At 57.2% G+C, this 56,541-nt stretch carries 53 protein-coding genes (2 of these 53 only partly in view); 33 read left to right on the forward strand and 20 right to left on the reverse strand.

Annotated elements, in window-relative coordinates; translation table 11 throughout:
- From dgcN to BC777_RS13335, 3 genes are all read left to right on the forward strand, one after another.
- Window positions 1-93 carry the 3' end of an N-acetyltransferase DgcN gene (dgcN, locus tag BC777_RS13325; RefSeq protein WP_100368650.1) on the forward strand. 909 nt of this gene lie to the left of the window's left edge, so the window shows 93 of its 1,002 coding nt (coding positions 910-1,002); its start codon lies off the left edge, out of view; its stop codon occupies window positions 91-93.
- A 70-nt stretch (window positions 94-163) separates the two neighbouring features.
- The gene (dgcA, locus tag BC777_RS13330; RefSeq protein ID WP_100368859.1) at window positions 164-1,123 is read left to right on the forward strand and encodes an N-acetyl-D-Glu racemase DgcA; all 960 of its coding nucleotides are present in this window, start codon (window positions 164-166) and stop codon (window positions 1,121-1,123) included.
- Entirely contained in the window at window positions 1,120-1,986 is an 867-nt protein-coding gene (locus BC777_RS13335) for a D-amino-acid transaminase (protein ID WP_100368651.1), read from the forward strand. Before dgcA ends, BC777_RS13335 begins: the two co-directional genes overlap by 4 nt.
- A gap of 51 nt (window positions 1,987-2,037) precedes the next feature.
- Here BC777_RS13335 and BC777_RS13340 read toward each other — a convergent pair whose 3' ends face one another.
- From BC777_RS13340 to BC777_RS13360, 5 genes are read right to left on the reverse strand one after another with little or no spacing between them, the layout of a single operon-like run.
- Entirely contained in the window at window positions 2,038-2,847 is an 810-nt protein-coding gene (locus BC777_RS13340) for an aminoglycoside 6-adenylyltransferase (RefSeq protein WP_100368652.1), read from the reverse strand.
- Between the two features lie 22 nt (window positions 2,848-2,869).
- Entirely contained in the window at window positions 2,870-3,508 is a 639-nt protein-coding gene (locus BC777_RS13345) for a 2-hydroxychromene-2-carboxylate isomerase (protein ID WP_100368653.1), read from the reverse strand.
- A 55-nt stretch (window positions 3,509-3,563) separates the two neighbouring features.
- On the reverse strand, window positions 3,564-4,004 hold the full coding sequence (locus tag BC777_RS13350) for a tellurite resistance TerB family protein (protein ID WP_100368654.1): 441 nt from the start codon (window positions 4,002-4,004) through the stop codon (window positions 3,564-3,566).
- Between the two features lie 9 nt (window positions 4,005-4,013).
- Window positions 4,014-4,307 carry a DUF1244 domain-containing protein gene (locus tag BC777_RS13355; RefSeq protein ID WP_100368655.1) on the reverse strand — a complete coding sequence of 98 codons (294 nt, stop codon included), beginning with the start codon at window positions 4,305-4,307 and terminating at the stop codon, window positions 4,014-4,016.
- Between the two features lie 11 nt (window positions 4,308-4,318).
- Entirely contained in the window at window positions 4,319-5,056 is a 738-nt protein-coding gene (locus BC777_RS13360) for an N-formylglutamate amidohydrolase (protein ID WP_100368656.1), read from the reverse strand.
- 117 nt (window positions 5,057-5,173) lie between these two features.
- Here BC777_RS13360 and pyk point away from each other — a divergent pair, with 117 nt between their 5' ends.
- The 4 genes from pyk (at window position 5,174) to rplT (ending at window position 7,590) form a co-directional block, all read left to right on the forward strand.
- The gene (pyk, locus tag BC777_RS13365; protein ID WP_100368657.1) at window positions 5,174-6,619 is read left to right on the forward strand and encodes a pyruvate kinase; all 1,446 of its coding nucleotides are present in this window, start codon (window positions 5,174-5,176) and stop codon (window positions 6,617-6,619) included.
- Window positions 6,620-6,653: 34 nt separating this feature from the next.
- On the forward strand, window positions 6,654-6,881 hold the full coding sequence (locus BC777_RS13370) for a hypothetical protein (RefSeq protein WP_100368658.1): 228 nt from the start codon (window positions 6,654-6,656) through the stop codon (window positions 6,879-6,881).
- Between the two features lie 128 nt (window positions 6,882-7,009).
- Window positions 7,010-7,210, forward strand: a complete 201-nt coding sequence (rpmI, locus tag BC777_RS13375) for a 50S ribosomal protein L35 (protein WP_100368659.1) — start codon at window positions 7,010-7,012, stop codon at window positions 7,208-7,210.
- Window positions 7,211-7,227: 17 nt separating this feature from the next.
- Window positions 7,228-7,590, forward strand: a complete 363-nt coding sequence (gene rplT / locus BC777_RS13380; RefSeq protein WP_008231517.1) for a 50S ribosomal protein L20 — start codon at window positions 7,228-7,230, stop codon at window positions 7,588-7,590.
- 133 nt (window positions 7,591-7,723) lie between these two features.
- Here the strand turns inward: rplT and BC777_RS13385 are convergent, their stop codons facing one another.
- Window positions 7,724-8,014, reverse strand: coding sequence for a hypothetical protein (locus tag BC777_RS13385; RefSeq protein ID WP_100368660.1), 291 nt, complete (start codon window positions 8,012-8,014; stop codon window positions 7,724-7,726).
- A 671-nt stretch (window positions 8,015-8,685) separates the two neighbouring features.
- Between BC777_RS13385 and BC777_RS13390 the strand changes: the two genes are divergently transcribed.
- The gene (locus tag BC777_RS13390) at window positions 8,686-13,842 is read left to right on the forward strand and encodes an SdrD B-like domain-containing protein (RefSeq protein WP_100368661.1); all 5,157 of its coding nucleotides are present in this window, start codon (window positions 8,686-8,688) and stop codon (window positions 13,840-13,842) included.
- 456 nt (window positions 13,843-14,298) lie between these two features.
- Here BC777_RS13390 and BC777_RS13400 read toward each other — a convergent pair whose 3' ends face one another.
- Window positions 14,299-19,005 carry a beta strand repeat-containing protein gene (locus BC777_RS13400; protein WP_100368663.1) on the reverse strand — a complete coding sequence of 1,569 codons (4,707 nt, stop codon included), beginning with the start codon at window positions 19,003-19,005 and terminating at the stop codon, window positions 14,299-14,301.
- A gap of 454 nt (window positions 19,006-19,459) precedes the next feature.
- On the opposite strand from BC777_RS13400, the gene BC777_RS13405 reads away from it, so the two are divergent.
- The gene (locus tag BC777_RS13405; protein WP_100368664.1) at window positions 19,460-20,551 is read left to right on the forward strand and encodes a Hint domain-containing protein; all 1,092 of its coding nucleotides are present in this window, start codon (window positions 19,460-19,462) and stop codon (window positions 20,549-20,551) included.
- A gap of 56 nt (window positions 20,552-20,607) precedes the next feature.
- Here the strand turns inward: BC777_RS13405 and BC777_RS13410 are convergent, their stop codons facing one another.
- Window positions 20,608-21,243, reverse strand: coding sequence for a YrbL family protein (locus BC777_RS13410; protein WP_100368665.1), 636 nt, complete (start codon window positions 21,241-21,243; stop codon window positions 20,608-20,610).
- Window positions 21,244-21,442: 199 nt separating this feature from the next.
- Here BC777_RS13410 and pheS point away from each other — a divergent pair, with 199 nt between their 5' ends.
- The 7 genes from pheS to BC777_RS13450 all read left to right on the forward strand — a co-directional run bounded on the left by pheS (window position 21,443) and on the right by BC777_RS13450 (window position 30,014).
- Window positions 21,443-22,516 (forward strand): phenylalanine--tRNA ligase subunit alpha, encoded by a 1,074-nt coding sequence (gene pheS / locus BC777_RS13415; RefSeq protein WP_100368666.1) that lies wholly within the window; start codon window positions 21,443-21,445, stop codon window positions 22,514-22,516.
- Window positions 22,517-23,029: 513 nt separating this feature from the next.
- Window positions 23,030-23,458 carry an ASCH domain-containing protein gene (locus BC777_RS13425; protein WP_100368668.1) on the forward strand — a complete coding sequence of 143 codons (429 nt, stop codon included), beginning with the start codon at window positions 23,030-23,032 and terminating at the stop codon, window positions 23,456-23,458.
- 137 nt (window positions 23,459-23,595) lie between these two features.
- Window positions 23,596-25,992, forward strand: a complete 2,397-nt coding sequence (pheT, locus tag BC777_RS13430; RefSeq protein ID WP_100368669.1) for a phenylalanine--tRNA ligase subunit beta — start codon at window positions 23,596-23,598, stop codon at window positions 25,990-25,992.
- A gap of 61 nt (window positions 25,993-26,053) precedes the next feature.
- The gene (locus BC777_RS13435) at window positions 26,054-26,665 is read left to right on the forward strand and encodes a hypothetical protein (protein ID WP_168769165.1); all 612 of its coding nucleotides are present in this window, start codon (window positions 26,054-26,056) and stop codon (window positions 26,663-26,665) included.
- A gap of 76 nt (window positions 26,666-26,741) precedes the next feature.
- Window positions 26,742-27,188, forward strand: a complete 447-nt coding sequence (locus BC777_RS13440; RefSeq protein WP_100368671.1) for a YtoQ family protein — start codon at window positions 26,742-26,744, stop codon at window positions 27,186-27,188.
- A 177-nt stretch (window positions 27,189-27,365) separates the two neighbouring features.
- Window positions 27,366-28,472, forward strand: a complete 1,107-nt coding sequence (locus tag BC777_RS13445) for an NUDIX domain-containing protein (RefSeq protein WP_100368672.1) — start codon at window positions 27,366-27,368, stop codon at window positions 28,470-28,472.
- Window positions 28,473-28,556: 84 nt separating this feature from the next.
- On the forward strand, window positions 28,557-30,014 hold the full coding sequence (locus BC777_RS13450; RefSeq protein WP_100368673.1) for a nicotinate phosphoribosyltransferase: 1,458 nt from the start codon (window positions 28,557-28,559) through the stop codon (window positions 30,012-30,014).
- Window positions 30,015-30,077: 63 nt separating this feature from the next.
- Here the strand turns inward: BC777_RS13450 and BC777_RS13455 are convergent, their stop codons facing one another.
- Window positions 30,078-30,773 carry a glutathione S-transferase family protein gene (locus BC777_RS13455; protein ID WP_100368674.1) on the reverse strand — a complete coding sequence of 232 codons (696 nt, stop codon included), beginning with the start codon at window positions 30,771-30,773 and terminating at the stop codon, window positions 30,078-30,080.
- Between the two features lie 157 nt (window positions 30,774-30,930).
- Between BC777_RS13455 and mscL the strand changes: the two genes are divergently transcribed.
- Complete coding sequence (gene mscL, locus BC777_RS13460) at window positions 30,931-31,359, forward strand: large conductance mechanosensitive channel protein MscL (RefSeq protein WP_100368675.1); 429 nt, start codon at window positions 30,931-30,933, stop codon at window positions 31,357-31,359.
- A 47-nt stretch (window positions 31,360-31,406) separates the two neighbouring features.
- On the opposite strand, the gene BC777_RS13465 is transcribed toward mscL, so the two are convergent.
- Together BC777_RS13465 and ald are read right to left on the reverse strand one after the other, a co-directional pair.
- Window positions 31,407-32,216, reverse strand: coding sequence for an alpha/beta fold hydrolase (locus tag BC777_RS13465; protein WP_100368676.1), 810 nt, complete (start codon window positions 32,214-32,216; stop codon window positions 31,407-31,409).
- Window positions 32,217-32,300: 84 nt separating this feature from the next.
- Window positions 32,301-33,419, reverse strand: a complete 1,119-nt coding sequence (ald, locus tag BC777_RS13470; RefSeq protein ID WP_100368677.1) for an alanine dehydrogenase — start codon at window positions 33,417-33,419, stop codon at window positions 32,301-32,303.
- 137 nt (window positions 33,420-33,556) lie between these two features.
- On the opposite strand from ald, the gene BC777_RS13475 reads away from it, so the two are divergent.
- A complete protein-coding gene (locus BC777_RS13475; protein WP_100368678.1) occupies window positions 33,557-34,015 on the forward strand; it encodes an Lrp/AsnC family transcriptional regulator in 459 nt (152 codons plus the stop codon).
- A 109-nt stretch (window positions 34,016-34,124) separates the two neighbouring features.
- Here the strand turns inward: BC777_RS13475 and BC777_RS13480 are convergent, their stop codons facing one another.
- The 3 genes from BC777_RS13480 to BC777_RS13490 all read right to left on the reverse strand — a co-directional run bounded on the left by BC777_RS13480 (window position 34,125) and on the right by BC777_RS13490 (window position 37,294).
- Window positions 34,125-35,354, reverse strand: coding sequence for a Coenzyme F420 hydrogenase/dehydrogenase, beta subunit C-terminal domain (locus tag BC777_RS13480; RefSeq protein WP_100368679.1), 1,230 nt, complete (start codon window positions 35,352-35,354; stop codon window positions 34,125-34,127).
- An 87-nt stretch (window positions 35,355-35,441) separates the two neighbouring features.
- Window positions 35,442-37,007, reverse strand: coding sequence for a methyl-accepting chemotaxis protein (locus tag BC777_RS13485; RefSeq protein ID WP_100368680.1), 1,566 nt, complete (start codon window positions 37,005-37,007; stop codon window positions 35,442-35,444).
- On the reverse strand, window positions 37,001-37,294 hold the full coding sequence (locus BC777_RS13490; RefSeq protein ID WP_100368681.1) for a hypothetical protein: 294 nt from the start codon (window positions 37,292-37,294) through the stop codon (window positions 37,001-37,003). Before BC777_RS13490 ends, BC777_RS13485 begins: the two co-directional genes overlap by 7 nt.
- Before the next feature lie 183 nt (window positions 37,295-37,477).
- On the opposite strand from BC777_RS13490, the gene BC777_RS13495 reads away from it, so the two are divergent.
- The 3 genes from BC777_RS13495 (at window position 37,478) to BC777_RS13505 (ending at window position 41,769) form a co-directional block, all read left to right on the forward strand.
- Window positions 37,478-38,500, forward strand: a complete 1,023-nt coding sequence (locus tag BC777_RS13495; protein ID WP_100368682.1) for an aspartate-semialdehyde dehydrogenase — start codon at window positions 37,478-37,480, stop codon at window positions 38,498-38,500.
- 197 nt (window positions 38,501-38,697) lie between these two features.
- The gene (locus tag BC777_RS13500; protein ID WP_100368683.1) at window positions 38,698-39,780 is read left to right on the forward strand and encodes a Hint domain-containing protein; all 1,083 of its coding nucleotides are present in this window, start codon (window positions 38,698-38,700) and stop codon (window positions 39,778-39,780) included.
- A gap of 324 nt (window positions 39,781-40,104) precedes the next feature.
- Window positions 40,105-41,769, forward strand: a complete 1,665-nt coding sequence (locus tag BC777_RS13505) for a DUF4139 domain-containing protein (RefSeq protein WP_100368684.1) — start codon at window positions 40,105-40,107, stop codon at window positions 41,767-41,769.
- 25 nt (window positions 41,770-41,794) lie between these two features.
- Here BC777_RS13505 and BC777_RS13510 read toward each other — a convergent pair whose 3' ends face one another.
- Entirely contained in the window at window positions 41,795-42,613 is an 819-nt protein-coding gene (locus BC777_RS13510; protein WP_100368685.1) for an alpha/beta fold hydrolase, read from the reverse strand.
- 234 nt (window positions 42,614-42,847) lie between these two features.
- Here BC777_RS13510 and BC777_RS13515 point away from each other — a divergent pair, with 234 nt between their 5' ends.
- Entirely contained in the window at window positions 42,848-43,210 is a 363-nt protein-coding gene (locus tag BC777_RS13515; protein ID WP_100368686.1) for a hypothetical protein, read from the forward strand.
- Between the two features lie 38 nt (window positions 43,211-43,248).
- On the opposite strand, the gene BC777_RS13520 is transcribed toward BC777_RS13515, so the two are convergent.
- Window positions 43,249-44,898: an electron transfer flavoprotein-ubiquinone oxidoreductase gene (locus BC777_RS13520; RefSeq protein WP_100368687.1), complete on the reverse strand. Its 1,650-nt coding sequence runs from the start codon at window positions 44,896-44,898 to the stop codon at window positions 43,249-43,251.
- 203 nt (window positions 44,899-45,101) lie between these two features.
- On the opposite strand from BC777_RS13520, the gene greA reads away from it, so the two are divergent.
- Genes greA through zapE form a run of 10 tightly spaced genes read left to right on the forward strand, consistent with a single transcriptional unit; the run spans window position 45,102 to window position 53,361 of the window.
- Entirely contained in the window at window positions 45,102-45,572 is a 471-nt protein-coding gene (gene greA, locus BC777_RS13525; protein WP_100368688.1) for a transcription elongation factor GreA, read from the forward strand.
- Between the two features lie 14 nt (window positions 45,573-45,586).
- Window positions 45,587-46,537, forward strand: a complete 951-nt coding sequence (locus tag BC777_RS13530; protein ID WP_100368689.1) for a hypothetical protein — start codon at window positions 45,587-45,589, stop codon at window positions 46,535-46,537.
- A 3-nt stretch (window positions 46,538-46,540) separates the two neighbouring features.
- Window positions 46,541-47,470 (forward strand): AEC family transporter, encoded by a 930-nt coding sequence (locus BC777_RS13535; protein ID WP_100368690.1) that lies wholly within the window; start codon window positions 46,541-46,543, stop codon window positions 47,468-47,470.
- Between the two features lie 38 nt (window positions 47,471-47,508).
- Window positions 47,509-48,336, forward strand: coding sequence for an S-formylglutathione hydrolase (gene fghA, locus BC777_RS13540; protein ID WP_100368691.1), 828 nt, complete (start codon window positions 47,509-47,511; stop codon window positions 48,334-48,336).
- Window positions 48,333-48,779 carry a YaiI/YqxD family protein gene (locus BC777_RS13545; RefSeq protein ID WP_375342423.1) on the forward strand — a complete coding sequence of 149 codons (447 nt, stop codon included), beginning with the start codon at window positions 48,333-48,335 and terminating at the stop codon, window positions 48,777-48,779. Before fghA ends, BC777_RS13545 begins: the two co-directional genes overlap by 4 nt.
- A 5-nt stretch (window positions 48,780-48,784) precedes the next feature.
- Window positions 48,785-49,729 (forward strand): DMT family transporter, encoded by a 945-nt coding sequence (locus BC777_RS13550; RefSeq protein WP_100368860.1) that lies wholly within the window; start codon window positions 48,785-48,787, stop codon window positions 49,727-49,729.
- Between the two features lie 30 nt (window positions 49,730-49,759).
- On the forward strand, window positions 49,760-50,383 hold the full coding sequence (locus BC777_RS13555; RefSeq protein WP_100368693.1) for an HAD family hydrolase: 624 nt from the start codon (window positions 49,760-49,762) through the stop codon (window positions 50,381-50,383).
- Complete coding sequence (locus tag BC777_RS13560) at window positions 50,380-51,294, forward strand: ornithine cyclodeaminase family protein (protein WP_100368694.1); 915 nt, start codon at window positions 50,380-50,382, stop codon at window positions 51,292-51,294. Before BC777_RS13555 ends, BC777_RS13560 begins: the two co-directional genes overlap by 4 nt.
- Window positions 51,295-51,329: 35 nt before the next feature.
- Complete coding sequence (locus tag BC777_RS13565) at window positions 51,330-52,265, forward strand: alpha/beta fold hydrolase (protein ID WP_100368695.1); 936 nt, start codon at window positions 51,330-51,332, stop codon at window positions 52,263-52,265.
- A gap of 43 nt (window positions 52,266-52,308) precedes the next feature.
- Window positions 52,309-53,361: a cell division protein ZapE gene (gene zapE, locus BC777_RS13570; protein WP_100368696.1), complete on the forward strand. Its 1,053-nt coding sequence runs from the start codon at window positions 52,309-52,311 to the stop codon at window positions 53,359-53,361.
- Here the strand turns inward: zapE and BC777_RS13575 are convergent.
- From BC777_RS13575 to BC777_RS13585, 3 genes are all read right to left on the reverse strand, one after another.
- On the reverse strand, window positions 53,358-54,176 hold the full coding sequence (locus tag BC777_RS13575; RefSeq protein ID WP_168769166.1) for a hypothetical protein: 819 nt from the start codon (window positions 54,174-54,176) through the stop codon (window positions 53,358-53,360). The two genes, zapE and BC777_RS13575, sit on opposite strands and share 4 nt — an antisense overlap.
- Before the next feature lie 171 nt (window positions 54,177-54,347).
- Complete coding sequence (locus BC777_RS13580; protein WP_100368698.1) at window positions 54,348-54,695, reverse strand: antibiotic biosynthesis monooxygenase family protein; 348 nt, start codon at window positions 54,693-54,695, stop codon at window positions 54,348-54,350.
- Window positions 54,692-55,015, reverse strand: a complete 324-nt coding sequence (locus BC777_RS13585) for an NIPSNAP family protein (protein WP_100368699.1) — start codon at window positions 55,013-55,015, stop codon at window positions 54,692-54,694. Before BC777_RS13585 ends, BC777_RS13580 begins: the two co-directional genes overlap by 4 nt.
- A 76-nt stretch (window positions 55,016-55,091) precedes the next feature.
- On the opposite strand from BC777_RS13585, the gene BC777_RS13590 reads away from it, so the two are divergent.
- Window positions 55,092-55,784, forward strand: a complete 693-nt coding sequence (locus BC777_RS13590) for an ArsR/SmtB family transcription factor (RefSeq protein ID WP_100368700.1) — start codon at window positions 55,092-55,094, stop codon at window positions 55,782-55,784.
- Window positions 55,785-55,825: 41 nt separating this feature from the next.
- On the opposite strand, the gene BC777_RS13595 is transcribed toward BC777_RS13590, so the two are convergent.
- On the reverse strand, window positions 55,826-56,541 hold the 3' portion of the coding sequence (locus tag BC777_RS13595) for a PhzF family protein (protein WP_100368701.1). Its footprint extends 124 nt past the window's final position; 716 of the gene's 840 nt are visible here — the last part of the coding sequence; the start codon falls outside the window, past its right edge; its stop codon occupies window positions 55,826-55,828.

The raw sequence follows: 56,541 nt of genomic DNA on the forward strand, positions 1-56,541 counted from the left end.
ATGGCTGAGGTTGAAGACCGGATGGGGCTGCCCACTGTCGATACGTTCCGACAGGGTGCCGCGCGGTTGGTTGATGCGTTGGATGCTCTCTAAGCCGTTGTTTCTGTCGCGGGCCCAGGATGCCTCCGGCGGGAGTTTTTTTGACCAAGATGAAGAGGAACTGATGCAGGTTTCAGTGACGCAAGATGTGTTTCAGCTGGCGCAGGTGTTTACCATCAGCCGTGGGTCCCGGACCGAGGCGCAGGTGCTGACGGTTGCTGTTGAAGGTGACGGCGCGCGTGGCATGGGCGAATGCGTGCCTTATGCGCGGTATGGCGAAACACTGGAGAGCGTGACTGCGCAAGTCGAAGGGTTCAAGGGGGGCTGGCCAGAGCTTCCCGATGCCTTGCCTGCCGGGGCCGCGCGGAATGCGCTGGATTGCGCTTTTTGGGATCATGCCGCCAAGCACGCGGGCAAGCGGGTTTGGGATTTGCTGGGCTTGCCTGAGCCACAGCCAGAGATCACGGCCTATACCCTGTCGCTTGATACGCCAGAGGCGATGCAGAAACAGGCTGCGGCAAACGCCATGCGCCCGCTTTTGAAGATCAAACTCGGCACCCCTGATGACATGGCCCGCCTTGAAGCCGTCCGTCGCGGCGCGCCCGACGTACCGATCATCGTGGATGCGAATGAAGGCTGGACAGCTGAGGTCTATGCCGATCTTGCCCCTCATCTTATCCGCCTTGGTGTGCAGATGGTCGAGCAGCCTTTGCCTGTCGGTCAGGACGATATCTTGGCCGAGATCGCGCGGCCCCTACCTGTCTGCGCCGATGAAAGCTGCCACGACCGCGCCAGCCTGCCGGGATTGCGCGGCAAATACGATATGGTGAACATCAAGCTGGATAAGACCGGCGGGCTGACCGAGGCACTTGCGCTCAAGCGTCAGGCATTGGCTGCCGGCTATGGCGTGATGGTCGGTTGCATGGTTGGATCGTCCCTTGCCATGGCCCCCGCCACGATCCTCGCACAGGGTGTGGCATTCACAGACCTTGACGGGCCTTTGTTATTGGCCGAAGACCGGGACGAACCTTTGAAATTCGATGATCACGGCGTGCACCCGCCCGCTGCAGCACTTTGGGGATGACCATGCGCACAGTCTATGTCAACGGCGAGTACCTGCCAGAAAACGAAGCCAAAGTATCCATCTTTGATCGCGGGTTTCTGATGGCCGATGGGGTCTATGAGGTGACTTCTGTGCTGGATGGCAAGCTGATCGACTTTGCCGGACATGCCAAACGTTTGGAACGGTCCTTGAACGAACTCGACATGCCGCATCCAGAGGTTTTGCCAGATCTGCTGGAGGTCCACCGCGAGCTGGTCCGGCTGAACGGCATTGAGGAAGGTATGATCTATCTGCAAATCACACGTGGTGCGCCCGATGATCGTGATTTCGTCTTTCCCGATCCTGAGACGACGACGCCGACGGTTGTTCTTTTTACCCAAAACAAGCCAGGCCTTGCCAATAGCCCCGCGGCCAAGAAGGGGATCAAAGTGATCTCCATCCAAGATCAGCGCTGGGCGCGGCGCGATATCAAAACCGTGCAGCTGCTGTTCCCCTCCATGGGCAAGATGATGGCCAAGGCCGCCGGCGTTGATGACGCATGGATGGTCGAGGATGGGGCGGTGACCGAGGGGACCTCGAACAACGCCTACATCATCAAGGGCAACACGATCATCACGCGGCATCTGGGCAATGAAATCCTACACGGTATCACGCGTGCCGCCGTCCTACGCTTTGCGCAAGAGGCGCAGATGAAGGTCGAAGAGCGCAGCTTTACCATTGCAGAAGCACAAGAGGCGGACGAGGCGTTCATCACTTCGGCCAGCACATTTGTCATGCCCGTCGTTGAGGTCGATGGCGTGGCAGTTGGCGCAGGTAAGCCGGGGCCAGTGGCGGAACGGCTACGTGAGATTTATCTGGACGAAAGCCGCAAGGTAGCGATGTAGGGCGGGGCCTGCCCCGCCGATGCAAGGTTTTTAGTCGGGGCAGACCCCGACCTATGCAACACTGTCATAGGGTCGCTCTACCCCCAACGTTTCTTTCAGCTTCTCCCACGTCGCCGCTTCAAATCTTTCCGGCCATGCAACATCCAAATCCGCCGCCCGTTTGCGGGCGCGGGGCAGATAAGCGGCGGCATAGGCCAGATGTGTTTTGATCATCGCCTCACGTTCCGGCACCGGCGGCGGCAGCGACATTATCAGCGCTTTCTGATCATCGGTGATCAACCGGTTGAGGTGCAACACACCGCCGCGATTGGGTGCGTTGGTCTCTGCGATCAACAGCTCCACCAGCTTGTTGCGTAGGTGAAATACGCCCAGCACGCCGTTGATGTATTCTTTACGACCGGCGGCCAGATGCAGCAAGCCTAACACCCGGATGAATTCCTCAACCTCATGGAGGAACCGGGTGGGGCTGGGCCGGGGCGGCGTGGCCCTGTCGGGCAATGTGCCGTAAATGCCGTCATGATCAAAGAGCGGTTTTAACGTGTTTTGCGCATGCGCTTTCATCTGGTCGGGTTTGAGGATGATCACGTCGGTGCGTGTCCAGTCTGCCGTAATCGCGTTGATCAGGACTGGCACAGTATTGCGATCCCACCATAGGACGATCTCACCGGTTTTGCTGATGGCGCGTTTCCAAATGGCAGCAACCGCATCGCTGGCCCCCTCGTCAGCTACCATCACGAAATCAATGTCGCTATAGGCATCGGACATCCCGTTGCCATAGCTGCCGCTGAGGAAAAGGGCCCTGACGCCGGGTGCATCCCGCGTTGCGTCTGTGATTGTTGCGATAACCTCAGCATGGGTCACGGCGCGGTCCTTCCTATGGTGGTCAGTCGACGGGCGGGTTGGTCCAGTTTGGCGGGGCAAAGGGCTTTTGCAACGCCCGTTCCACCAGTTCCAACCGGTCCTGCCCATAAAATGCGTCGCCCTCGATAATGTAGGTGGGCGAACCAAACACATCTTGACCAAGCGCCCAATCAGAGTTTGCACGCAATTGGTCTTGACAGGCGTTTGATCCAGCCCGCGCGATAAGCGCCTGCGCATCATGGCCCGATGCGGTGGCGATTTCGCCCAATGTCACCGGGTTGGACAGGTCTGCATCATCGCGCCAATGCGCCTCTAGAATGCGATGGGTCATTGCGTCCACCGCGGCCCCGCTTTCGCCAAGGGCAATGATCATGCCAGAGGCGAGGCTGTAATCCGCATCATGATAGGTTGGCCGGTAGTTGATCACCGGCACATCGCGGTAGGCGGCCCAACGCTCAATCTCGCGGCCAAAGAAGTAATCAACGTGGGCTTGCGTGCGGGCATGAAAGGGCTGGCTACCTTGGGCTTCGACCACCGGCGATAGCATGATGGGTTTGTGGACCAGTGTGACGTCATGCTGCGCGCAAAGGGCCATGAGCTTGGCCGAGCCCAGATAGGCAAAGGCGGAATGGGCGGAGTAGATGTAGTGAATGGTGGGCATTATGGCAGATTAGGCGATTGCCTACGGGTTGCAAGACAGTGCAGAGGGCTGAGGGCTAACCCTCTGCCTGCGCCTGCAACTCTTTCGCCCGCTCAGGGGTAATCCCTAACAGATCCTCAATTCGGTGTAGGAGCTTGTCTTCCTGTTCCCGTCTGATCCCATCAGCAAAGACCACCTGCCAAAGTGCGATCAACGTCGCCTCTTTTTCCTCGGTACTGATGGCATAGCTGAGGATGGTTGCGATCTCTTTGGTGCGGGGGATTTCCTTTTCCAGCAGCTCGCATTCGGCCCGCATCTTGGCGGCCTCAACAGGGTTGAGGTCGTGGCGTTGCGCCATAATCCGGTCGATCAGCGCGATTTCCTCGAACAGATAGGCGTCATCTGCCTTTGCGGCCCGCACCAGCAGGGCGCCCATCGCATGTTGTGCGTCGGCCTCGGGCAGGGGTGTGTGGTATCCGGCGGGGTTCCCGAAAAAGGCGGTCAGGCGTTCGAGCATGGCAGGGTCCTATCCGTGGTTGTCCTTGAAGGCTTCTTTGGCTTCTGCCGAAGCGTCGGTCTGATACTTCTCTTTCCACTCAGAAAAGGGCATCCCATAGAACGCCTCGCGGCCTTCGTCTTTGGTCATCTCAATCCCGCGTTCGTTGGCGGCCTCTTGATACCAGCGCGACAGGCAATTCCGGCAGAACCCGGCGAGGTTCATCATGTCGATGTTCTGCGCATCGGTCCGATCTTCCATCAGGTGCTTTTGCAGGCGGCGAAAGGCGGCGGCTTCCAGTTCGATGCGGGTTTGGTCGTCCATAGCATGTCCTCTCATAGGCCCGATTGGGTCAATACATCTGATAATAGGGGGGCAAGCCGGTTTGCCCAGAGGGTTTGTCCGGCCTCATCGGCAATCAGGTCCTGGCGGAGCTCGATTAATACATTGGGCCGCCCGTGTTGCAGCGCATGACGGTCGACCGCGTCACCCGGCAAATGGCCTGCGTAGGGTTCATTGTCACCGGTGCACCAGCCTTGCGCGCGGCAGGCCTCTATAAACGGCAATGCAAATCGGGTGTCATCTGCATAGAGGATGCCGATTTCCCATGGGCGTGGGTGTCGTCCGTTCAGGCGGGGGGTAAAGCTGTGTACTGCGCAGATCACCGGGTCTTTCATCTTATTTGCCAGATCGGCATAGGCGGCATGGTAGGGACGGTAGAGCCTTTGCAGCCGCTCTTCCTTCTCGGCTTCATCTGCGTTGCGATTGCCCGGAATGATGGTGCCGTCATAAAGGCGCATCATGATCGTCGGATCATCCTCGCCCCGGTTTGGGTCACAGACCAGCCGGGAAAAGCGCGACAGGATCGCAGGGCTGTCCAATGCCTCGGCCAATTGGCGTGTCACGGCTGCGGCCCCGATGTCGTAAGCGATGTGGCGGCCCATATCGGCGGCGGTCAGGCCCAGATCACCACCATGTACCCAATCGGGGATCATGTTGGTTGCGTGGTCACAGGTCATAAGCCACCTGCCCGGCCTGTTAGCCCCTATGATTTCAAACGGTTCGTGCGTCATTGTCGTGTCATTCCTTTGACACGAGCTTTAGGCTAGTTGCTGTAGGAATGGAATTGCGCAATAAGGGCGCAACCCAAGCTGTTACCGCTAACGGCCTAGATGGACGAAGGAATAGATATGAGACGCCACCGCAACGTGAAAATTGTCGCCACACTGGGCCCTGCATCGAACGACTACGAGATGATCCGGGCATTGCACGAAGCTGGCGCGGATGTGTTCCGCCTCAATATGTCCCACGGGGACCATTCCGAGATTAAAGTGCGACATGAAATCATCCGTCAGGTGGAAAAGGACCTGAACAGCCCGATCACAATTCTGGCCGATTTGCAGGGCCCGAAACTGCGCGTGGGTGTCTTTGCAAATGGCGAGGAAGAACTGGTACCGGGTGCGGCCTTCCGCCTTGATCTGGATGATGCAGAAGGCGATGTGAACCGCGTGAAACTGCCCCATAAAGAGATTTTCGACGCGCTGGAACCGGGCGCTCATCTTTTGGTGAACGACGGTAAGATCAAACTGCGGGTGAAAGACTGCGGTGCGGATTTCGCCAATTGCGAAGTCGTAGTCGGTGGCACTATTTCCAACCGCAAGGGTGTGAATGTTCCCGACGTAACACTGCCCTTGGCGGCGCTGTCACCCAAGGATCGCAAGGATTTGGAATTTGTCTGTGAATTAGGGGTAGACTGGTTGGCGTTGTCCTTTGTTCAGCGTGCCGCTGACGTCGAAGACGCGCGTAAACTGGCCAAGGGCCGTGCGGCCATCCTGTCGAAGATCGAAAAACCCAATGCGGTCAAGTCATTCGACAGTATCCTTGAAGCCTCGGACGGGATCATGGTTGCGCGTGGTGATCTGGGCGTTGAACTGCCTGTTCAAAACGTACCGCCGATCCAAAAACAACTTGTGCGTAAATGCCGTGCAGCAGCCAAGCCGGTGATCGTGGCGACGCAGATGCTCGAATCGATGATCGACTCGCCTATGCCGACCCGGGCCGAAGTCTCTGACGTGGCCACTGCCATCTATGAAGGTGCCGATGCGATCATGCTGTCGGCTGAATCTGCCGCCGGGTCCTATCCGATCGAGGCGGTCACCACGATGAACAACGTCGCAGGCGAGGTCGAGGCCGATCCGACCTACACCGATATTATGGAGGCGTCACGCAAGGCCGAAGGTAAAACCGTGGCCGATGGCATCGTATCCGCGGCACGCGAAATCGCGGAAACGACCGACGTGAAAGCGATCTGTTGCTTCTCGCAATCCGGCACGACGGCCCTTTTGGTGTCACGCGAACGCCCGCGTGTGCCGATCATCGCGCTGACCAACCATATTGAAACCGCGCGCAGGCTTTCTCTGTCGTGGGGCACGAACTGTGTCGTCACGGGTCCTGTACACCGGTTTAAAGATGCGGTCGTCGCCGCCGTGCGGGCCGCAAAAGCGCAGAATCTGGCCGGTGAGGATGATATGGTGGTCGTCACGGCGGGTGTCCCGTTCAACACACCCGGCTCTACAAATATTTTGCGGGTTGCGCCCTGTGCAGAACGTTTGATTTACGCTGTTGAGCAAGAGTAAGCTCTTGCAGGGGCGCTAAAGCGGGACAACAGCAATGGATTTCGACCACATCTTCGTACTTGGGATCGTGTTGATCGCCTTTGCTATCCCATCTGCGGTGAGCGCTTATTCCGACGGGCAGCGACCCAAGACCGCGCTGATCATGGCGCTTCTGGGCGCCGGGGCGATCATCTTTGTAGTGCGCGAAAACCCCGGCGTTTACGCGCTTGATACCGTCGACGATGTGATCGTCACTGTGGTGGGTGATCTGATCAACAACTAGACCCGAATTTGCGCCAAATACCCTTGCAATATGGTATGCGCTGTCGTATCAGCCGCTTTCAACCCGCGCGTCCGGCCAATATGGCATGCCGAGTCGCGCGTTCCGACCGATCTGAAGAGGAGACGGAAATGCCGAAGATGAAGACAAAATCGAGCTGCAAAAAGCGGTTCAAAGTGACGGCCTCGGGCCGCGTGATCGCAGGCCAGGCTGGCAAGCGTCACGGCATGATCAAGCGCACCAACAAATTCCTCCGCAATGCTCGTGGTACAACCACGCTTTGCAAAGCTGACGAAGGTATCATCAAACCGATGATGCCTTACGCACGTTAATATAGGGGATTTGAGATATGCGCGTTAAAGGTGGAACCGTCACGCACCGTCGTCACAAGAAAGTTCTCGATCAAGCCAAAGGCTACTATGATCGTCGCTCCAAGACGTTCAAAGTCGCAGCACAGGCAGTCGACAAAGCCAACCAATATGCAACCCGTGACCGCCACAACCGCAAGCGCAACTTCCGCGCTTTGTGGATTCAGCGGATCAACGCAGGTGTGCGTTCGGTTGATGAGACACTGAACTATTCCAAGTTTATCAATGGCCTGACACTGGCTGGCATCGAAGTGGACCGCAAGGTTCTGGCCGACCTTGCCGTAAACGAGCCTGAGGCATTTGCCGCCGTTGTTGGTAAAGCCAAGGATGCGCTGGCCGCGTAACGCCAAGCAGACCTGAGCATATGAAAAGGCCGCGCAGCATACTGCGCGGCCTTTTTCATTTCATGACTGACCGGTGTGACTTACCGCCTAGCAATGCGCGACCACTTAAGGGATAACGCTAACTTTGGCCTTACTACTTCGGGTCGACGATGATTGAATCGTCGTCGCCATCATCGGACGAGTCATCACCATCACCATCACCATCACCACCACCAGCAGATGCAGCGACGGCACCCAGTAGCAGAAGGCCAACGGCAGGCAGAACCCAACCGGGCATTGCTGCTTCAGTCACCGGTGCTGCCGGTGCTACGACTTGGGGCGCCTCTACAATTTGATTTGCAAGTCCGCCAGCGGTCAGCGGTGCTGCGTTGACCAAGATACAGATACTTGTTGCGGCCACAGTTTTGACCCAGATATTGCGCATGATTTCTCTCACTCACTATTGTCCCACGTGATGTGGAAAAAGCGGCACTCCGCTACGCAAGTCAAGAGTGGACGGTGGATTTGCACGGCTCAGCATCAGACCGCCGAGCGTTTTTGCCCGTATTCGCCGCGCCGCACCCGTGATTTTTGACAGACTGACAAAGTGGGATGGCAATGCTGTATGATCAATAAATACTATAAAATTGGATATTCGGGCGGTCTGCATTTTTTGGGCTACAAGGCAAAGCAGGCGCCATTCAAGCAGCTATTGGATTGTGGCAAAACCACCACACCCGACCGTACGCCGACATATATGCGCAATGTTTAAGATTATACGCAGCGCAATGAGCGAACTCTCGCTCTTGTTAACCATAAATTTGTCGCATTTTAAACAAATTTGGCAAAAAGCTTCCAAAAGTTGTTGCAGAATCAACATCTTCTGTTCTTCATTCGATCCAGTCAAAAGGCGTGGGGGCGTCGAGTGATACGTTGGTACTTGTTATGTCGGTCTTTTTAAAAGCTTGCAGCTTCGCGTTTTCCGTCAGGCTGCGTACTGCATGACGTACCCCAAAATTTTTCCTAAGCCACACATCGTGAAGGTGATGCGCAACTGCACAGTGCGCGCATCATGCAGCGACATGTGCGGTTGTGATCCCAGTAAAGGATAGCACAATGACTTATCAGAATTACACATGGACTGCATTCTCTGAAAAGCAGATCTTGGAACAAAGCGGCTGTAACAGCTCCGTAAGTATTGGTGATGTCTTTGTGGCGCCTGAGCAGGCGGAATTTACCCTTCAGGTCACTGATAACGATGACAAGCTAAGCGGTGATTGCCGTGATGAAGCGACCGACAGCAGTCAGAAAGCTTTCGTCAACGGCCATGCCATTGACGGCAAGGATATGTACGTCGAAAAGATTTACGTACTCCGCGGATCAGACGGGAATTATTATCACCTCGCCGAGATTGAGATCGAAGATTATAAGGCACCCGGTAACGGTGACGACTTCTTTAGCTTTGTGGGTGACGTACCGCCTGCTGGTGTCACACTCAAAGTGAAAAAGGCGCATGATGTCAGCGGAGACGGCATCCCCTATGCGGACTTCATGTCCATCCCGACAGCCGACTCCGAAAATACGGCTCCGACCTTTGACAACCTGCCGGATAATGGCGTGGTCAGGGTCGATGAAAACACTACAGATGTGATCGACATCAACACCATCGATGCCGATGGCGACACGGTGACCTACAGCATCGTGCCAGGTGACGACAGCGCGTCATTTGAAATTGACCCTGATACAGGCGAACTTAGCTTTGTTGCCGCACCGGATTTTGAAAAGCCCGGCGATGTTATTGGCCGCGACAACACCTATGACGTCACAATCCGCGCCGATGATGGCCAAGGTGGCGTTACCGAAAAAACACTCTGGGTCAAAGTCCGGGATGTTGCAGATTGCGACGCCCCCAAATGCATTGTGATCGAAGCGGAAAATATGCACCTGTCAGGGTTCAAGGCCGTGCATGGTGACAAAGCGTCTGATGGCGGGCTGGTCAAGCTTGCACATGCTGGCGGCACGGGTGAAATCAGCACGACATTCGGGGGTGAAGCAGGGATCTATGACCTGTCGCTTTTCGTTCAGGATGAAAGCGACGGCCAGTCAGAAATCACGATCAAGGTGAACGGCGAAGAGGTTGCTAAGGTCACGCTGGATGCCGACACTGATGGAGGCGGCAACAATAATGGCAGGTTCTCCGAGATCACCTTGTCCGACGTGACGCTCAATCCGGGTGATGTTGTTGCGATCCAAGCAACCGGTGATGGCGGCGAATTCGTCCGCATCGACAAGATCGAACTCTGCCAGAACGGCACTGTCTGCCCGGACGGGTTCACCCTGCTGGATTTCGAAGGTTTTGATGCAGGAACAGTGGTGGATAATCAATTCGCCGGTGTGACTATCACAGCGCAGCGCGACCGCAACAATACCGATGAAAACGATGCGATGCTGTTTGACAGCGCCAACCCGACCGGCGGTGACAATGATCTGGCCTATGACAATCAGGGCAATCTGCTGATCGTTTCCGAAGACAATGACAGCTCTGATCCCGACGATGCCGTGGGCGGGGTGATCACTTTTGATTTTGATGCACCGTCCGATCTGCATGACATCAAGATTTTTGATATTGAAGAACCGGGTGGCACGATCACCCTGACCTTCGCCTCAGGCGAAGTGCGGGTCATTGATATTCCCGCCGCAGGCGACAACAGCGAACAGACAATCGCACTGGACGCTGCGGACGTCACGCAAATGGAGATCGCACTGGTCGGCTCCGGCGCCATCGATGATCTCTGCTGGGCGCCCGGCATCACGGATCCTGGCACGGCGACTTTGGGTGGTCGTGTGTTCATGGATGCGGATGGCAATGACGTGGATGACACGGAGATGGGCGTGGCCGATGTGACGGTGACGCTGCTGGATGCGGATGGCGAAACGGTTGCGACGACGACGACAGGTGCGGATGGGTCTTACCTGTTCGAGGATCTTGCGGCGGGCGACTATACGGTGGTCTTCCCGACAGATGTGGATGGCAAACTGCTGGTGGGTCAGGATGTGGGCGGTGATGACACTGTCGACAGCGATGCGGACCAGACGACGGGTGCGACGGCGCCAGTGAGCGTGGGCATTGGCGATGATATCCGCGACGTGGATGCGGGTGTTGCTGATCCTGGCACGGCGACTTTGGGTGGTGTCTTCTTTGTGGATGCTGATCAGGACGATGTGGAAAGTGCGGATGACACGGCTGTGTCCGGTGCGACAGTGCAGCTTGTGCTGGCAGGTGTTGTGGTTGCGACCACGACGACGGGTGCGGATGGGTCCTACCTGTTCGAAGACCTTGATGCGGGTGAGTATAGCGTGATCTTCACCAATCCCGGCGATCAGGTTTTTGTGGCGCCCAATGCGGGGGCTGACGATACGATTGACAGCGATGCGGTGGACAATGGCGACGGGACGGCGACAACCGGCCCGATCACTGTGGCGATCGGCGATGATATCCGCGATGTGGATGCGGGGATCACTGATCCTGACACCGGCGCGATCAGTGGTGTGCTGTTTGTGGATGAAGACGGCTCGGACACGCAAAGCGCTGGCGACACGCCGGTTGCGGGGGTGACGGTCACGCTGTTGCAAGATGGGGTGCCAGTGGCCACGACGACAACGGGTCCTGACGGCAGCTATCTGTTTGATGAGCTGGCACCGGGGGATGACTACAGCGTGGTCTTTGATAATCCGGGCGACGAGGTCTTTGTGACGCAAGACGCCGGTGGCGACGACACGGTGGACAGCGACGTGGATGCGACGGGCACGACCGGCGCGATCACCGTCACCGCAGGCGAGACGACACCAAACGTCGACGCCGGCATCACGGATCCTGGCACGGCGACTTTGGGTGGTCGTGTGTTCATGGATGCGGATGGCAATGACGTGGATGACACGGAGATGGGCGTGGCCGATGTGACGGTGACGCTGCTGGATGCGGATGGCGAAACGGTTGCGACGACGACGACAGGTGCGGATGGGTCTTACCTGTTCGAGGATCTTGCGGCGGGCGACTATACGGTGGTCTTCCCGACAGATGTGGATGGCAAACTGCTGGTGGGTCAGGATGTGGGCGGTGATGACACTGTCGACAGCGATGCGGACCAGACGACGGGTGCGACGGCGCCAGTGAGCGTGGGCATTGGCGATGATATCCGCGACGTGGATGCGGGTGTTGCTGATCCTGGCACGGCGACTTTGGGTGGTGTCTTCTTTGTGGATGCTGATCAGGACGATGTGGAAAGTGCGGATGACACGGCTGTGTCCGGTGCGACAGTGCAGCTTGTGCTGGCAGGTGTTGTGGTTGCGACCACGACGACGGGTGCGGATGGGTCCTACCTGTTCGAAGACCTTGATGCGGGTGAGTATAGCGTGATCTTCACCAATCCCGGCGATCAGGTTTTTGTGGCGCCCAATGCGGGGGCTGACGATACGATTGACAGCGATGCGGTGGACAATGGCGACGGGACGGCGACAACCGGCCCGATCACTGTGGCGATCGGCGATGATATCCGCGATGTGGATGCGGGGATCACTGATCCTGACACCGGCGCGATCAGTGGTGTGCTGTTTGTGGATGAAGACGGCTCGGACACGCAAAGCGCTGGCGACACGCCGGTTGCGGGGGTGACGGTCACGCTGTTGCAAGATGGGGTGCCAGTGGCCACGACGACAACGGGTCCTGACGGCAGCTATCTGTTTGATGAGCTGGCACCGGGGGATGACTACAGCGTGGTCTTTGATAATCCGGGCGACGAGGTCTTTGTGACGCAAGACGCCGGTGGCGACGACACGGTGGACAGCGACGTGGATGCGACGGGCACGACCGGCGCGATCACCGTCACCGCAGGCGAGACGACACCAAACGTCGACGCCGGCATCACGGATCCTGGCACGGCATCGATCGGTGACACGGTCTTTATTGACGCCAATGGGAACGGCGCGTTCGATGATGGCGAAGAGACCCTTGCGGGTGTTGCTGTCAGCCTGCTGGATGATGCGGGTAATGAGATCGCTGCGACAACCACTGATGCGGACGGTCAGTACCTCTTTGATGATCTGGATGCCGGGACCTACAGCGTTCTCTTTGATGAGGTTGATGGGTTCGACTTCACCACGACCGACGCTGGCGGCGATGATACGGTGGACAGCGATGCGGACCAGACGACCGGCCAGACCGGCGACATCGTGTTGGACATCGGCGAGGCTGACCTGAGCGTTGATGCAGGCTTTGTCGCTGAAAACGTGGCACCTGTAGCCGTTGATGACGCGGGCACGACCTGTGCGCTGAAGACAACCACCATCGATGTCCTTGCGAATGACACGGATGCTGATGGTGATGTCCTGACAGTGGCGACGGTAAACGGTGTGACGCTGGCCACTGGTGAAAGCACCACGCTTGACAGCGGTGCGGTTGTTACCTTGAACGAAAGTGGCACGCTTGATTATGACAGCACCAATGCTGTGATCGATGGCGTGGCGGCAGCTGATATGCTGGTTGGCACGACCTATGAAGATAGCTTTACCTATACCATCAGCGATGGTCAGGGTGGCACAGATGATGGCCAGGCTACGGTTACGGTCAACGGGGAGCTGAACACCGTTGACACGATCGCCGATACATTGCCGACCGAGGCTGTGGTGGTGCAAGGTGGCTTTGCTGTCGGGGCTGGCTATTCCTCAACCATTGATGGGACTGGTGACAGCCGCCTTGATGGGCTCTTTATCGAGAGCGCCTATTGCATTGAGCGACAAGAAGACTTTGTCGCGGATATCGATGTGACCATGAACCTGGCCGCTGGTACGGAAAGTGCAATTGACGCGGATGCGTTCAGCAACAACCTTGTCGAGAACCTTGATGCGATCAACTGGCTTCTGAACCAGAACTTTACCGAGCAAAGCAATGGTGACACCAGTGGGGCGACTGCGGGCCGCAACTATACCGAAGCGGAAATCCAGCATGCGATCTGGGGGCTGACCGATGGGAATTCTCAGATGAACCTCGATACGTTTATCGGCGGTCAGTACAACGGTACGCAGGAAAATGTGGATGAGCTGCTGGAGCTTGCCTTGGCAAACGGTGAGGGTTTTGAAGCAGGCGAAGGCGACTTGCTGACACTGATCCTAGATCCAACCGAGGTGCAGGTCGGCGTTGCAGAAGCTGACGACTATGACCAAGCGTTCATTGTCACCGTGTCGTTTGACGACTTCATGCAAGACAGTATCTGCTGATCAGGCTGTAAATGCATAAAACGGGCCGGGCGTTTACTGCCCGGCCCGTTTGCTTTCATAACCCATGATACGCCGGTGTGCGTTTCACGGGTAAATTCGGTGTGGCCCTGCAGCCCGCCTCCAGGGTAGGCCGCCGCCCCTTGTACGCGTGCTATATGCAAGGCCACTCTGGGTATTGTCGAACATGTCAGTGAGTGAGTGGGAACAGGTTCGGCAAAAACCGCGCTGATTGTGGGGACGAGAGCGGCCAGCGCGGCCAGTATCTTGTGTTTTATGTGCGTGATGACCTTTTGAAGTCTTTGTCTATGCTCATCGAACGCGACAGCCCGCGCTTTCCGTCGCTGATCTTGCGAATTTTTGCAAAAAAAAAGCAGGGTAGCTTGGGCCAAATATAAAACAGGCGTCATGCGATCACTTTTGGCTGCCGATGACCGCATGACGCTGCTCCTCGTGCGCTTAGAATGTATAGCGCACGCTGAGCCCGGCGCTGACTGCTTCAGCGTCGTCTGACCCATACATATACTCCACATCGCCCGACAGGCTCAGCCCGCCAGTTTGGGCGAAGGTTGCACCGAGACCGACAAACCCGCCAAAGAACGTATCGCTGTCAGTGGCGTCAAAAGAGAACGCATCACTGGTAACAACGCCCGCCGCACCGACTTGTGTGATTTCAGCTTCAAAGGCACCTTCAGAGCTAAGCCGCCCGGCGATGCCGCCCCGCAACTCCCCATCAAACGCGCCACTGCTATAGCCCAGCGCCAGCGTGTGACGCCCGTTCAACGTCTGTGCTGTCCGGCTATCGACGCTGAGGTTTGATCCGGTCGTGCCGGTTTCCTCATAGGCATCAAACTGCACCAGCGTATATGTCAGCGCGGCAGAGGGGCGCAGCTCGAACGCGCCAAGCTGGCGGAAGAACCCCGCGGCACTGACCCCGGCGCTGACAAAGGTGCTGTCAAAGGATGCCTCGGCTGTTTCCAGACCATCGGTGATGGTTGTATCCAGCACGATGCGGCTGCTGTCGTGGCTTTGCGTCCCGGCCAGCATGTTGAAGGTATAGTACCCGTTCTCGCGGTGTTCGGTGAAATAAGTCCCACCAAACACGCTTTCGCTATCAACGCTGGAGGCGCTCACATCCGTTGCGATCTCGCTATTGGCAAAGCCACCGACAAAGCCAAGATCGCGGCCGTAGAAGGTGCCTTCGTAGCCGGCCACAACACCGGTATGGTCGGCTGTATAGGCCAAGGCAGTGCCGCTTTCGCCATAGGTTTGCTGACCACCAAAGGCGGAGGCCCAGACACCAGACTGACCTGCATTTCTGGCAATCATCTCGCGGGTGCTGTCGGCGACTGTACCCGTGGCTTCGTTCAGGGCAGAGGGGGCAGTCATCTCGATGCGCATCACATCGGTTTGGTCGTCGCCAAAAGTAACGAACTGAGCGTCATAGGCATCATCGATGTCGAACTCTTCGACACCAAAGGTCGATACACGCCAAGAGATGTCTTCAGGCAGAACACCGCGTTCCAGCGCGAATGTATCGCCAACGCCGCCAGCTAGATCGAAGATGCCGACAAACTGTGCCCCTTCGGCCATTGTGACAAACTGCGCGCCATCGCCACCACGCACAACCGCGGCAAGGCCATCACCGGCCGTCAGCATCACGCCCGTGTTCACAAGGGTAGTGCCTTCTTTGTCCAACGCCGCCGCGTCTGACCCGGTGCCGGACACGATCACATTGCCGATGTTGGACAACAGACCACCACCGGCCAAAGCGATACCATCGGCGTTTTCGCCTGTGGTCATGACGGCGTTGGTATTGGTGACGTTGCTGCCAGCACCAGATGCGTCGATACCAGTGGCCCCTTCGCCAGCTGTCGCAACCATGCCCGCATTGGCGATGTCGCTGGCTGCGCCTGTCGAAATGATGCCTGCGGCAACCTCACCCTCTGTCGTGATGATACCGTTGTTGTCGACATCAGAGTTGGCACCACCAGCGCGAATACCGTTTCCGCCAAATTCTTGCGTCATGACGGTCGCCTCATTGACGGCAACTGAATCCTCGCCAGTGATAAAGATGCCTTGCGCATCCTGTCCGGTGGTTGCAAGCAAAGCGTTATTCGTCACCAGAGCTGCGTCGCCAAAGGCGGTGATTGCTGCACCTGAGTCACCTTCGGTTGAGACCGATTGGTTGTTGGTGATGATGGCGTTTGCTCCGAATGAGAAGATACCGCTCGCCTCTGAACCGTTCGTTTCGATGGCAGCGTTGTTTATGATCTGAACGTCGTCGCCAAACGAGTCGATCCCGTTGCTGGCACTGCCGTTGACGTTGATGGACTGATTGTTGACAATTTCGTTGGCTGTTCCATCAGCGGATATCCCGTGGGAAAATGCGCCGTTTGTCGTGATTGCGGCCTCATTCATGATCATGCCCTGGTTCCCCGTCAGGGCAATACCGCGGGAATTATCTTCCTCGGTTGTAATGCCAATGCCTTCAAGAAATGCGGCATCCTCTTCGCCTACGTCAAACCCATTCAAAATCAGGGCATTGTCGCCGGTCACATTGATCCCGTCGCTGTCAGTACCTTCTGTGCTGATCACACCAGCGTTGACGGCAAGTGCACTGGCCCCGTCAACCACGATCCCGTCGGCATCCGCTCCGGATGTCGCAATCTCGGCGCTATTGAATGCCCCGGCAATGATCTCATCACCCAACGTCTCTTCCAAGTCGGTGCCATCCCCAAAGTCGATGATACCTTCAAAGCTTGTGGTGACAGAAATACCCTTAGCGCCGTCGCCAGTTGTGGTGATGTTACCGCTATTCGAAAGAACACCCACAGCCGCATCAATAACGATACCAGATGCATCAGTACCCACTGTATCAACGGTCGCTTCGTTGGAAATAACTATGGTACCGCCTGCGGCCAGGATGCCTTCTGCACCAGCACCCTGCGTGCTGATGCTGCCGTCGTTTGAGATGAAGCCACCGTTAAACTCAACGTCATTAAAGTCATCGAAATTAAAAGGTGCATCAGCGCCCTCACCGGCGTTCATGACGATGCCTTCTGCATCGGCCCCGGTTGTTGTAATCGCGCCGTCGTTGGAAATGTCACTGCCAACGCCGGATACATTGATGCCATCCGCGTCGATACCGCCCGTCGTGACGGACCCATCGTTGTTCACGAAGCCGTTATCACCGTCGACGACAATACCGCGCGATCCGTCGCCTTGGGTGTTGATTGTGCCATTATCATCATTGATGACCTCGGCGTCGTTGCCTGTGACACTGATCCCGTCGCTGTCTGCACCGGTGGTTTGCACGCCGCTGATGTTGTCGATCACAGCATTGTCGCCGTTCACGTTGATCGCATCAGAACCGATACCGGCCGTCGTAATAGCGCCCGCGTTATCGACAGCAGCGTCATCGCCAACAACAGACACCCCGGCAGAGTTATCGCCAAAGGTATCAATTGTCCCTGTCGCTGCGTTGTCGACATCCGCGCGGTCACCTTCAACATCGATGCCATTGCTATTGTCATCTTGGGTTGTCAGTTCGCCTTCGTTGATTTCGACCACATCATCAGCTTGGGCCTGCATCGCAGACGCGCCATCACCGTTCGTGGTGATGTTGCCGGTATTGGTGGTGATCGTGCCATCAATATCGGTGACAATGCCATCACCACTGCCACCGCTCATGTTGATCGTGCCGGTATTGGTCAGTGTCAGCGGCGCGTCACGCACAATGCCGCTGCCGCTATCGAGTGCTACGATGCCTGCACCGTCGCCTGTCAGCGTGATTGCGCCTTCGTTGGTAAGGCCTACAATCGTCTCATCCCCGACCATACCGTTGTTGGCAGCGCCCTCAGGGGCCGCTTCGCTTTCCGAGATGATACCGCTGTTTGTGGCCTGCGTGCCGACACCGGACACGTTAATGGCATTGCCCTGATCGGCTTGAATAATTGCATCTACTGCGTTGTTGACGTTCCCGTTCGCGCCATCCACGACGATCCCGTCAGAGCCTTCACCCGTTGTAGTGATGCGGCCCGCGTTGTCGACGTCAGCGTCGACGCCAACGACCGAGACCCCGGCAGAGTTTGCGCCAGACGTGTCAATTGTGCCAGTTGCGGCGTTATCGACATCAGCGCGATCACCTTCGATGTCGATACCATTGCTATTGTCGTCTTCGGTAGTCAGCTCGCCTTCGTTGATTTCAACGACGTCATCCGCCTGCGCCTGCATCGCAGCCGCGCCAATGCCATTTGTGGTGATGCTGCCGGTGTTCGTCGCAACCGTGCCGTTGACATTGGTGACCATGCCCTTGCCGCTGCCGCCGCTCATGCTGATATCGCCGGTGTTGGTCATGATCAGCGGATCGTCGGCGGCACGTTCAAAACCTTCGATGTCAGTGGCCAGCATGCCCGCGCCATCGCCGGTCAGCGTGATCTCACCATTGTTGATCAGGCTTTCAACATCCTCGGCCCCAACCATACCGTTGTTCGCGGTTTCAGAAGGGAGGCCTGGAATGTCTTGAAGTTCTTCGATGCTACCATTGTTGGCGGCCGTGGTTCCCGCGCCCGCAACGTTCATCGCGTCGCCTTGTTGTGCAATAATGATTCCGTCTGCCGCGTTGTTGACTGCGCTATTTTCGCCGGTTGCGACGATCCCATTTGCGTCCAAGCCAATCGTGGCAAGGTCGCCCGTATTGTTAATTGTCGCGTTGGTGCCGGTCGCATTGACGACGGCACCAGTTGAGCCCAATCCTTCCATGGCAAGGGTGCCCGTATTGTTAATTTCCGCGTTGGCGCCGGTTGCATTGACGACATTCACATCGGTGCCGCCGCCGGCCAAATTACCTTGGTTCAGGATCACCACATCATCGCCGCTCGCCTCTACAGCGTTTTCACCGACGACAAACAACAGGCCGGGGTCCAGCGGGTCACCCGTGTCAGGATCAACCCCTTCGCCTTCAATGGTCAGGTTGCCACCGTCCTCATCCAGAACAACCTGATCTGCGCGGGTCTCGCCAGCCGCAATGGTTACCTCTTGCGCGACCGCAGGTTGATAGGCCAGCAGCCCCAGCATCAGGGCCAAAGGTGATACAGCACAGCGCGTCGCGCGGGTTTGAAAGGCAGGGCGGGTGTCAATTTTTACAGCAAATGTGTTGGTCATGATCTATCCACTTTTTGATACGGTGCGCTCCGCCGTTTTGCGGGTGCTCAGGTGGACTACGCGGTACGCCGCCGATCTATTCTGCGATTTATTAACTTTTTTCTGCTCGGCACCGGGCGGGGCCTTCACTCTTTGGAAAAGCAGCCCCGTGTAGGGTCTGCCTTGGATATCCAGCCCCGTGGTGTGTTATGCAGGCCACGACCCAAGATCAGGTTTCGCTCAAAGCTCTCAGACCACCCCCTCATTGGGTGCAGAGCTTGGCGATTGCTCCGACAGGCGTTTAAACCGCCCGTCGGGTTCAGAAACCGTTTGTGACGGGCCCGTCCCCTCTTGATCTTATAAACAAGGCTCTTTTGCAGTGATAACCGGGCCGCCCCTTTGGGCCGCCGGGCTCGTTGTGCTGTCCATATATTCTAACGTGCATCGTGCCGATGATTTATCTATTGTCTGCCGCATGGCACGTATCAGCGAACTTCATTATTCAGATGCCTATGCGGCGAGCACTGATGTGGCAGAGTTTCTTGAGGTCGCAATTGGCGCCAACGAAGATCCCGCTGATTTCACCGTTGGGTTCTATCAGGCGAATGGGTCGGTCGGGCTTGAGGTGAATTTGCAGGATGGTCTTGATGACGGGCTGATCACCGAAGTGATTGACCCTGATAATGGCGAACGGGTCTATGTGATCTCGGCAGATAATTATCCGATCCGCCTGACTGACCCTGACGGCGGTAGCGCGATAAACTACGAGGCCTATGCGCTAACCAATGTTGATACCAACACGCTGATTGATTTTTACGATATTGGTGGCGGGACGCAGAACATCGTGGCCAGCGGCGGGGTCGCGGCGGCGACCGGGGCGGCGGGATCGGTTGTGTCGGTCAATATCCCGACGCCAACTGGCCCCAATACCGTGGGTGCATCGATCCAGTTCAACCAGCCTGATCCCGGAAGCGCGGTGTTTACCGATGTCTCGCCGGGCGACAGTGGCTTGGCGTGCTTTGTTACAGGCACTGACATCATGACGCCGGACGGACCGGTCCGGGTAGAGGATATCATGGCAGGTGATCTTGTCCTGACGCGCGATCATGGTGCGCAACCAGTGCGTTGGTCAGGGTGCCAGACGGTGTCAGGCATGGGGCATCTTGCCCCGGTGACCATCGCGGCAGGTCGCTATGGCGCGCGCAAGGATATCGCCGTGTCACCCCAGCACCGGGTGCTGGTAACAGGCTGGCAGGCTGAGTTGTTGTTCGCAGAGGCCGAAGTACTTGTCCCCGCCAAAGCGCTGATCGACGACCAGGACGTGCGCCGCGTGCCGTGTCGCAAGGTCACGTATCACCACCTGCTGTTTGACACCCATCAGATTGTCGAAAGCCATGGGTTCTGGAGCGAGAGCTACTACCCAATAGCCCATAAGGCAGCAGGTTGGGCGGGCGCGACACAAGCAGAGCTGGCCGAGATTTTCCCACACTTGGCGCTTGGTGATCTTGGCCCACTGGCCCGCATCACGGTGCCGGTCCAACTGGCACGGCTGTTGCGCGGCGGCTAAACCTTTTGTTCCCAGATGTTCATTTCGGCCAGCAGCGCGTCGTATCGCGCGCAGCCTCAGATCGCTTGCGACGGTGAACGCGCTTCAAGCTGTGCAAAGAAGCGCTTCTTTTGCCTGTTATGCTGGAGGGTAAACACCCTGTCGCTCATCTGTACCAGCGGGATCATTGGGGTCTCGCCCAGCCCGTCAATTACAACCAGTGTGGGGGTCTCTTTTTTGCCAGCAACGACGACGTTGTTCAGGCTCATCCCTTTCCATGCGACGCCTGCGGCATGCAGATTATCAAAGAGCGCGAGCCCCGCCTTCCACAGCACATCGAATGTCGCTTGATCACCGTCCAGCTGGTTTACAACCGTGCGCAACATCGGCGCCAGCCCACCATCCGCTCCAGCGATACGTTCCACAATGAACCCAAGCCCCTCTGAGGTTTCGCAGAACCCATAAGGACGCGCGAGGTGTTCACAGTGCCGCCCGAGGTGGTTCAAAGCGGTCAGGTATTCGCTGATATCAAGATGCCACACACGCAATGGCCCATACCGCCGGATCGATGGCCGCTGCAGCCCTTGCCGTTTGGCTTGCGGTCTGAGGACTTTGATCAGACGCTGCGGATCATGTGGATCTTGATAAACCAGATGTTCTCTGCCCGAACCAACGGGGGATGCTTGGGAAAGATCAATGATAGAGTGTGACATGCCCAAGCCCGTTTGCAATCATGTATGGCAGGAAAGACATTCGGATATGTTTGCCATCATGGGAAGTCAAGTTGGTGGGTGCGCGACAGTGTTTCGTCTTGTCTTCTTTACGAAATGCATCACCCCAGACAGCGGTGCTGTGCTTGCAACCAGCGGGGCATTTCGCTAACCCCGCTGGGACGATTGCAAGAGGCGCCCGATGGACGATCTGAAACAGAAATACCTTGGCTTGATTGCTGATGCCGCTGACGAAGCCGCGATTGAAGACCTGCGCGTGCAGGCCGTCGGCAAAAAGGGCGAGATCAGTTTGCAGATGCGCGCGCTGGGCAAGATGACACCCGAGGAGCGGCAGGTCGCTGGCCCCGCACTGAATGCGCTGAAGGATGAGATTAACGCGGCCCTCTCTGCCAAGAAAATGGCGTTGGCGGATGCTGCGCTCGACGCACGGCTGAAAGACGAATGGCTGGACGTGACCCTGCCGTCGCGCGGGCGTGCGCGGGGGACGGTGCATCCCATCAGCCAAGTGACAGAAGAGGTTACCGCGATCTTTGCCGACATGGGGTTTCGCGTCGCCGAGGGCCCGCAGATCGAAAGCGATTGGTATAACTTCGATGCACTCAACATCCCCGGCCACCACCCGGCCCGGGCCGAGATGGATACGTTCTATACGCACCGCAAACCGGGTGATAACCGCCCGCCGCATGTGCTGCGCACCCACACGTCGCCGGTGCAAATCCGCTCGATGGAGGCCACAGGCGCGCCGACCCGCATCATCTGCCCCGGTCGCGTGTACCGCGCGGATTATGATCAGACGCACACCCCGATGTTCCATCAGGTCGAAGGGCTGGCGATTGACAAGGACATCAGCATGGCCAACCTGAAATGGGTGCTGGAAGAGTTCGTCAAAAGCTACTTCGAGGTCGACAACGTCGATATCCGCTTCCGCGCGTCCCACTTCCCCTTCACCGAGCCATCGGCCGAGGTCGATATCCGCTGTTCATGGGAAGGCGGTACGCTGAAAGTGGGCGAGGGCGATGATTGGCTGGAAATCCTGGGCTCTGGCATGGTGCACCCCAAGGTGCTGCAAGCAGGCGGGATCGACCCGACCCAATGGCAAGGCTTTGCCTTTGGCATGGGCATCGACCGGATCGCGATGCTGAAATACGGGATCCCTGATTTGCGGGCGTTCTTTGACAGCGACCTGCGGTGGCTGCGGCACTATGGGTTCGCGGCGTTGGATCAGCCGACATTGCATGGTGGGTTGTCGCGGTAGATGTACCTGTTTGGTGTCTGGCTAGGGGCGTACTACGATTGGTGTTACGATAGAGTATCGCAGCTCAAATGGTGGCAAGGCCTACTGATCATCTTCTTATCAATCGGCCAAATGCATTGGATATCAGAAAATGCTCCCCGCGATCCTGCTACGATTAGGCTTCTTGTTTTGATCTGGGTCGTTGCGTCGATGGCGCTAGCTTTACCATTCTTCGTGGCTTACCATGAGTATTGGAAAGAACGAAGAAAGTAGGCTGGTTATGACTCGCTCGTTCAAGATCATTGATTACCCCATCTGACAGAATTCCCGCCCGGCTCGCCGGGCAGCGCCCGGACCTCTCCCATGGGGAGGGCGCTTTTGCGACGCCGCAAACAACATGACCCTCACCAATGAAGTGGGCGTTCCCCACATCATGCATGTCGGTGCGCCCCCCCGAGGTCCGGGCACTGCCCTCCCGTTCCGCGTCAAACCACTGTAGGGTGGGTGAAACCCACGCGTCAAAAGGCCCGCCAAATGACCCACGACACCGAAGACCTGCAAGACACATACCCCGGTGCGGGCACGTTCAAGTTCGGCGATAGCGCCGCACTCTGCCAGCACCTGATCGCCCTTGTCCGCCAAGGCAAGAAAACCGCGACCTGCGGCGCTCTTTCTGACTTCGACGGCGAGCCTGAGGCGATGCCGGTTGTGGGCCGATGTGATATCGCCGCGAATTGGGACGGTACGCCCGCGCTGGTCATCCGCACCACCAACGTGCAGGAAATCCGCTATTGCGACGTGACCGAAGACATGGCGTTGGCCGAGGGTGAGAACGACAGCCTTGTGGGTTGGCGCAAGGATCACAAAGCGTATTTCAAGCGGAACGGCGGCTTTCACCCCGAAATGATGCTGGTGTTTGAGCATTTCGAACTGGTCGAGGATTTGGCTGGGCGGGAATTGTAACTCGGTGCGCCGGGGAGAACCCCGGCCTACAATCATGCGCAATCCGTAGGTCGGGGTTCTCCCCGACGCGCCCCTTTCCCATCGTCCCGATATCCGCTAATCCCATCCCAACAGATTTAACCCGCAGGTTCTTCCCGATGAAATTCACGCTTTCCTGGCTGAAACACCACCTTGATACCGACGCCTCTGTCGCGGACATCGCCTATGCGCTGACCGATCTTGGGCTTGAGGTGGAAGGTATCGAAAACCCCATCGAACGTCTGGCGGATTTCACTATCGGCAAGGTTCTAAGCGCTGAAAAGCACCCCGATGCCGACAAGCTGAAGGTCTGTCAGGTGGACACCGCCGATGGCCCGACCCAGATCATCTGTGGCGCGCCCAATGCCCGTGCGGGTATCACAGTCGTCATCGCCAGCCCCGGCACATACGTCCCCGGCATCGACACCACCATTGGCGTTGGCAAAATCCGTGGCATCGAAAGCTATGGCATGATGTGTTCCGAACGCGAGATGGAGCTGTCCGAAGAGCACGACGGCATCATCGAATTGCCGTCGGGTGAGGTGGGTGACCGCTTTACCGATTGGCTGGCCGCCCACAAGCCCGAGAAGGTCGATCCGGTCATCGAGATCGCGATTACCCCGAACCGCCCCGACGCGCTGGGCGTGCGCGGCGTGGCGCGTGATTTGGCGGCGCGCGGTGTTGGTACGTTGAAACCGATCTCGGTTGATCCGGTTTCAGCCAGCTTCAAGTCTGACATGAATGTGTCCATTGATGACGATACGCTGAATGGGTGCCCAATTTTCTGTGTTCGTTTGATCAAGGGTGTCAAGAACGGCCCAAGCCCTGACTGGCTGCAAGCACAGCTGCGCGCCATCGGTCTGCGTCCGATCAGCTTTCTCGTCGATGTGACCAACTGGTTCACCTATGACCTGAATCGTCCGCTGCACGTCTTTGACGCCGACAAGGTGAATGGCAACCTGCGTGTGCATCGCGCCGCCGGGGGTGAGACTCTGGTTGCATTGGATGACAAAGAATACAGGCTGCAAGCGGGGCAGATGGTGATCTCGGATGACACTGGCCCCGAAAGCATCGCCGGTGTCATGGGTGGGCTTGAAACTGGCTGCACCGAGGACACGGTGAACGTCTTTGTCGAAAGCGCTTATTGGGATCCGATCCAGATCGCTTACACGGGTCGCGCGCTTAAAATCAATTCCGACGCGCGCTACCGGTTTGAGCGTGGGGTGGACCCGGCTTTCACGCCGGAAGGGCTGGAACATGCCGTGCGCATGATTGTTGATCATGCAGGGGGTGCAGCGTCTGAGCTTATTCAGGCAGGAGACGTCCCCGATACGTCCCGCGCGTATAAATTGGATGCCAAGCGGGTGATATCGCTGGTCGGCATGGATATTCCCGAGGCGACCCAACGCAGCACATTGACTGATCTGGGCTTCCGGATGGATGGCGATATGGCGCAAGTGCCCTCATGGCGTCCTGACGTGCAGGGCGAGGCCGATCTGGTGGAAGAGGTTGCGCGCGTCGCGTCGCTGACCAAGCTGGAAGGCAAGCCGCTGCCGCGCATTGACGCGGGCGTGCCCAAGCCGATTCTGACGCCGAGCCAATCCCGTCAGCAGGCCGCGCGCCGGACAGCGGCTGCGCTGGGGTATAATGAATGTGTGACCTACAGCTTCATTGACGCTGAGGCGGCCAAACTCTTTGGCGGTGGCGACGATGCAACCATGCTGGAAAATCCGATCAGTTCAGAGATGTCGCATATGCGGCCGAACCTGTTGCCCGGTTTGCTGCGTGCGGCGGCCCGCAATCAGGCGCGGGGGTTCATGGACATGGGCCTATTCGAGGTCGGCGCGGGCTTTCATGGGGGCGAGCCGGGTGAGCAGCACACATTGGTGTCTGGAGTCCTGATCGGGCGAACCGGGCCAAAAGATGTGCATGGCACATCGCGCCCAGTTGATCTTTATGATGCCAAGGCGGACGCCGAGGCGATCCTGACCGCGATTGGCGCGCCAGCGAAAGTACAAATTCTGCGTGGCGCGCCTGACTGGTGGCACCCGGGGCGGCACGGCAAAATCTGTCTTGGGCCCAAGAAGGTGCTGGGTATCTTCGGCGAATTGCACCCAAAAGTGTTGCGCGATATGGATATCAAGGGGCCTGCGGTCGCCTTTACGATTTGGCCGGACGAAGTACCGGTGCCCAAGAAGAAATCTGCAACCCGTCCTGCCTTGGCGGCAACGGATTTGCAGGCGGTCGAACGTGATTTTGCTTTTGTGGTTGATGCTGAGGTTGAGGCATTGGCGCTGGTGAACGCCGCGGTTGGCGCCGATAAAGCACTCATCACTGATGTCCGCGTCTTTGACGAGTTTATTGGCGGCTCCTTGGGCGAAGATAAGAAATCCCTTGCCCTGACCGTACGTTTGCAACCGAAAGACAAGACGTTGAAGGATGCGGATATTGAAGCTGTTAGCGCCAAGATTGTTGAGAAGGTCAGCAAAGCCACCGGCGGTGTATTGCGCGCCTAGATCTGCTGTTCTGAGAAGCTGCGCCGGCGCGGATTGAGAGGTATAGATGAAGGCTATCTGCTTGAGCGCATTTGTGTTTGTTGGTCTGTCAACCGCCGTTATGGCGCAGGATTCCACAGCCGAAACATCAATCACGGATACTTTTGCGGAATGTCGAAATTGGGTTGAGACGGGCGATCCAGTGTTGTCCTCGCATTGGCAAGCGATCCTGCTAGATGAACCGTTTCAGGATCGTCATGTATCGATCTTTGTTAGTAATACCGTTCCGCTATATTTGCTGTTGGATAAATCGGCTACCCAGTCAGATGTTAGCAAACGCAGCTGTGCGATCAGGCTGGCGGATACATCACGCCCGGTATTTGAGTGGGTCAACGGCGCGATTTCGACAGCGGCTTATTGGGATGAGCTTATTCCTTTGCCACCTGATCTTGTGGCGCAGCAATTGCGTGACCTGCGCTTAGAGCTGAGCGCTGATCCTGATTTCGCTCGTGTCGGTGATCCCAATAAAGAGAACGCGATGTTTGCGTTCTGTAATGACCAAAACGCCATTACATTTACGGTGTATCCCGATTGGCGCCTTGCGGGCTTTGGTGGTTGGGAAGTGCGCGGGTTTTATGATGCTGTTCCCGCGACCGCAGATTCTCAAGCGCAACGCGCATGTGATGCCCGTTGATAACTTTAATCCTTTGATTGGTCTTCTTGCCGCGCGGGCCTACTTTCTAAAACAACTTACGTGAAGGAGCCTTGATATGACCCTTAAGATTTACCTCTCTGGTGAAATCCACACAGATTGGCGTGATCAGATCACCCAAGGGGCAACCGGCTTGGATGTGACATTTCACGGCCCGGTGACCGATCACGCGGCCTCTGACGATTGCGGGGTCGCGATCATGGGGGCGGAGCCGAACAAGTTCTGGCACGACAATAAGGGTGCCAACCTCAACGCGATCCGCACGCGGCACGGGATTGAGAACGCTGATATCGTCGTGGTGCGTTTTGGTGAAAAGTATAAGCAATGGAACGCGGCTTTTGATGCGGGCTATGCTGCGGCCTTGGGTAAGTCACTGATTGTCATGCATGGTGCCGAGCATCAGCACCCATTGAAAGAGGTGGATGCCGCGGCATTGGCTGTCGTGGAAGAACCGCAGCAGGTGGTGCAGATCTTGCACTATGTGTTGAACGGGACCTTGCCATAGGTCAGGGCCAGCCGCGGATATGATTTTATAACGATTGCAGCACCTTAGGTAAGCTATGCGCATAGCGCGGGGCCGCTTTGCATCAAATCTGCTGGCCATTGCCCAACGTATCGTATACTTAAAAGCCACGCCAAGGAGGTCTTGGCTGACTTACACATGTTGCGGAGGCCGCACGTTATGACGATCAAACACAGGCTCGCCGTCTTTATCGGCCGTTTCCAACCTTTTCACGCAGGTCACCTTGCGGTCGTGCAGAACGCGCTGACCCAGACAGATAGCATTCTGATGCTTGTCGGCAGTGCCTACCGCCCACGCAGTTGGAAAAACCCTTTCACATATAACGAACGTGCGCAGTTTATTCGCACCGGCACCGCTGACGCGGACAAGCCGGTGACGACGTTGCCGTTGGTTGACACGCTTTATAATGATCGCGCGTGGACAGTGAATGTGCGCACTGCTGTGACCTTGCACATGCGCAAGGCTGGGCTGGACCCTGATACGACGCAGATCGTTCTGACCGGTTTTGATAAGGATAAGTCATCGCGTTATCTGACTTGGTTCCCCACATGGGACATGCTGCCTGCCGACCCACATTTGCATGAGGGTGTGGTTGTCAGCGCCACGGATGTGCGTCAGGCGCTGTTCTTTGGCAATGGCGATGATACCGGCCGGGTCGCAAGCCGGTTTGGCTTGAAGCAGATCGCGCCTGTCCTGTCGTGGATGAAGAACCATTCGGATGCGGTGGAAACCGTGCGCGATGAAGGTTCTTTCGTGATGAGCTATCGCGCACGCACCCAAGAGGCCGAAGACATCTTTGGCTATCCGATCCCGGTCAACACCGCTGACGCGATTGTTGTGCAGTCTGGCCATGTCCTGATGGTGCAGCGCAAGATGCAGCCCGGAAAAGGGCAATGGGCGCTGCCCGGCGGCCATATTGATCGCGGCGAACAGGCCGTCGATGCGGCTATCCGCGAGCTTTATGAAGAGGCGGGTCTTGATATGCCCAAAGGTGCGATGCGTGGCCGTTTGCGCGAAAGGCGAGTGTTTGACCATCCCGAACGGTCAGAAAAAGGGTGGGTGCGGACCGAGGCCTTTGTGTTCGAACTGCAAGATCGCCCGAAACTGGAGAAAGTAAAATCCGGCAGCGACGCGGCCCAAGCCCGGTGGGTGCCGATCACCGAGATCACGCCTGACAACATATTTGAGGACCACTTTGATATCATCCAGGCCCTCGTGCCTGATGTACCTTTTGCGTATTCGTCAATCCTGATGGCGCAAAGCTAAGACCGGTAAGACCATGTCTTTACCACCATGCTGCGGGAGGTCCGCAGCATGTCACACCGTCCAAATCCGAGGAGGAACAGGACAATGAAAGACCAAAGCACTGGCGCTGCTGCGCTGTTTGACAACCCTGTCGCCATCGACAATCTGATTTTCGATACTGACAGCTATAAACTGTCCCACTTTAGCCAATACCCCGAAGGCACCAAGTTTGTGTCGTCTTACATCGAACCGCGCCGCGCGTGGGGTCCGATTGATCAGGTGATGTTCTTTGGCTTGCAGATTGAGTTGGCCAAGCTGGCCGGGCAGGCTGTGACCCAAGACATGCTGGATGAGGCCGCCCCATTCCTGAAGGCGCACGGTTTTGATGTGTTCATTGAAGGCTGGCAGTATATCGTCGACGCGCACAATGGCCGTTTGCCTGTGCTTATCGAGGCGATGCCAGAGGGCACTTTGGCGCCTGTCTCTGTCCCCCAATTGCGGATCGAGAATACTGATCCGAATTGTTATTGGTTGGTGTCGTATCTTGAAACCCGATTGCTGCGTGCTGTTTGGTATCCGTCCACCGTGGGCAGCCTGTCACACTATGTTGTTGGCATGATCCGCGCGCGTTTAGAGCAAACCGACGGTAGCCAGGCAGGGGCAGAGTTCAAGCTGCACGATTTTGGGGCCCGCGGTGCGGCCAGCAATGAAGCTGCCGGTATCGGTGGTGCGGCCCACCTTGTGAACTCATTTGGCACTGACACCATTGCCGGCCTGGTCTATGCGCGCAACTTCTATGGTGCTGATATGGCTGGGTTTTCGATCCCTGCCAGCGAACACAGCACCATGACTGCCGCAGGCGAGGCCGGAGAGCTGGATCAGATGCGCCGCTTTCTGGCAGCCAACCCTGCGGGTTTGATTGCCTGTGTCAGCGACAGCTATGATCTGATGCGCGCGGTCAAGGACTATTGGGGGGATGCCCTGAAGGAAGCGGTGCTGGCCCGTGATGGTGTGCTGATCGTGCGCCCTGACAGCGGCGACCCGGTTGAGATTGTGCCGGATGTGATCGAGGCGCTGATGGCCAAGTTTGGCTATGTGACCACTGCCAATGGCTATCGTTTGCTGAACGATAAGGTCCGTGTCATTCAGGGCGATGGTGTCGATAAGGGCTCTATTGTGGCGATCATGGATGCAATGATCGCGCGCGGCCTCGCCATCGGGAATATCGCCTTTGGTATGGGTGGTGGTCTGTTGCAGAAGGTTGATCGCGATAGCTTTGGTTATGCGATGAAGGCGTCGGCCATTTTCTATGATGGTGCCTGGCACGATGTTTTTAAGGACCCAAAGACTGCCAATGGCGCGAAGCGGTCCAAGAAAGGCAAACAGGGTGCGATGCGCAGTGATAGCGGTGCTTTCGTGGCGCGGCCTGCCGCGAATATCCCGCTGGGTGCCGACGCGCTTGAACCTGTGTTCCGCGATGGGCGTATTTTGAAAGTGCACAGTTTTGCCGAAGTGCGCGCGCGGGCTTGGCCAGAGGCACCCGGTTTTGGTGCCAATGCATAAAACCAGAAAAGGGCCCAGTTTCGCGCTGGGCCCTTTGCCTTAGGTCGGGTTTGTCCCGGCGCCTTATGGGCGGGGCGGGATGTTCTTGGCCTTCGCCACAGCCGGACGCGCAAAAAACCGCTCAACGTAGGCGGGTACATTTTTGAGGTTGTGATAGCCGACCACATCCTTGGTCCCATAGAATTCCAGCGCGTTCACCCATGGTGCAATCGCCATATCGGCGATGGAATAGTCCCCAACGATCCAATCTTTACCCTCAAGCTGCTTGTCCAGAACGGCGAGCAGGCGCATTGCTTCGTCGCGGTAGCGTTCGCGCGGGCGGGGGTCTGCAATGTCGGCCCCTGCGAATTTGTAAAAAAAGCCCATTTGCCCCAGCATTGGCCCAAGGCCGCCCATCTGGAACATCAGCCATTGAGTAATCTGAGCTTTGTCTGATGCGGTTGCACCAATAAATTTTCCTGATTTTTCAGCAAGATAAAGTAGTATCGCCCCGCTTTCGAAAATCCCGATAGGTCCGTCTGGCCCACCCGGATCGATGATTGCCGGGATTTTGTTGTTCGGGTTGATTGAAAGAAAAGCGTCGCTTTTCACATCTTTATCGCTCAACGTGACAAGATGCGGCTCATAGGCCATCTCCATCTCCTCCAAGGCGATCGAAGCTTTCACGCCATTGGGCGTAGGAAAGGAATAAAGTTGGATCACGGATGGGTCCTTGGCGGGCCAACGTGTGGTGATTGGGAATGCTGAAAGATCGGCCATGCGGCAAAGTCCTTTGTAAGAATTTCTATTTTCTCGAATTAAGTGATGCTGCGACAAATAAAACCGGTGGAACTGTGGGCTGATGTTGGTAACACTGTGCATAATTGCGCAGCGGACATCAGAACCGCGTGCAAGGTAACAACAGTGGGGACTACACATGATTAACGAATTCAAAGACTTCATCGCGAAAGGCAATGTCATGGACATGGCCGTTGGTATCATCATTGGTGCCGCCTTTACAGCGATTGTGACATCGCTGGTAGGTGATCTGATCAATCCGATTATCGCGCTGTTTACCGGCGGGATTGATTTCTCGGGCTGGTTCTATGTGCTGGGCGAGGGTGAATGCGCATCTGTTGCTGCCTGTACAGAGGCCGGAATTTCCGTCTTTGCCGTGGGTAATTTCTTGATGGCAATCATCAACTTTTTGATCATCGCATTTGTCGTCTTTATGTTGGTCAAAATGGTCAACCGGGTCAAAGATGCTGCCGAAAAAGAAGAAGAGGCGGCACCAGAAGAGCCAAAGGGCCCAACAGCCGAAGAGCTTCTTGCCGAAATCCGCGATGCGCTAAAGGCCAACGCCTGATCCATCCGACGATTTATCAAGGGCTCGCTTGCAAAAGCGGGCCCTTTCTACGTCTGCTGGTTGAGAAATCGGGTGATCGCCTCGGTTACAACAACCGGCCGCTCCAAAGGTGAGGTATGCCCCGCGTCGGCAACTTCGATCAACTCTGATCCTTTGATCACCTCTTGCAGTTCTTCTGCTGTCGCGGGCGGCGTGGGGATGTCTTTTGCACCCACGATGATCAGGGTGGGTGGCGGAGTGTCCAACTCTTGCAACTCCCCCCGGACATCATCGCGGTCAAATATCGCCCGCCCGAATTGCCGGACCGAGGTGCGGTCCAACCTGCCGATATCAGCTTTCCATGTGGCGAAGGCATCTTGCTGTGTCGGGTCGTTGCGGAAGGCTTGCCCAAACAACAGTGGCAGGACTTTTCCCAAAAGAGGCCGGATACCGACAAGCCGCACAAGGAACAAAAGCTGGTTGTACTGCCGGAGCGAAGCCTTGCTTTCTGCATTCGCGCCTGTGTCCATCAGGATCAGCGACTGAAATAGATCGGGGCGCCGCAAAAGCAGGCGCATCCCGACATAACCGCCGGTCGACATGCCTGCGAAATGCACCGGCCCATCGCAGAGCGCATCGATCACCTGTTCGGCATCATCCACCAGATCATAGATGCCAAAAGGTTGATGGCATGGCCCGCTGCCCCCATGCCCGCGATGGTCAAAGGCGATGAGACGGTAGGTGGCGCTGAGCGCTTCAATCTGCGCCGCGAACATCCGGTGGCTCATCAGATAGCCATGCGAGAACACGATGGTCTCTGGCCCGGACCCGGCGGTGACATAGTGGATGGACCGTCCGTTGACGTCGATCTTTGGCATGTCTTGCGTTCCGTAAAAGGTAAACGTGACGCTATAGACGGCGATGGGCTAAGGCAAGGTTTGACCACTCGCCGCCAGCAATACCTAAGTCTTCAAAGCCGCCGCCGGTGGTAGCACATCAATCCCCAGCGCCTTGCCGACTGCGGCGTAGGTCAGTTGGCCTGCGTGCACGTTCAGCCCGTTCAGCAAATGCGGGTCGTCGGCGCAGGCTTGTCGCCAGCCTTTATTGGCCAAAGCCAGCATAAAGGGTATGGTGGCGTTGCCGAGCGCGATCGTTGCCGTTCGGGCAACGGCCCCCGGCATGTTCGCTACACAGTAGTGCATGATCCCATCCACGTCATAGATCGGGTCTTCGTGGGTGGTCGCGTGGGACGTTTCAAAGCATCCGCCCTGATCAATGGCAACGTCAACGAGGGCCGCACCAGATTTCAGTTCCGATAGTTGCGCGCGCGAGATGAGCTTGGGGGCGGCGGCACCGGGGATCAGCACCGCGCCGACGATCAGGTCTGCGGCGCGTGCCAGTTCGATCGTGTTGCCTGCGCTGGCATAGCGGTTCTTGAACTGCCCGCCAAAGGTATCATCCAGATAACGCAAGCGGGGCAAAGACCGGTCAAGCACCGTGACATCGGCCCCCATGCCCGCCGCAATGCGGGCGGCATGTGTGCCGACAACGCCGCCGCCGATGACGACCACCTTTGCCGGACCTACACCTGGCACGCCGCCCATTAGAACACCGCGCCCGCCGTTGGCTTTTTGCAAGGTCCATGCACCGACTTGCGGTGCCAGCCGCCCCGCCACCTCGGACATTGGGGCCAGCAAGGGCAGGCCGCCATGATCGTCAGTCACGGTTTCATAGGCGATGCAGGTGGCACCGCTTTCCAGCAGGTCCTTGGTCTGTGCGGGATCTGGGGCAAGGTGCAGGTAGGTGAACAAAATCTGCCCTTCGCGGAGCATTTGACGCTCAATCGCTTGTGGTTCTTTCACTTTTACAACCATTTCGGCTGTTTCAAAGATTTCCGCAGCAGTGTCTGCAATCGCTGCACCTGCGTCGGTATAGTCCTGATCAGTGAACCCTGCGCCAGTGCCGGCACCTGCTTGCATGGTGACTTTATGGCCGTTGTTCACAGCTTCGCGTGCGGCGTTTGGTGTTAGGCCAACGCGGAACTCTTGTGGCTTGATTTCTGTCGGGCATCCGATGTGCATGATCTGGTCCTCCCTCACTTTGGGCTGACTATCCCGCTGGTCCTGCGCAATTTCATGGGTCGATGTCTTGGCTGTTTGCGATAACTTCGGTAGGATTTCGCGCAGAGTATATGTTTTCTCGAAGGAATTTGCGCCAAATGGAACTGGACAGCATTGATCGCCGAATCCTCGCAGTTCTGCAGAAGAAAGGTCGCATGTCGAATGCTGACCTGTCCGATTTGGCGAATCTTTCCGCCTCTGCCTGTCATCGACGGGTCCAGCGGTTGGAAAAAGACGGGTATATCCGCGACTATGTGGCCTTGTTGGACCCACGCAAAGTTGGTCGCCCGACGACCGTATTTGTCGAGATCACGCTCAGCGGGCAGGCGGATGAGGTGTTGGACGCCTTTGAAAAGGCGGTCGCGCGGGTGCCGGATGTGTTGGAATGTCATTTAATGGCGGGCACGGCGGACTATCTGCTGAAAGTTGTTGCAGGCGACACCGAGGATTTCGCACGCATTCACCGCCGCTATCTGGCGACATTACCGGGGGTGGCGCAGATGCAGTCATCGTTTGCGTTGCGTACCGTACGGCAGACAACGGCGCTGCCAGTTTGAGCGCGGGGCAATAAGGGACACCAAAGGAGTGCTGATTGGTCATATTTTGGGATAAACCTAGGTATCGGACAGTAGATCAAGCTGACGATATTCAATTGTCTGGCGCTTTTCAGGCAGACTCAGACTGATCATCTTTGATCTGCTCGCCCGATGCGGGTTCCAGCCCATAAGGCCGGGCGAGGTTCCAGACGTGCGCGGGCACCATGTTCTTGATCTTTGCTGGTTCTTCGCGCCGCAGGTGCAGGATGGTTTCGGATGCTTTCATTTCGACCCGCGCGCGGGCGAATTCGAGGCCTCTTGGTCCGATCCGGGGCATGAGCCAACCCATCACGCCGCGTAGCCAATTTGGCATGCGTCGCAGAGGCAGCCCGCCCGCCGCGAGCTTGGTGTTTTCGACGAAACCTTGGACTGATCCGGCCCGTTTGCCCCGTGATCCGGGGGGTGAAAGGGTGACTTCATCGCCGAGGCTTTGGAGCATTTCCGCCCCGCGATCATTGCGTATGATCAGCCATTGGTCCCCTTCGCCCGCCATATAGCCCACGGTGATGTCAGCCAGACGGTTGGTGTAGTCCACGCAGGTCCGGCAAGTGGTCGGGAAGAAGTCGGGCGGCAGATCTGATAGCGGCAGTTTGAGGAAGGGGATCAGCCGCTGGCTGCCATCGGTGAAGCGTAGTTCGACATGATAATCTGCCCGAAATTCCAGATAGGTGACCGTTTCGGGTGCGTTGGTGAGGCGCGCAAGGAAGCTGTGGAAGTTCTCTGTCGTGGTGTTGTCGGAACATGGGGTGCCGATGACGTAGATGCGGTCAAACCCCAATTCTGCCTCCATCGCGCGAAGCGCGTAAATCTGGCAGGGGATGCCGATGACGGCGATCTTGCGGTGGCCAGCGGCAAGGGCGGGTTCCAGCAACGCGAGCAGAGGGGCATAGCCCATCCGCATGCCGCGTGCGTGTTGCATGTCGGCGGGATCAGTGATGATGGCAGGGCGGGGGCGCCATTTATCTGCCTTGTCCGGCACCATCGTGAGGACGGCATCGACGGCGCCGGTTTCTAGCAATCGTTCTGCAAACCGGGTGGTTAGCCCAGTCCATTGCGCCCCCGCGCGGGCGGGGGTAAGGGCGGCGCGGTACATGGCTTGGGTCACGCCAAAGAAGCGCTCGTCGCCGTCGCTTTTCGCCGCGCGGCCATGGATGGTGGCTTCGCTGCCGGGGTAGTCGGGTTTGATAAATTGGCAGGCTTTGCCGCAGGCGGATGGGTCAGCCATTCTTGATACGCCACAGTCAGTGCACAGCCCGCGCGGGGCAGGGTCGCGAAATTGGGGCGTTTGTCCTGCGGTCATCGTGCCAGTCTAGGCAGCGTACTTTGCGTGTCTAGAGGGCGCGGACCGAAGATGCAGCGTGATGGTACAGGTTAAAGAGGTTCTGACCTATGCCGCCGCTTGCCGTAAACGACCCTGACCTGCCTCAAGCTGAAACTTTTGCACAAGTGTGGATAGCTCTTCTGCATAGGCATTCAACTCATGTCCGCTTGATGTCAGGGCGCTCGCCATTGCTGCATTCCGCTGTGTCACTGTATCAAGGTCGCTGACACCAAGGTTAATCTCGTTTAGTCCACGCGACTGTTCTTCGGAGGCGCCCGCAATTTCTGAGACCGCCGTGGTGATTTCGGTCACGCGTTCCACAATGCCGCTGATCGCCTCGCCAGCCTTGCCGACGAATTCGACGCCGTTGCGCACCTGTTGAGAGCTTTGTTCGATCAGCACTTTGATTTCAGTCGCGGAATCGGCGGACCGGTGGGCTAGCCCGCGTACCTCGGTGGCGACGACCGCGAAGCCGCGACCGGCCTCGCCCGCGCGTGCGGCTTCGACACCGGCGTTCAATGCCAGCAGGTTTGTCTGAAAGGCAATATCGTCAATAACGCCGATGATACTGGAAATCTGATCCGACGACGCTTCAATCGCTTGCATTGCGGTGATTGCTTCGCCGACAATCTTGCCGCTTTCCTCGGCGTTTTGTCTTGCATTCATCGCAATGGTTTTCGCGCTCTGCGCCCCTTTTGCCGCTTGATTGACAGATACTGTCAGTTCTTCAAGCGCTGCGGCCGTTTCTTCCAGCGTCGCCGCCTGTGTTTCTGAGCGTTGTGACAGATCTTCAGAAGACTGGCTCATGCCTGTGACGTTCGTTTTGATATTGGCCGCGGCATGGGATACTTGGCCAATCGCTTCACCCAGTCCTGTGACCGCTGTATTGAAACTATCCTGCAGTTGTCCATAATCTTTCGGGAAGGCGGCTCTGATCTGGCAGTTCAAATTGCCCTGCGACAGGTCTTGGAGGTGACGTCGCAATGTGTCTACGACAACCTCTGCATCGTCCTGCTTCTTTTTGGCAGCCTCGCGCGATTGATTGGCAATTGCGGTTTGTTCCTGCAGGGCGCCCCGTTCCTTTTCCAGCGCGGTTTCGGCCGTGGCGCGTTTTAGCAGGCTGACTAACAGCACGCTGCTTTCCAGTAAAACAATCGCGGCATGTATAGAGGCCCGTTGCAGGTTTTCGGTGATTGTCCCGCCTGGAAAAACAAGCTGGGGCAGCAATATACTGACCGTGATATGATGGGCCGCCACCAATCCTGTCGCGAAGATCAGCGCGCGCGCGTTGGACAGTGTCGAGACGATGGCCAGAGCGGCAAAGAACAACATATGCGAGTCGATCTGCCACGGGTGCCCCGCAAGAGCAGAGGTTAACAGGATGCAATGTCCGATGAAGCAAAAGCTGATGACGTAATCCCGCATGGCCGCCGAAAGCAGTGATGTTGCATTGACCGCTACGCCCAAAAGCAACCCGATCACTGCGAACATCCACCACGTCGTCAGATCGTTTAAGAAAAACGCCGCGGCGGCGGGTACGGGCACCAATATCCAGTTTGCGACGTGCTGCACAAAGCGTTCATCAGATGACCAGCCTGAGGTCTTTGCGTAAGATGTTTTTGTCTTTAGCATAGTTTCAAAATCTCTTCTCCGCGCAGGATAAGCCACGCCCCGTTTTCAACCAGCACGTCATAGCTGTGCGCTGTATCCAATTGCACAAAGGCACCCATCGGGGCGCGTTCAGGGTAAACGTCTGTCATGTCCGTAGCGCCTAATATTGTGTCAATCGACAAGCCAAAGGGTGACGCAATCACCAGCGCGAGTTCACCCTGTTCCGGTTTTTCCTGTGCGACCAGGGCCAGCATCGGTGACGCGATCACCGTGGCCATGGCCAGCGTTATGAATAGTGCTGTCTTCATACCTGACCCCTTCGGCAATTTGTTTATGCCAAGTGAGTTAAGAAATAACGAAGCCATCACAGGTCATCTGTGGGTGTGATCTTGGGTATGGCGCACCCGCAGCACCTGCTCCCATTTCAACACCCCCTTCCCCTTACCCCACCCACACGGTAAAGGGGCGCATCTGAAACAAGGAGCAGCCAAATGGGCTATCGAATCGTCGTCGTTGGCGCCACTGGAAACGTGGGCCGCGAAATGCTGAACATCCTCGAAGAACGGGCCTTCCCGGTTGATGAGCTTGCCGTTCTGGCCAGCCGTAAATCGCTGGGCACGGAAGTGAGCTTTGGCGAGAAAACACTGACGACGAAAGACCTTGATACGTTTGACTTCACAGGCTGGGATATGGCGCTGTTTGCCGTTGGCTCGGACGCGACCAAGATTTACGCGCCCAAGGCTGCGAAAGCGGGCTGCGTTGTGATCGATAACTCTTCGCTCTATCGCTATGACCCGGACGTGCCATTGATCGTGCCGGAAGTGAATGCCGATGCCGTCCACGGCTATGCCAAGAAAAACATCATCGCCAACCCGAATTGTTCGACAGCACAGATGGTTGTGGCGCTCAAGCCACTGCATGATCGTGCGACGATCAAGCGCGTTGTCGTCAGCACTTACCAGTCTGTGTCTGGCGCCGGCAAAGGCGGCATTGATGAGCTGTGGGACCAGACCAAGTCGATGTACAACCCCACCGACGACAAGCCGCCCACGCAGTTCACCAAGCAGATCGCCTTCAACGTGATCCCGCATATCGACAAGTTCATGGATAGCGGTGAGACGAAAGAAGAGTGGAAGATGGTCGCTGAGACCAAGAAGATCGTTGATCCTAAGATCAAGGTCACAGCCACTTGTGTGCGTGTACCCGTCTTTGTCGGTCACTCAGAAGCCGTGAACATCGAGTTTGAAGAGTTCCTTGATGAGGATGAAGCACGCGATATCCTGCGTGAGGCACCGGGTGTGATGGTGATCGATAAGCGCGAAGACGGTGGCTATGTCACCCCGGTTGAATGTGTCGGTGATTTTGCGACATTCATCAGCCGTATCCGACAGGACAGCACAATTGATAACGGTCTGAACCTGTGGTGCGTGTCCGACAACCTGCGCAAGGGTGCGGCGTTGAATGCGGTGCAGATTGCCGAGTTGTTGGGGCGTGAGTGTTTGAAGAAGGGCTGAACCTGCCACTCTTAATTGATGTAAAGGGCGTCCCGTGAGGGCGCCCTTTTCACATCCGGGTCCTGCTGGTACCAAAGTCGATGGATTGAGCCTGTGATGTCACACCGCCATAGGCAACGTGGATAACGTCGGCTAAGATGCGAAAGATTTCGAAATGTGTTCACGAAATACGTCTTCGTTTGTGAAAGGGTTCACTTATGGCGATTTTTGAATTTGGTATCTGGTCGACAAGCAATCTGCTTGGTCCCGGCACACCGATTATTACCAGTCAGACAAACGGGAACAGACAAAACGGCGATACATTTACGATTGGCACCGAAGACGCCCAGACGATTTCGATCGATGATCAGGAAGACGGTCTGTTCCAAGATGACACAGATAGGCTTCAGTTTCTGACTGAAGAGCTGACGGTTAACGGCTTTACCTATCCGTCGGGCACGCAGGTGCAGAATGAGTTTATTCTGACAACCGACGTTCCTGATGCCGATGGTGGTTTTGTGCAGATCATCGTGTTGCGTTTCGATCCGCCAGGCGTGGGTGCGGGTAACGGTTTGTCGACGACGGCCTATACGCTGACCGGGCCGATACCTGAAGGGACCACGTTCAGCATTACTGGAACAACCGGCAATTCAACCGGCACCGGGGCGCCACCTTATCCGTCGTTTGTCTGCTTGGCTGCCGGTACGATGGTGCAAACTGATGCGGGCGAAGTCGCGATAGAGACGCTTTGCGCGGGTGATTTGGTTATGACGCTGGATCACGGGGTACAGCCGGTCCGGTGGATCGGCTCCCGTTCGCTAAGTGCTGCTGAGTTGATAGAACACCCCCACCTCCACCCGATCCGTATCAAAGCGGGCGCATTCGCGACGGGCGTTCCCGCGCGTGATTTGCTTGTGTCGCCACAGCACCGCATCTTTGTCAGATCGCAGATCGCCATGCGGATGTTTGAGGAAACCGAAGTGCTGGTGCACGCCAAGCATCTGTTGGAACTGCCGGGTGTGGACATTGCACAAGATGTGGATGAGGTGACCTATGTTCATGTCATGTGCGACGACCACGAAATTATTCTGGTCGAGGGTGCTTTGGCCGAGACGCTGTACACGGGCAGTGAAGCGATGAAGGCCATGTCGCCAGCGGCGCGCGCGGAAATCATCCAGATATTCGGCGATGTGCCGTTTTTGGAGCGGCCATTGGCCCGCCCGACCCCGAGGGGCCGCTTATCAAGAAAGCTGGTTGCGCGGCATGTGAAGAACGACAAGGCTTTGGTGCAGGAAATCTGAGCGAGACTAGGTTAATCGCGCTTCATGCTGGCCGTTAAACCAACAGAGATACAGGCCACCTTGGCCAATGTCGTTCTCGCGGTGATGCCTGTCGGGCGCGCGGCTGTTTCCAAGGTGTCAGGCTTTGCGCATCATGCTGCGACGGAAACGAAATGGTCTTGCGTTTTAGACATGTGGCGAAGGGCCTCGCACGTTTCATTCCCCCAACAGGTGCGGGGCCCATTTTGTGGTGTCTGAAAATATTTCACCACTGATCCCAAGGATCGTCTCCTGTCGTCCGTCAAAGCCTGTATAACAACGCATGACATAAGCAGGAGATCATTCATGTTCCGCCTTTTTTTGACGACCAGCCTGATTGCGCTGGCTGCCCCCAGCTTTGCCGATACCTTCACCGCCGAAGCGCGTGTGGATACCGTGACGATCTATCCCGGACTGGCGACAGTCATGCGCCAAGTGACCTTGGATCTGCCGGCGGGCCAGCATGAGATTGTTGTGCCGGGGATGCCGGAGGGGCTGTCAACCGAAGGGCTGCGTTTGGCTGCACCGGCGGGCACGCAGGTGGGGACGGTCAACCTTGCCTTTGATCGTTTGCCGGTGACCGCTGATCAGAGTGGACCCGAGATTGAGGCCGCCCGTGACGCGGTAGAGCGGTTGGAGGCCGTGTTACGCGACCGTGATGCTGCGATTGCGCAGATCAGGCTGCGGGTGCAGGCGGCGGAAGAGCAGATTGCATTTTTGCAGAGCCTGTCACAGGCGAGCGCTGGCGAGGCTTTGACTGCGGCCTCTGTTACGGACATTCAGGCGCTGGCGCAGATGGTTGGCTCTGAAACCCTTGCCGTACGAGAGGCCGCCTTTGCCGCAGAGCAAGAGGCGAAAACCGCTGAGCTGGCCCGCGAGGATGACATTGAGGCGCTGCAGAATGCCCGTCAGGCGCTGGCTGCTTTGGTGGCCCCAGAGCAAGAGGGTGCCGTACTGACCTTTACCCTGGCGGTGGCCGAGGCGGGGGAGGTCACGGTTGATGTCAGTTCCGTGGAAGGGTTCGCCAATTGGTCGCCGGTCTATGACATGCGCTTGACCACGGGCGATGAGGCTGCGTTGGACATTGATCGTGCTGTGGTCATCAGCCAGCAGACCGGGCAAGACTGGACCGATGTGCAGTTGATCTTATCGACGGCGCGTCCGGGTGAGCAGATTGGCCCGAGTGGTGTTTGGGCGCCGTTGCGCCGAATTATCTCTGAGGATGAATTGGAACGCGAACGCGGTGTGGCCGCGATGGCCGATGGCGTGCAAATGCTATCACGTTCGATCGCCGAGAGCCCTGCCCTCGAGGCTGCGGCGGTACCGATGCCTGTCACAGCGCAGGCTGATTTCAGCGGGGCCACCGTGACATATGTTTATCCGGGCCGCGTGGATATCCGCAACGGGGTCGAGGATTTGCGGCTGCCGCTTGATACGCTGAATTTCGAGGCCGATGTCTGGGCCGAGGCGGTGCCGAGCCGGGACCAGATCGCCTACCGTATGGCGGAATTCACCAATGACACCGGCGAAGTGATGTTGCCGGGTCAAGCGCTGATCTTTGCAGATGGCACGATGATCGGGTTCAGCCAATTGCCACTGCTGGCGGCAGGGGGGGATATCGAGATGGGCTTTGGCCCGCTGGATGGTTTGCGCCTGACCCGTGCGATCCCGAATAAGACGACAGGCGATGTCGGTGTGTTTACCAGCGCCAACCAGTTAACCGAACAGGCTGTCATCAAGGTCGAGAACCTGACGGGGCAGGACTGGGCTGTGAAACTGCGCGATGCCATCCCCTATTCCGAGCAAGAGGATCTGGAAGTAGCGTTTGAGGCCACCCCAGCGGTAACACGCCGCAACCCTGACGGGCTGCGCGGCATTTTGGAGTGGGATCTGGATATCGCCGCCGGCGACGCGCAGGAGGTGACGCTGGATTACACGCTGACTTGGCCCAATGGGTTTGTGTTGCGCTAGTGTCTACATTGAAAGACTTTACCGGTCAGCGTTCTAGGAACGCTGACACGGCAGCCAGAACGAGGTCAGGCGCTTCCAGTTGAGGTAGGTGGCCTACGCCTGGCATCGTTTCAAAGCCCGCATCCGGCATCAGACCATGAAGGGCGCGTCCCCTGTCGAGCGGGATCCACGGGTCATCCTCGCCCCACAGAATCTGGACCGGGCAGCGCATGTCGCCAAAAAGTGGTTCGACCTCAGCAGTGTATTGTTCATCGGCCTGCGCGAACTGCCGGTAGAAGCTGACGCGACCATTGTCTGTCAGCCATGGGCCCGCCAGTTCCGCAAAATCCTGTGGTGCGATGTCAGAGACCAACGCGCCTTTGATGTAGGCCCGCACGACCGCTTCATGGATGTGGGGCGGCAGCCCGATGAAGGCATCCACATGCCGCCCGACGTGATCGAAGAACGCGGACCCCCATGGCCGCATTGCCACTACGTTCATCAGCACAAGCCGGTCGAACTCGCGGTCATGCAGCAGATGCGCCCGCAGCGTTGTGGCACCGCCAAAATCATGTGCAAGGATACTTGGACGGTCGAGACCCCACTGACCCAGCATGAAAGCAAAAATCTCGCCCTGAACATCAAGACCGGTGCGCTGATCTGCGTTCATTTTGGACTGTCCGTAGCCAGGCATGTCGTACCAGAAGACGGTGAACTGATCGGCTAAAGCGGGGATGATGCGGTGCCAGCTATAGGACGACCACGGCCAACCATGGGCCAGGACAAGCGGCGGTCCTGACCCTGCACGGCCCCAAGCGATAGTCCCTGCCGGGGTCAAAGAGGATTCATCCAATTTCCAGGTCATGTTGGCTGTCTACCCGATCCCGCTACCAGGACGAAGTGAAAGCTGATCTATCGTGTTGTGCGGCTGACCTGTTCACAAGTTGGCCAGTGTCATCCTGTTGTTACAAAACTGTCACGAGGATTATCGCGCGCTCGCAAGACCACCTTACGCTTCGCTACCGCGATTGGTCTTCCATTCTTTTGCTGGGCGGTCTGACCGTTACATTTTTTTTGCTCTGCTCTAAGCGTTTTAGTGTTGTTTGACGGGGAACTGATCCCGCTTTTAACGATGCTCGCGATGTCTGCTACGACCGGCGCAATGTTCTACTTTAACTACTGCGACGTAACGGTTCGGTTTGATCGCCGGGCGGATCAGATCAGTGTGACCCGCTGGTCGATGCGCGATCGCTCTGAGGAGCATTTTGCCTTATCCGACATGACCGACATCAGCTTTGAGACCGCATTTGATAACGATGTCGGAAAGGTTGTCGTGAGTTTCATAGATGCAAGCGGACCAACCATGCTGGCCGCGCTGCGCCATCTGCCCATCAGGCGCCACGACGGTACGATCAAGCTTTTGGTCAAAGATATGCGCGACTGGGCTGGTTTAGCGGCGTAACCCGCATGCAAAAAGGGCCCCACGTGGGGCCCTTGGTCTTACATATTCGGATAGTTCGGACCGTCCCCGCCTTGTGGCACAGTCCAGGTGATGTTCTGGCTGGGGTCCTTGATATCGCAGGTTTTACAATGGACGCAGTTCTGGAAGTTGATCTGGAACTTTGTCTCAGCCCCTTCGCCAACGAATTCATAGACACCCGCCGGGCAGTAGCGCGCTGAGGGTCCCGCGTATTTCGCAAGGTTCACGCTGACAGGCACATCGGGATCGGTCAGATGCAGGTGCGCGGGCTGGCTTTCTTCATGATTGGTAAAGCTGAACGCCACATTCGTTAGCCGGTCGAAAGAGAGCGTGCCGTCAGGCTTGGGATACTCGATTTCCTTATGCTTGCTGGCCTCTTCTGTCGCGTCGGCGTCGGATTTGCCATGCGACAGCGTGCCAAGGAACCCGTTCCCAAAGGTGTTCATCCACATGTCCATGCCGCCAATACCAAGAGAGGCGAGCAACCCATATCTGGACCAAAGCGGTTTGACGTTGCGCACTTTGCGAAGGTCTTCGCCGATCTCGCCTTTGCGCACGGCTGTGTCATAGCCATCCAGCAAATCGCCGCCGCGCCCGGCACTGATCGCCTCCATTGCGGCCTCAGCCGCTGCGATACCAGACAGCATGGCGTTGTGGTTGCCCTTGATGCGCGGCAGATTGACCATGCCCGCAGAACAGCCCAGCAATGCACCACCGGGGAATTCGAGTTGTGGCATCGACTGATACCCGCCCTCGGTGATCGCGCGCGCGCCATAGGCAACGCGTTTGCCACCTTTCAGCAATTCAGCAACCAACGGGTGATGCTTGAATCGTTGAAACTCCATATAAGGGAAAACATGGGGGTTTTTGTAACCTAGGTGCACCACAAAACCAACGTAAACCTGATTATTATCAAGGTGATAGATAAAGGACCCGCCGCCGGACTTGCTTTCACTCAATGGCCAGCCGGATGTGTGCGTGACGGTGCCTTCGCTGTGCTTTTCTGGGTCAATCTCCCAGATTTCTTTCATGCCAAGGCCGTATTTCTGTACGTCGGATTTGGCCGCAAGATCGTATTTCGCAATCACTTGCTTGGAGAGTGATCCGCGCACGCCTTCGCCCAGGAAGACATATTTGCCGTGCAGTTCCATGCCGGGTTCATAGGACGGGCCGGGCTTGCCATCTGCGTTCTTGCCGAATTCACCTGCAACCACGCCTTTGACTTCGCCGTTTTCACCATAGACGAGTTCGGAACAAGCCATGCCGGGGAAGATTTCGACGCCCATCTCTTCGGCTTGTTCGGCCATCCAACGGCAGACGTTACCCATAGAGACGATGTAGTTGCCGTGGTTGTTCATCAAGGGTGGCATCACGATGTTGGGGATGCGCAGCTGTCCGGCTTCACCCAGCATGTAGAAATTATCTTCTTTGACCGGCACGTTGAGCGGCGCACCCTTTTCTTTCCAATCGGGGATCAGCTTATTCAAACCAACGGGATCAAGCACTGCACCTGAGAGGATGTGCGCACCCACTTCGGAACCCTTTTCAAGGACAACAACGTTCAGATCGGCGTCCAATTGCTTGAGCCGGATGGCAGCAGACAGACCTGCCGGGCCTGCACCGACGATCACTACGTCGTATTCCATTGCTTCGCGTTCAATCTCGGCCATCGATCCATCCTTTAAACTCAGCGGGCGCTTACCCTTTCATTTAGGGTCGGCAACGGTTACCTCAAGGAGGATTAAGGGGCAATCAGGACACGACGTCAAAATCGGCGGACGCGACACCAAATCGCGGCGAAGCCTTGACTCGGGGCTACGCTAATAGACTATGAAACTTCGATTTATACTTTTCCCCTTGGAGGGGCGTTACGATGGACAAGATACCACTGACCCAAGCTGGCTTCGATAAGCTGGATGCAGAACTGAAGCACCTGAAATCCGTGGAACGCCCGGCGATCATCCGCGCGATTGCAGAGGCGCGCGAGCATGGTGATCTGTCCGAGAATGCCGAGTATCATTCCGCCAAGGAAAAGCAGTCCTTTATTGAGGGGCGTGTGAAAGAGCTGGAAGGCGTGATTTCGCTGGCCGATGTCATCGACCCAAAGAAGCTGTCAGGCACGATCAAATTTGGCGCCACCGTCGCGTTGGTCGATGAAGATACAGATGAAGAAAAGACCTATCAGATTGTCGGCGAATATGAGGCCGATATTGAAAGCGGCAAGTTGAACATGAAATCACCGTTGTCACGGGCCTTGATCGGCAAGGACGAAGGTGACAGCGTGGACGTGCGCACCCCCGGTGGCACGCGCAGTTACGAGATCTTGTCGATTAGTTACAAATAGGACACGCGCGGGTTATGGCGCAACAATCCAACACCAACCGGACCCGCGAGGCCGAAGGATTGACCCAAGGCGAGGCGATCGGTATCGCCATTGCGGTTGGCTGGATGGTGGTGATCGGCATCTTCTTTTGGTTGTCGATGTCGGGCCCGGCCCCTGACGAAGGCTTTGCACTTGGTCGCTGGGTTCTGGCGGTGATTGCTGTTTTCATTCCTGCCGGTTTGATCTGGATTGCGACATTGCTGGCCCGCACCGCGCGTCATTTGCGCGAAGATCTTTACCGCACGCAAGCGGAGGTGTCGCGCTTGAGCGGTGCTTTGGCAAAGCAGCAAACGGTGCCGACTTCGACCGGCGTGCAACCAACAGAGCCTGCGCAACCTTCCAGTTTCTCGTCCCGGCGCGAAGTGTCACGGTTGATTGTGCCGCGTGCCGCGCCGCAAGTCCCCGCGGACCAGCCTGCATTGGCGTTAGAGACCCCGCCTGAGGACACAACCCCTCCGGTCGATCGACCTGACTTCATCATGGCGCTGAATTTCCCCGATGATGAAAACGACACCGAAGGCTTTGCGGCCCTGCGTCGCGCCTTGCGGGATCGTAGTGCGCGCAAGCTGGTACAGGCCAGTCAGGACGTGCTGACCCTGCTGTCGCAGGATGGCATTTATATGGATGATCTGCGCCCGGAACCTGCCCCTGCCGATTTATGGCGTAGTTTCGCCAAGGGCGCGCGGGGCAAGGCGGTGGATCGTTTGGGCGCGATCAAGGACCAGACTTACCTGTCACTGGTGAGCACACGCAGCCGCGAAGACACGATTTTTCGGGATTCGCTGCATCATTTCCTACGCTGCTTTGACCAGATGCTGGTCGGTTTTGAGGAACACGCCACGGATACCGATCTGTTGGAACTGGCTGAAACCCGCACCGCGCGGGCCTTTATGTTGCTGGGTCGGGCGACGGGAACATTTGACTGACCCATGCTGGAGATTTTCCTTCAGACGCTGCCTTTCTTCATGATCATCGCGCTGGGCTATGGCTCGGGTGTCACCAAGTTTTTCTCGGAAGAGGCGACGGCCTATCTGACGAAATTCGTCTTCTACTTTGCACTGTCGGCGATGCTGTTTCGGTTTTCGGCGAACCTGTCATTGGACGCGATCCTCGACTGGCAATTTGTCATGGCGTATCTGAGCGCGACCACGGTTGTTTATCTTGTGGCTATGCGTGCGGCACGCCGCCGCTTGGTGCCGATGACCGAGGCCGCGGTCGAAGGGCAGTGTGCCGTGATTGGCAATGTCGGTTTCCTTGGCATCCCCATGCTGGTCCTGCTGCTGGGTGAAAGTGCAGTTGGTCCGGTGATGATGGTTCTGGCTGTTGATCTGATCGTCTTTGGCAGCTTGATTGTGATCCTGATCACCGGGTCGCGCGATGGCCGCATGTCGCCCAAAATCTTGTGGACCGTCGCAGTCGGTCTGATCAAGAACCCGATGATCGTCTCGATCTCGCTCGGTTTGGTGGTATCTGCCAACAACATACCAATCCCCGGCCCGGTGAATGATTTCCTGAGCCTGCTGGGTGCGGCTGCGACCCCCGGTGCGCTCTTTGCGATCGGCGCGTCCTTGGCCAGTAAATCGGCCGAGCGTGTCGCGATTGCGGGCTGGCTGTCGTTCTGCAAACTGGTGCTGCATCCGGTGGCTGTTGCTGTCGCAGCACTCTTTATCTTTGACATTGATCCTTATGCCGCTGGCGTCATGATCGCCGCCGCTGCTTTGCCCGTTGCCGGCAACGTCTATATCCTCGCACAGCACTATGACGTCGCGCCGACGCGCGTGTCAGCTGCAATCCTGTTGTCGACCGCCGCGAGCGTTGTGACAGTGTCTTTGGTCATTGCATGGGTGACAACCTTCTGAACCTGCGCTAGCCCTTGAGGAAACGAAAGGGTGCGCGCATGGAAACGATCTCGGAAAATCGCTGTTATGGTGGGACGCAAGGGGTGTATTCCCACGCCTCCAATGCCTGCAACTGTGACATGACCTTTGCTGTCTTCCTGCCGGAAGAGGCAGCACACGGCCCGGTGCCTGTGCTGTGGTTTCTATCCGGTCTGACTTGCACACATGAGAACGCGATGACGAAGGCGGGCGCGCAGGCTTGGGCCGCTGAACAAGGAATTGCGCTGGTCTATCCTGATACGTCCCCGCGTGGTGACGATGTGCCCAACGATGACGCCTATGATCTGGGCCAAGGCGCCGGTTTCTACATTGATGCGACCGAGGCCCCTTGGGACAGACATTTCAAGATGTGGACCTATGTGACGGATGAATTGCCTGCGTTGCTGGCTGAGAAGTTCCCGCTCGATATGTCACGTCAGTCGATCACAGGGCATTCGATGGGTGGCCATGGTGCATTGACGATGGCGATGGCTTTGCCGGGGCGGTTCAAGTCGGTGTCCGCGTTTGCCCCGATCTGTCATCCCACGGCGAGTGATTGGGGTCGCAAACAGTTTGCCGCCTACTGGGGGGATGAGGCGAATTGGGGCCCGCATGATGCGACATTGCTGATGCAGGGTGATGGGTTTGACGGACCGATTTTGATTGATACGGGCACCGACGATCAGTTTGGCGATCTGCTGGGAACCGAACATTTTGCGCAGGCAATGGCGGCCAAACGGCAAGAGGGCCAAATCCGATTGCAGAAGGGCTATGACCATTCGTATTTCTTCATCGCGACCTTCATGGAGGATCACATAGGCTTCCATGCAGAGGCGTTATACGCGTGATTTATGTCGACGCCGACGCCTGCCCGGTGAAAGCCGAGGTGGAACGGGTCGGCACGCGGCATAAGCTGAAGATGTTTGTGGTGTCCAATGGGGGTATTCGGCCCTCGACCAATCCGTTTATTGAGACGGTTGTGGTGCCGGATGGCCCCGACGTCGCCGATATGTGGATCGCGGATCGCGCGACCAAGGGTGATGTCGTGATAACAGGGGATATTCCGCTGGCAGCACGCTGCATCGAGAACGGGGCACTGGTGATCAAGCACAATGGCGAGGCGTTGACACAGGCGAATATCGGTAATGTGCTGGCCACCCGTGATCTGATGGCCGATATGCGGGCGGCTGATCCGTTCCGACAGGGCGGCGGCAAGCCGTTCAGCAAAGCAGACCGGGCACGGTTTCTGGATGGGCTGGAACGGGCCGTGCGCGCGGCGGCGCGGTTGTGACGCAGATGTCGAACGCCAAGCTGGGCGCGCTTTGCGCGACCATCTCGGTTGTTTTCTTCTCGGTCAATGATGTGGCAATCAAGTTCCTCAGTGGCGGCTATGCGCTGCATCAGGTCGTGTTGATCCGGTCGGTGATTGGGCTGCTGATCATTGTCGCAGTGATTGCGCCGCTGACCACCGGATGGGGGATTGCGCGCACCAAAAAGCTGAGAATGCATATGCTGCGCGGGCTTTGCGTGGTTTTCGCCAATATGACCTTCTTTCTGGGGCTGGCGGCTATGTCTTTGGCAGATGCGGTGGCGATCTTTTTCATCAGTCCCTTGGTGATCACCTTGTTTTCGGTGCTTTTCCTGGGCGAAGTTGTCGGCCCAAGACGCTGGGCAGCAATTGCCGTGGGATTTATCGGCATCCTCGTCATGATGCGCCCGGGAACGGACGCGTTTCAGGTGGCCTCAGTCCTGCCTTTGGCAGCGGCTTTCTGCTACGCGGGCATTCACATCATCACCCGGCGGATTGGCGGGACCGAGAGTGCGGCGACCATGGCGTTCTACATCCAGATTATGTTCATCATCGTCGGTGTCTCCTTTGGGCTGATCGTGGGTGATGGCCGCTTTGGCGATCAGTCCGATCCGTCCCTTGCATTCCTTTTCCGGGCGTGGAGCTGGCCGGTGCCTGCCGACTATCCCGTCTTCCTGATCATCGGGATCGGTATCGCTGTGGCGGGCTATCTCATCTCTCAGGCCTATCGTGTGGCCGAAGCCTCTTATGTGGCGCCGTTTGAGTATCTGGCACTGCCCATGTCCGTGGTCTGGGGCATGGTGGTTTTTGATGAATTTCCAGGGGGTTGGGACTATTTCGGGATGGCACTCATCCTTGGTGCCGGGCTTTTCACGGTCTGGCGCGAGGCGCAGACGAAACCGGTTGCTTTACAGCGGCCCCTGCGGCGCTAGGCTGCGAACCAGATAGATATAGGAGTGGCCATGGCGGGCGTGCAGGCGGTTGTGTTTGATATCGGGAACGTGCTGATCGAATGGCAGCCGGAACGGTTCTTCGATGCGGTCATCGGCGAGGAGCGGCGGCGCGCGATGTTTGCTGCGATTGACCTGCATGGGATCAATGATCAGGTCGACCGGGGCGGCAATTTTTACGACACAATCGTCGCGGCGGCCAAGGCGAACCCCGATTGGCACGATGAAGTCATGATGTGGCACGACCGCTGGATCGAGATGGCGGCACCGGCCATCGATCATTCGGTGCGGTTGTTGCGGGCTTTGAGGGCGACTGAGGTGCCGGTTTTTGCGTTAACGAACTTTGGTATACAGACGTTCGAGGTGGCAGAGCCGGTTTATCCGTTCCTCAAAGAGTTCGACCGCCGCTACATCTCGGGTCATATGGGGGTGATCAAGCCGGATGCTGAGATTTACCAAATGGTTGAGGATGATTGCGGGGTGGCACCCGCTGGATTGCTCTTTGCCGATGACCGGATTGACAACATCAACGTCGCTGCGGCCCGTGGCTGGCAGACGCATTTGTTCGATGGGCCGCAGGCGTGGGCAGATCGGTTGGTTGCAGAGGGTTTGCTGACGAAGGAGGCCGCGCAATGACGGTCATGATCCCTTTTGAAGACGGCCAGAAAAACCTTGATTGGCTGGCGTTGACCGACGCCCTGGCTGCTGGTCATGAGGGGCCGAAGGCAGATGTGGCGGATGTGTTCCTTTATGAAGGTGACAACACCCTGCTGAACCGTTCGGCCTGGATTGCCGGGCTTGGACTGGCGATCAAATGCGCGACGATCTTCCCAGCGAACAAAGCGGCGGGAAAGCCTGCTATTGCAGGGGCAGTGAACTTGTTTTCGGGCAAGGACGGGGCGCTGGACGCGATTTTGGACTTTGCTTTGGTCACGAAGTGGAAGACGGCGGGGGATAGCTTGCTGGCGGCGCGGCGGTTGGCGCGGTCTGATGCGAAGAACATTCTGATCGTGGGGGCTGGCACGGTGGGACATTCGCTGCGCGAGGCCTATGGCGCGGCGTTTCCAGATGCGCAGTTTACGGTTTGGAACCGGTCCCGCGCGGGTGCTGAGGCGCTACAAAAAGCCTTTCCCGATATCGCCATCGCGGAGGATCTGGAAACGGCGGTGAAAGCTGCCGATGTCATTACATCGGCCACGATGACCACGCAGCCGATTATCAAAGGGGCGTGGCTGCAGCCGGGCCAGCACATAGACCTGATTGGTGCCTACCGCCCGGATATGCGCGAAGTGGATGATGACGCCCTGAACCGCGCGCGCGTTTTTGTTGATAGCCGGGAGACGACCATCGGGCATATCGGCGAATTGAAGATCCCGATTGCGTCCGGTGCCTTTGATGAACGTGGCGTCATCGCCGATTTCTATCAGCTTGATCAGTTTCAACGCCATAATACCGACGAGATTACCCTGTTTAAGAACGGCGGTGGTGCGCATCTCGATCTGATGACCGCAAGGTACATACTGGAAGCCTGGTCAGGATCGGTTTAAGACGCGCGCAGTTGTTGGCGTGAAAGGCAAGTGTCGTGTTGGTCTGGTTTGTGGGTGCTGCGGTGTGTGTCTCAGTGGTTTATATCGCGGTGCGCCCTTTTATAGTCGAACGCCGCCGGACGGCCATTGGCCCTTCAGAGCGTCATAGGGCAAAGGGTGAATTTGTTCAGCTGTCGCAGGGCGTTACCCATTGCCGGTGGGCGGGGTCAGCCCGTGGCCCAGTGGCTGTGGTTGTGCATGGTGTGGCATCGCCCATGATCTCGATGGAGGGCGTGGCCGATGGGCTGGGTCGTTTGGGATACCGCGTCTTGATGTATGATCTTTATGGGCGTGGCCTGTCGGATGCCCCCAAGGGCAAACAGGATCGTGCGTTTTTCCTGCGCCAATTGTCGGACCTTTGTGCCTATCACGGACTGACCGAGGAGTTGACCATCGCGGGTTATTCGATGGGCGGCAGCATCGCGACGGCCTTTGCGACAGAATACCCCCATAGCGTCAAACGTGTTATTTTGTTGGCCAGTGCAGGTGTTGTAACCAAAGAAAGCCGCTTTTCGCGGTTTTGCCGAAGGGTGCCGTGGCTGGGCGATTGGGCGCACGCGATGTTTGCCCATAGGCGCATCCTCAAAGCGATCCCGGCACGCGGCAACGGCCGGGATGTTGACGCCGTGTCGCGGGCCCAGCAGAGCCAGTTGAATCGCCGCGGATATTTGCCTGCGATCCTGTCCAGCAGACGGGGTATGCTGGCCGAACGGCAGGAAAATGATCACCGCAAACTTTGGCGGCAGGGGATTCCGGTCACGGCGATCTGGGGAGAGGCGGACCCAGTGATCCCTTTGCGTGCCGTGGGCCTCTTGGGCTTATGGAACCGGGACGCCCGGCAAGAGGTCGTGACAGGTGCCGACCATGGGTTGCCTTATACGCATAGCGCCGAGATGGCAGACGCGCTGCGTGCCGCAATGCGCGAGGTCTAGTGGCTGGCTTTCCATTGGATGGGCCGCGCGATATCCAGATCAGATGACAATACAAGAGGCATATCAACAGGCCGTCGCGGCGGGCACATTGCAGGCGGATGATGCGCAAGTGGCGGTCTTGCCAGAGTTGGAGCGGGTGCGTGCAGCTTTGGCGGAACCTGTCAAACGCGGGTTCTTTCGCAAGGCGCCTGAGGCCATCCCCGGCCTTTACATGTGGGGTGGCGTGGGGCGTGGCAAATCCATGTTGATGGATCTGCTTTATGATCTGGTTGATGCCCCCAAACAGCGCCGTCATTTCCATGCCTTCATGCAATGGGTCCACGCCGAGATGACGGCGGCGCGCAAGCAAGGGGTCGATGATGCGCTGGCCCCCGTCGCCGCGAAACTGGCCGGCGAGGTGCGGTTTCTGGCATTTGATGAGATGCAGATTTCCGACATCACCGATGCGATGCTGGTGGGGCGCCTGTTTGAGGCGCTTTTTGCGCGGGGTGTTGTGGTGGTGACCACATCCAACCGCCCGCCGGATGATCTGTATAAGGACGGGTTGAACCGCCAGCTTTTTACCCCATTCATTGCCCTGTTGAAGGACAGGATGGTGGTGCATGAACTGATCAGCGAGACGGATTATCGGCAGGACCGGCTGGCCGGGACGCCCAGTTATTTCACTCCGATTGATGCGGATGCGCGCAAGGCCATCGCGGACATCTGGGCACGGTTGAGCAATGCCAAATCAGAACCCCTGGTGCTGCATGTGAAGGGGCGGCAGGTTGAGTTACCGGATTTTCACAATGGTGTTGCAAAGGCAAAGTTCTTTGATCTCTGTGGTCGCCCGTTGGGGGCAGGGGATTATCTGGCACTGGCCGAGGCCGTGCGGGTGCTGATCCTTGAGGATATTCCCGCGCTGTCGCGGCACAACTTTAATGAGGCCAAACGGTTCGTGACGCTGATCGATGCGCTTTACGAAGCAAAGGTACAGTTGATCTGTTCCGCGGCTGCCGCACCAGAGATGCTTTATGTTGAGGGCACAGGGACGTTTGAATTTGAACGCACCGCCAGCCGGTTACGCGAGATGCAGTCGGCAGACTGGGCCACCTAGCGTTCAATCCAATACTTATCGAAACTGCCCTGAAAAACGGCTTGATCGACGATTGCCTCGTCCAATCGGAAACCGATAGATGCCGCGATCGCGCGGTGTTGTAACTCTCGGATGATATCCGCCTGACGAAAGAAGACATGCCCGGTCTTTGGATCTTTCGTGCCTGCGAAAGGTTTGCCCTTCTTGGCGTAAGAGTTGGGGTTCAGTTCCTGGAACTCTTTGGTGGGCGCCGAAGGTGGATCATCCTTTTGATCCGGCAATGACCGTGCCATCACCCAAGTGTCCTTTGCTGGGTGATAGGCCATGCCATAACGGCCCTTGCCGTACATCCCTGTATAGACCCGCTTTGCCAATTCTGCATTAACACGCGCTTCTGTCACGAATTGCGACATCGCTGTACTCAGATGGTGGCTGACCGGGGGTGGCCAGTCTGCCTGCCGATATGTTCTGACCCAGAAGCGCTGGGCATAGTCGCTGGTGATGCACCCTTCTCCCAGTTTTCCGTTGCAGAGATACTGATGTTCATAACGGTGGTGGCGGCTGTCTTGCGCAATGAATAGCGCGTCCATTTGCGATGATTGTTTATATCTGGATGGAAACAGGTCTTCCAATATGTAGGTGACGGGCCAGCCAAGCCATAAGGTGGTTTGCGCGCTGACAGGGACTACCGTGAGTTGGGCTTCCTCCCCAAAATCATTGAACATGCTGATTGGGCCATTGCTTTGCCCGGCAATTTTGAGGTCAAAAGCAGCGAGCTGTTTTTCCATATGCAGGTGACGCTCGGTTGCTGTCTTTGCGGGGAAAAACCGAGACATAAGGCCGGGCTTTGTTGTTTTGGTCTCAACGATTGCGCAGGCAAATGAAGTCGGATGCGTGTCTGTCATCCGGCCAGCATAGAAACGGTCAGAGGTGTTGTCATCTGAAGGTTACGTGCGGCAGGGACGTTTGCGTTTGAACGAACTGCCAGCAGGTATGGCGGGATAGTCTTATTCCGCGTGGGCCGCGCGGCTGTCGGATGGGGCCTGCGCGCGATCGAACATGCCGTAGTCGCGGATCACGCTTGCGATGCGCAGCCGGTAGGTGTCAAACACGCCAGCCCGTCCCTTGCTCTGTGCGCCCCGGTGGGCGCTGAGGTTGCGCCATTGGGCAATCGCGGCTTCGTCTTTGAAAAATGACAAGGACAGGATTTTGCGTGGGTCGGTCAGGCTTTGGAAACGCTCGACCGAGATGAATCCATCGATTTCATCAAGCATCGGACGCATTTCTGCGGCGATGTCGAGATAGTCTCCTTCGCGCCCCTGCGCTGGTTCGACTTCGAAGATGACCGCGATCATGTTCTGTCACCATGCGGAGCGGAAGCGAGTCGCAGGAAGGTGCGGTCTTCGCGCAGCAGAAACTTTTCTTTCTGTGCGAAAGCATAGTTTTTCTGACCCAGCGGGTCAGCCGCCAGTCGCGCCCGATATGCTTCATAGTCTGCCAAGCTTGCGACATTATAAATACCGTAGGCCAAGGTCGATGACCCTTCATGCGGCGCGTAATAGCCGATGAGGTCAGCCCCGCAGCGTGGAATGGCCTGCCCCCAGTTGCGGGCGTAGTCCTCGAATTGTGCCTTTTTGGTCGGGTCGATGTGGTAGCGGATGATACAGGTCAGCATGGTCTTTTCCCTCAGTGTGTTTTCGCGCGCACTCTAGATGATTGCGTGGCGTTAATGCTTCGGTTATGGTCGAACTATGAAAGAAGGTCCGGATATCGCATATATCGCCACGCTGATCGGGGATCCTGCCCGTGCGAACATGCTGACCGCATTGATGAGCGGGAAGGCCCTGACGGTAAGTGAGCTGGCGCAGGAGGCCGGTGTCACGATCCAGACGGCCAGCGCGCATTTGTCCAAGCTGGATACGGCAGGGCTGCTGCGCCCGCGCAAACAGGGGCGGCACAAGTATTTCTCGCTGTCCAATGATGACGTGGCACATGTTCTTGAAGGGCTGATGGGGCTGGCCGCGGGTGCGGGGCATTTGCGCAAACGTACTGGCCCCAAAGACGCGGCACTGCGCGAAGCGCGTGTATGCTATAACCATCTGGCGGGGGATATGGGCACGCAGATGTTCGATAGTTTGACGGCGCAGGGCCATGTCGTTCTTGACAATGAGAGGCCGATGCTGACGGCGTCGGGTGCTGCCTTTGTTGCGGATTTTGACATCGACCTTGATGCCCTGCGCCGCGCCCGCGCACCGCTTTGTCGCGAATGTCTGGATTGGAGCGAACGCAGATCACATCTTGCTGGCAGTCTGGGCCGCGCGTTTCTGAACCGTTTTGAAGCACTGTCTTGGGCGAGGCGGGATCAGAATTCGCGCGCGGTTCTGTTTTCGCGTGAGGGGGCCGAAGCCTTTCGCAGGCTTTTCCCGCTGAAAATCACGTTGTGAATTTAGATGGCAGCGTTCAGTTTCGACCGGATTTTCCGGACCTAAGTGATCAGCCGGGTACCGCCTGAGACACGCACGGATGATCCTTTGTTGTCGTCCAATGTGACTTTGATCAGGGATGGGCTGCCCATGTCTTCGCCTTGCCGGATGCTGAAAGCTCCGCCGTGCGGCCAATCCTGATCACGCAGGTAACCTGCAAAAGCCGCAGCCGCTGCACCGGTTGCGGGGTCTTCAAGCACCCCACCAGAGGCAAAGGCATTGCGGACAACAAAGCTTTGATCCGCTTCGATATAGACCAACATCACCGTCACCAGACCATGTTTGCGCATGACCTTGCGCCCCGCGTCCAAACCATAATCCATTGCCGCCAATGTTTGCCGGGATTTGAGAGGCAGGACGATATGATCTGCACCGCCATGAATACGGGCAGGGGCAAGACGCGGCGAGAGGTCATCATGGGTCAAACCCATGAGGGACAGCACGTCTTGCAGTTCTGCGTCGCTGATATCCTGACTGCGCGTGGGTGGAGAAGACAGCGTGGCTATTATATCGGCACCTGTTTTCTGGGCATCAACAGTGATCTGGGCGTCGTTCAGCGTGAGGTGATAGGTGCCTGCGCCCTTATGCTGGCCCAAAGCGGCCCCCAGCGCAATCGTGGCGTGGCCACAGAAGGGGACCTCTGATTCAGGTGCGAAGTAGCGGACCCGCCAGTTGCGGCCGTCGTTGTCCTGCGGCACAGCAAAAGCTGTTTCTGAAT

The organism is Yoonia maricola, assembly GCF_002797915.1.
GTDB lineage: Bacteria > Pseudomonadota > Alphaproteobacteria > Rhodobacterales > Rhodobacteraceae > Yoonia > Yoonia maricola.

What these genes read in the sequence shown, in the direction of transcription:
- BC777_RS13535 (WP_100368690.1), top strand. Translation starts at nt 46,541, where the DNA reads ATGCTGGAGATTTTCCTTCAGACGCTGCCTTTCTTCATGATCATCGCG.
- BC777_RS13425 (WP_100368668.1), top strand. Translation starts at nt 23,030, where the DNA reads ATGACCCACGACACCGAAGACCTGCAAGACACATACCCCGGTGCGGGC.
- BC777_RS13520 (WP_100368687.1), bottom strand. Translation starts at nt 44,898, where the DNA reads ATGGCCGAGATTGAACGCGAAGCAATGGAATACGACGTAGTGATCGTC.
- BC777_RS13370 (WP_100368658.1), top strand. Translation starts at nt 6,654, where the DNA reads ATGGATTTCGACCACATCTTCGTACTTGGGATCGTGTTGATCGCCTTT.
- pyk (WP_100368657.1), top strand. Translation starts at nt 5,174, where the DNA reads ATGAGACGCCACCGCAACGTGAAAATTGTCGCCACACTGGGCCCTGCA.
- BC777_RS13465 (WP_100368676.1), bottom strand. Translation starts at nt 32,216, where the DNA reads ATGCCAAAGATCGACGTCAACGGACGGTCCATCCACTATGTCACCGCC.
- BC777_RS13385 (WP_100368660.1), bottom strand. Translation starts at nt 8,014, where the DNA reads ATGCGCAATATCTGGGTCAAAACTGTGGCCGCAACAAGTATCTGTATC.
- BC777_RS13390 (WP_100368661.1), top strand. Translation starts at nt 8,686, where the DNA reads ATGACTTATCAGAATTACACATGGACTGCATTCTCTGAAAAGCAGATC.
- dgcA (WP_100368859.1), top strand. Translation starts at nt 164, where the DNA reads ATGCAGGTTTCAGTGACGCAAGATGTGTTTCAGCTGGCGCAGGTGTTT.
- BC777_RS13550 (WP_100368860.1), top strand. Translation starts at nt 48,785, where the DNA reads ATGTCGAACGCCAAGCTGGGCGCGCTTTGCGCGACCATCTCGGTTGTT.
- mscL (WP_100368675.1), top strand. Translation starts at nt 30,931, where the DNA reads ATGATTAACGAATTCAAAGACTTCATCGCGAAAGGCAATGTCATGGAC.
- BC777_RS13405 (WP_100368664.1), top strand. Translation starts at nt 19,460, where the DNA reads ATGGCACGTATCAGCGAACTTCATTATTCAGATGCCTATGCGGCGAGC.
- BC777_RS13475 (WP_100368678.1), top strand. Translation starts at nt 33,557, where the DNA reads ATGGAACTGGACAGCATTGATCGCCGAATCCTCGCAGTTCTGCAGAAG.
- BC777_RS13335 (WP_100368651.1), top strand. Translation starts at nt 1,120, where the DNA reads ATGACCATGCGCACAGTCTATGTCAACGGCGAGTACCTGCCAGAAAAC.
- BC777_RS13410 (WP_100368665.1), bottom strand. Translation starts at nt 21,243, where the DNA reads ATGTCACACTCTATCATTGATCTTTCCCAAGCATCCCCCGTTGGTTCG.
- pheT (WP_100368669.1), top strand. Translation starts at nt 23,596, where the DNA reads ATGAAATTCACGCTTTCCTGGCTGAAACACCACCTTGATACCGACGCC.
- BC777_RS13575 (WP_168769166.1), bottom strand. Translation starts at nt 54,176, where the DNA reads ATGTCTCGGTTTTTCCCCGCAAAGACAGCAACCGAGCGTCACCTGCAT.
- BC777_RS13440 (WP_100368671.1), top strand. Translation starts at nt 26,742, where the DNA reads ATGACCCTTAAGATTTACCTCTCTGGTGAAATCCACACAGATTGGCGT.
- BC777_RS13360 (WP_100368656.1), bottom strand. Translation starts at nt 5,056, where the DNA reads ATGACGCACGAACCGTTTGAAATCATAGGGGCTAACAGGCCGGGCAGG.
- fghA (WP_100368691.1), top strand. Translation starts at nt 47,509, where the DNA reads ATGGAAACGATCTCGGAAAATCGCTGTTATGGTGGGACGCAAGGGGTG.
- rplT (WP_008231517.1), top strand. Translation starts at nt 7,228, where the DNA reads ATGCGCGTTAAAGGTGGAACCGTCACGCACCGTCGTCACAAGAAAGTT.
- BC777_RS13345 (WP_100368653.1), bottom strand. Translation starts at nt 3,508, where the DNA reads ATGCCCACCATTCACTACATCTACTCCGCCCATTCCGCCTTTGCCTAT.
- ald (WP_100368677.1), bottom strand. Translation starts at nt 33,419, where the DNA reads ATGCACATCGGATGCCCGACAGAAATCAAGCCACAAGAGTTCCGCGTT.
- BC777_RS13450 (WP_100368673.1), top strand. Translation starts at nt 28,557, where the DNA reads ATGAAAGACCAAAGCACTGGCGCTGCTGCGCTGTTTGACAACCCTGTC.
- pheS (WP_100368666.1), top strand. Translation starts at nt 21,443, where the DNA reads ATGGACGATCTGAAACAGAAATACCTTGGCTTGATTGCTGATGCCGCT.
- BC777_RS13495 (WP_100368682.1), top strand. Translation starts at nt 37,478, where the DNA reads ATGGGCTATCGAATCGTCGTCGTTGGCGCCACTGGAAACGTGGGCCGC.
- BC777_RS13510 (WP_100368685.1), bottom strand. Translation starts at nt 42,613, where the DNA reads ATGACCTGGAAATTGGATGAATCCTCTTTGACCCCGGCAGGGACTATC.
- BC777_RS13585 (WP_100368699.1), bottom strand. Translation starts at nt 55,015, where the DNA reads ATGCTGACCTGTATCATCCGCTACCACATCGACCCGACCAAAAAGGCA.
- BC777_RS13490 (WP_100368681.1), bottom strand. Translation starts at nt 37,294, where the DNA reads ATGAAGACAGCACTATTCATAACGCTGGCCATGGCCACGGTGATCGCG.
- BC777_RS13560 (WP_100368694.1), top strand. Translation starts at nt 50,380, where the DNA reads ATGACGGTCATGATCCCTTTTGAAGACGGCCAGAAAAACCTTGATTGG.
- BC777_RS13480 (WP_100368679.1), bottom strand. Translation starts at nt 35,354, where the DNA reads ATGACCGCAGGACAAACGCCCCAATTTCGCGACCCTGCCCCGCGCGGG.
- greA (WP_100368688.1), top strand. Translation starts at nt 45,102, where the DNA reads ATGGACAAGATACCACTGACCCAAGCTGGCTTCGATAAGCTGGATGCA.
- rpmI (WP_100368659.1), top strand. Translation starts at nt 7,010, where the DNA reads ATGCCGAAGATGAAGACAAAATCGAGCTGCAAAAAGCGGTTCAAAGTG.
- BC777_RS13455 (WP_100368674.1), bottom strand. Translation starts at nt 30,773, where the DNA reads ATGGCCGATCTTTCAGCATTCCCAATCACCACACGTTGGCCCGCCAAG.
- BC777_RS13555 (WP_100368693.1), top strand. Translation starts at nt 49,760, where the DNA reads ATGGCGGGCGTGCAGGCGGTTGTGTTTGATATCGGGAACGTGCTGATC.
- BC777_RS13445 (WP_100368672.1), top strand. Translation starts at nt 27,366, where the DNA reads ATGACGATCAAACACAGGCTCGCCGTCTTTATCGGCCGTTTCCAACCT.
- BC777_RS13580 (WP_100368698.1), bottom strand. Translation starts at nt 54,695, where the DNA reads ATGATCGCGGTCATCTTCGAAGTCGAACCAGCGCAGGGGCGCGAAGGA.
- BC777_RS13530 (WP_100368689.1), top strand. Translation starts at nt 45,587, where the DNA reads ATGGCGCAACAATCCAACACCAACCGGACCCGCGAGGCCGAAGGATTG.
- BC777_RS13355 (WP_100368655.1), bottom strand. Translation starts at nt 4,307, where the DNA reads ATGGACGACCAAACCCGCATCGAACTGGAAGCCGCCGCCTTTCGCCGC.
- BC777_RS13485 (WP_100368680.1), bottom strand. Translation starts at nt 37,007, where the DNA reads ATGCTAAAGACAAAAACATCTTACGCAAAGACCTCAGGCTGGTCATCT.
- BC777_RS13505 (WP_100368684.1), top strand. Translation starts at nt 40,105, where the DNA reads ATGTTCCGCCTTTTTTTGACGACCAGCCTGATTGCGCTGGCTGCCCCC.
- zapE (WP_100368696.1), top strand. Translation starts at nt 52,309, where the DNA reads ATGACAATACAAGAGGCATATCAACAGGCCGTCGCGGCGGGCACATTG.
- BC777_RS13400 (WP_100368663.1), bottom strand. Translation starts at nt 19,005, where the DNA reads ATGACCAACACATTTGCTGTAAAAATTGACACCCGCCCTGCCTTTCAA.
- BC777_RS13590 (WP_100368700.1), top strand. Translation starts at nt 55,092, where the DNA reads ATGAAAGAAGGTCCGGATATCGCATATATCGCCACGCTGATCGGGGAT.
- BC777_RS13350 (WP_100368654.1), bottom strand. Translation starts at nt 4,004, where the DNA reads ATGCTCGAACGCCTGACCGCCTTTTTCGGGAACCCCGCCGGATACCAC.
- BC777_RS13500 (WP_100368683.1), top strand. Translation starts at nt 38,698, where the DNA reads ATGGCGATTTTTGAATTTGGTATCTGGTCGACAAGCAATCTGCTTGGT.